This is a genomic window from Providencia sp. PROV261, assembly GCF_028477945.1.
Lineage (GTDB): Bacteria > Pseudomonadota > Gammaproteobacteria > Enterobacterales > Enterobacteriaceae > Providencia > Providencia stuartii.
The window spans coordinates 1-46,280 of record NZ_JAMPMC010000037.1 but is presented as its reverse complement, the minus strand read 5'-3'; the positions used below and the strand labels follow the sequence as shown (position 1 = coordinate 46,280).

Genomic DNA, 46,280 nt, shown 5'->3' with positions numbered 1-46,280 from the left:
AATAGGCATAGCTAATGGGCATGTTAACGACAATTCTAGGACAAATAATGTTTCATCAACTGCAAGTTCAGGGTTATCTCCCGAAGAAGTTGTTGTGAATTTTTATGAAGGCTATCTCAAAAATATAAATGAAGAAAGTCTAGTGGAGAACTATGTAACCCCTGAATTAGCATTAAAATTATACTATTCGTCAATATGTCACTATGATTCGGATGTAGATGAAAAAGAGTTGGAAAAAATTTGTAAAAAAGAACAAGAGTGCAGAAAAAATAGAGGGAATATTGTTTGTAACTGGGATGGAACTTGGATTGAGACAGATGTTAATTATTTTATAAAATCTCAGGATAATTATCCCTCTTGGGAAAAAAGTATAAAGATATTAAAAATTAAGCAAACTGATGCTTACTCAAAAATAAGTTTAATTTTAGGTGACGGCACTGAGCCAAAATTAAATTTACAGATTATCTTAGTTAAACAGGGAAATAACTGGAAAATAAATCGAGTTACGAAGGTTTAAAGAAAAGAAAGGGGAAGTTATACATGGAAAAACAAAAGCAATCTAGAAATAAAAATAAATAATGATATGGAAGAAATAATATATACATTAAAGCCAAATGAGGGTAGAATGGTACTCTCATCGGTATATGAGACGGGCTATTAATAAAATGAATTATAAATTGTCAATTTTATTTTTATTCAGCAGCATGACATTTGCAATGGATAACAATATCTTAAGTGCTGGCTTCTTATCCTATTTTCCTAATGAAATCATACTGTATTCAACTGAAAGTAATTTAAACAACAAAACGGTCACGGTTTGTATAAATAATGAACGCAATAATAAAGTCAAGTGTTACCATATGAATGGGCGTGACTTTCAAAAGACTGAAAAAGGTAATGATGGATATAACTCGATAAATAGCGATTTATTACTTAAATATAGTTACAAAAAAGAATTGCATGATAACAATAATGGTCTGTTTTTTGCTTTTATTTATGACGAAAACAATAAGATGAATATTCATTTTACAGCCCAAGATGCATCAAATTTCACTGTAAGTTACAGTCATCACACTTTAAATCTTGCGACTTGTTTAAGTACTGAAGGGCTTTATTTTTATGATAAAATAAACTTTAAAGCTCTTAAACTATATTACTCTCTCGGTTATGGCGTTGAAAGTAACTGTCCTGAATACTTATATTCAGAACAATAAAATAAGACGCTGAATATCCAAATTTTACTTCGTCCTAGTAAGGTATCTATACGAGCAAAAAGTAAAAGCAGCAAGCGATATCTCATTAGCGTTATAGATAAAATTAATTTATCTTCTTTTATGCTGCTTGATGTAGCTAAAATTATTTACAAGAGGAAATACAGATTAAAAGTCAATTTAACTCGTTATTTTAGGTGCATGAGATGGTGAGCCCTCTAATAACCTGTGATTCTATTTTTTAAGTACTATTCGATTGTTAATCATACAAAGTTTGTAGGGATAATATACTTTATTTAACGGATTATTAGATCAATTTAATAACTAAAAAGAACTTGAAATATAATAATATTATTGGATATGCATACAATTTATTTTGTGTGACTATATATTGAATGCTTAACTTAATTTCAAAATATGACATGTAAAAGATTGAGTTTAATATTATAGGTAAGCTCACCCATCTGATCTCATTCGTGCGAATGTAAGAATACATGAAATCAGGATCAGTATGATGCTTACACCATACTGATAAATCATGATTTGCAATCAAATGATGATTTTTTTCTTTATAAATCGTTAACCTCCGCTTGGCTCCTCGCCTTCAGTGTCTTGCCAATCTATTTGTTCTTTTTGCTGTATTGAAAGAGGAAGAGCTTCTCCAGCTGTTTTAGTCAGCTTTGCTCCTTGCATATTAGCTAAGGTAAATATGCAATTATTAAATTCAGCTAGCCTTAAGTCGGAACCGGATAAGTTACACTCTGTAAAATTTGTATTTTCATAAATAGACGCACGAAGATCCACACCTGCTAGATTAGCGCGTGTAAAATCGACGCTTATAAAATCATTCCAACACATATTTGACTCAGCTAAGTCAGTGTCTGTGAAGTCACAGCCGACTATTTCTGAACGAGAAAAAAATGTCCTTCTCATGTCTAAGGCGCTTAGGTCTAAGTCTTCTATGCCCATTCGAAAAATACTGAATCCACATGGATCAGGATCATCAAACTTGGGCATAGCCTCAGGAAGTCGTGGAGATTGATCATCATAAATTAAGCCTAATTCCCGCAAGGTATTTATAGTTTCATCGAATGTTTTCTTCATGTAATTTTTCCTTGAAAACAAAGTTAAACAAATAAGATTAGAAAGAGCGTAGTCTCAAGCACAATTCGTTCAACTAACATCACTAGAACTATTCAGCGAATTGAAAATAATAAAGTCCCAAATATAGAGACAATTAGTGCATTGTCTTCTGTTTTTAATGTCAGTGTATCTGAACTTGCTTCTATGTCGCTAGTAGAAAATATAGAGTTAGATAACCAAATAGCAGAAATTAGAAAACGGGTAAAGATGAAACTAAGTTACTAAAAAATATAATAGGCGCCGTCATAGTATACTCAACAATATATCATTGTAATTACCCTATTTAGGTTATTACTATCTAGGGAAGTCTTCTGCTCGTAAAATCATTCAAGCTATTCCTTTTAGATAAGTTTTTCTTTAAATCGCAAAAAATAGATTAATGCCTCTTGCCAGAAAGAATTAGCACTGAGTTATTGAAATCTTGCTCCTATTTACCAATATAGTTGATAACAGAAAAGCAGGGGATCCTATTTGTGTAAACAGGCTCTGAATTCCTCAGGATTGACCAGTACTAGATTGATGGCTTTCACACTTTATTAATAAAGAGAATTAATAGCCGGCTTGTTTTCGTTTAAAGGCGGCGAGCAAGGTTCGCTCTGATAAATCTAAATAACGGCTCAATGTATCAGCCGCTTCAAGGTTACGCCCGGCGTCTAATAGCTCTAATATCGACTGGTTTTTATCGATATAAGGGGCATATAGAATCTTAGGATCATTAAGATGACCAAAAGCTAGCCGTAGTTCAGCGGCGATATTACGGTAGAGCTTAATTAGTCTTTCGCTATCAGACAACTCAACAATGGCAGTGTGAAATTTCATATTGGCTGTTCCCACACCAATCCAATTTTCCATCTTTTCTTGTTCGCGAGCTTCGTTGACGGCTTGCTTCATTTTCTGTACGGCAGGATGCATGGCATAGGCTTGCTTCAATGCATCACATTCAATTAATCGGCGTACTTGGTAAATGTCGATGATAGCCGCCATATCGGGTACTGAAACAAATACGCCCTTATTTGGTGCATAAGTAAGTAACCCTTCTTGTGTCAAAACACGAAATACTTCGCGCAGAGTATTACGAGAAATATCTAACTCTTCACTAAGAGCGGCTTCCGACAAACGTTGGCCTGGCGTAAGTTCCCCAACCGTGATTTTGTAGCGGATCGTTTCGGCGATAGTAACAGCTAAGGTCTGAACAACAGGTTGTTTAGTCATATCAATAGGTTTAGGTATGAGCCAATGAGGAACAGTGTAAGAGTTTATCTTCACATATTCCCTAGTCGGCTTCAAGGCTCCTTTTGGTGCATGCTCAGCACAAATCCATCGTTTCTTGCACTCATATGGTGCATTTAGCCGTAATTAGCATTCAAAAAATGTTAATTATTTATGTGTTTTGTTAAAAAAGTGATCGGTCTTTGATTTTTAAATCGCAAACCACGATTTTGATTGCTTGTTAATTCGCCATTCACTATTAATTGTTCAACAATATATTAAAGATAGATTAACAATAATATGTATTGGTAGAACAATGGCATGATTATTGCCTTTATAACTAACACAACATCGATAACGACAAAAACAATCCGAAAGGAGTATGCACATGGCAGCTCAAGAAAGTACCAGCACAGCAGAGTTCATAAAAAATAGGCGTACCTCATTGATTGGGGCAATATTTTTAATGGCGACATCTGCAATAGGGCCAGGTTTTATTACTCAAACAGCAACCTTTACTGTTACCTTAGGAGCCGCGTTTGCTTTTGGGATCTTGGCATCCATTATTATTGACTTTGTGGTGCAGCAGAATATTTGGCGAGTGGTTACTCTAACCAAAATGCATTCATCGGATATCGCTAATGCCACCATCCCCGGAAGTGGCTATCTGCTTGCAGTATTGGTGATTTTTGGTGGTTTGATTTTTAATATCGGTAATATCGCAGGGGCTGGATTAGGGTTAAATGCCCTTGTCGGGTTAGATCCCAAATGGGGCGGGCTGCTCAGTGCCCTGTTAGCGATATATATCTTCTCTTCCCGTAAAGCGAGTACCTTCATTGACCGCGTGATCATTTTGTTAGGCCTAGTCATGATCGGTTTAACGCTGTTTGTGGCCTTTGCTTCCAATCCACCCGTTGGTGAAGCATTACGCCAAAGCGTGCTACCAGATACCGTTGATTTTGCGATGATTACTACCATTGTTGGCGGTACGGTAGGGGGCTATATCTGCTATGCCGGCGCCCATCGTTTACTAGATAAAGGGGCTGTTGGAGTTGAAAACATCCATGTTGTTTCAAGCGCTGCAACTAAAGGGATCTTAGTTGTCGGATTAATGCGCTATATTTTATTTCTTGCCATTCTTGGTGTGGTGGCAAGTGGCGTGACAATTGATATATCAGGCCAAGCTGCTAACCCTGCCTCTCAAGCTTTCCAAGCGGCAGCTGGGAATTTTGGCTTACGCATTTTCGGGTTGATTTTATGGGCGGCTGCATTAACGAGTGTTATCGGTGCTGCTTATACCTCCATGAGTTTCATTACCGCGTTTAAAAAATCCATCACAGAAAGGCAACGTAATATTGCCACCATCTTATTTATCGCAATATCGCTGGCGGTCTACTTAATGATGGGAACCGCACCTGCCGCATTATTAGTTTTTGCTGGTGGGTTTAATGGTCTGATCTTACCGATTGGTTTAACCATCTTTGTTTATATCGGGTGGAAACGTGCCGATTTGATGTCCGGCTATCACTATCCACGTTGGTTGTTATGGTCCGGTATCATTGTCTGTGCATTAACATGGTATATGGGGGCTATGTCGGTTGAAGCAATTTTTAACTACTTGAAATAGAGGTCAAATAGAACAATGAAAAAAATCATCGATTTAAACAGTGATCTCGGGGAAAGCTTTGGTCAATGGAAAATGGGCAATGATACAGCCATGCTGAAAATTGTCAGTAGTGCAAATATCGCCTGTGGTTTTCATGCAGGCTCGCCAGAAGGTATTTTGCGAACATTAAAAGCGGCGAAATTGAACCATGTTACGGTAGGGGCACATGTAGGCTATCCAGACTTAGTGGGCTTTGGGCGGCGCAATATGGATATCGCCTCGGATGAACTGAGCGCTGATGTTATTTATCAAATAGGTGCACTTAAAGGGCTTGCAACTGCGGTTGGTTGCCAAGTCAGCTATGTTAAGCCTCATGGGGCACTGTATAACACCATCGCCCATGATAAGCGTCAAGCAATGGCTGTTATTGATGCGATATGCGCTATCGATTCACAGTTAGTTTTGGTTGCACTTGCAGGCTCGCCACTGATTGGATGGGCCAAAGAGCGAGGGCTAACCGTTATTGCAGAAGCATTTGCGGATAGGGCTTATCACTCTAATGGTGCTTTGGTTTCCCGTCGGGAAGCCGGTTCGGTATTACATGATCCTGAGCAAGTTGCACAGCGCATGCTGCAATTAGTGAATGAAGGGGGAGTAATATCAATTGAAGGGGATTTTACGCCGATCGAAGCGGGCTCTATTTGTGTTCATGGTGATAGCCCTGGGGCATTAGCGATGGCGCAAAATGTGCGTGAGTTATTACAACAGCATGGTGTTGAAATCAGAGCTTTTTCGGGAGGGGCCCTATGACAAGTTTATTTAAGGCGTCAGAAAAAGCGATTATGGCAGCAAGAGCCGCAAGAGAAGCTATTCGACAAGGTTTTGATAAACCGACGGCGGGCTTGGCTGCTGGATTGACTCAAGCCAATATGATTGCGTTGCCTCGTGATTGGGCCTTTGATTTTTTATTGTATGCACAACGCAATCCGAAAAGCTGCCCTGTACTGGATGTATGCGAAGCGGGGAGTTGGCAAACCATTTTGGCTGAAGGGGCCGATTTGCGAACGGATATTCCTCGTTATCGCGTTTGGCAACAGGGGAAACTGGTGGATGAGATCACGGATGCCAGCAAGATTTATCATCAACACACTGACTTAGTGACTTTTTTAATCGGTTGCAGCTTTACTTTTGAAACATCATTGATAGAAGCGGGTATTGATGTACGGCATATCACGGATAAAACCAATGTGCCAATGTATAAAACCAATCGGTTATGCCGTCCAGCGGGGCGATTACATGGAGAGCTCGTGGTTTCAATGCGGCCTATCGCTGCGGATCGTGTAGCGGATGCGGTCAGTATTACAGGGCGTTTTCCATCGGTTCATGGAACCCCTGTTCATATTGGCGCCCCTGAACAATTAGGGATTGTCGATATTATGCAACCTGATTTTGGCGATCCAGTTCGCATTGAAGAGGGAGAAATACCTGTGTTTTGGGCTTGCGGTGTAACGCCACAAGCAGCCGTGATGAAATCAGGCGTCCCATTTGCCTTAAGCCATGCGCCGGGGCATATGTTTATAACGGATATTCCTGATGCAGCCTATCATGTATAAGGGGGTTTAATGCGATTTTTACCTGTCAATTTAAGCACTTTTATGATTGAGCTACAAAGTCTTGAAGAGACAATGGCTCTGACGGATGTGCTGCGTAACATGTCACGTCAGCTTGCGATTGAAGAAATTACACCAGCAGCAAGAACCGTTTTAGTTCGCTTTAATCCTGTTATTACGAATGCCAATATCATCATTGATGAAATTGAAAGGTTAGATATTTCGAAGGCGGATCTTAAATTAGGCCAGTTGGTGACTATCCCTGTTCACTATAACGGTGAAGATCTTGCTGATGTTGCTGAACACCTAGGGGTGTCAATTGATGAAGTAATAAGAAGACACACTAACAATGAATACCAAGTGGCTTTTTGTGGCTTTGCACCAGGGTTTGCTTATATGGTTGCAAAAAATGCCCAATTAAATGTACCACGTCGGCCATCACCACGGATCCGAATTCCGGCTGGCTCTGTTGCTTTAGCTGGCGAGTTCAGTAGCGTCTATCCTCAAGCAAGTCCAGGGGGATGGCAATTAATTGGCGTTACACCAACGGCTGTATGGGATTTACATCGCACAGAGCCTGCACTGTTAAAACCGGGGTATCGTGTCAATTTTGTTGATGCTGCGAAAACGGGGATCACCTATAGCCTACCTCAGCCAACAGTTGCGCATCATAAGGATAGCCAACGTAGTGATATCACTGTCCTTGCCACAGGATTACAAACGTTATTACAGGATATTGGGCGAATAGGGCAGGCTGCATTGGGAATTTCTGAATCCGGAGCTATGGATAAAGGCGCGCTACGAAGCGCAAATCGGTTGGTAGGAAATGCAATCCATGAAGCAGTGCTGGAAATTACCCAAGGGGGTTTTAAAGCACAGGCAAATAAACCGTTATTGGTAGCAGTCACAGGGGCATGTTGTGATATCGAAATTACGACAGCCGAAGGTGTTACCTATTGCGCACAGCAATATCAAGCGATTCATTTAGCCTCGGGGGATATTATTCGCTTAGGAACGGCAACAAAAGGCGTGCGTAGCTATTTTGCGATACGCGGTGGCATCCAAAGTACGCCTGTTCTTGGTAGCTGTTCTTTTGACACATTGGCACAGGTAGGGCCTGCACCATTAACGGTAGGGCAGACATTAGCGGTTAAATCACTTAAACAACCAACGGCTATTTCACTTGATGAACAACCTGCATTTAACTACCCAAGTACGAGTGATGTGGTGGTGCTAGATATCATTTTAGGGCCTCGAACTGATTGGTTTACTCCACAGGCGGTACAACGGTTAACGTCACAATTATGGCAGGTTACGGCAGCATCCAATCGTATCGGGTTACGCTTGGCGGGCGATGCGGCTATTGAGCGTGCAATACATCAAGAGTTACCCAGTGAGGGGACGTGTATTGGGGCAATTCAAATCCCTGCGAATGGACAACCGGTCTTATTTTTGAATGACCATCCGTTAACTGGAGGTTATCCGGTTATTGGTGCGGTATGTGAATATCACTTGGATTTAGCGGGGCAGCTACCCGTTAATGCCCAAATACAATTTAACCCAATCGGGGTATTTAAAGAATATGAAGGGAGTCGGGATACTTATGCCTACAATGAATAATCAAACTAAACATAAAGTATTGATCGCAAACCGTGGCGAAATAGCAGTTCGCATTATTCGTGCGTGTCGGGATATTGGCTTCGATTCAGTCGCGGTTTACGCGGATCCCGATATTAACGCATTGCATGTTCAGATGGCGGATGAAGCATATGGATTATCGGGAAGTACACCCGCCGAAAGCTATCTGGATATGGATAAATTACTTGAGGTAGCGAAAAAATCAGGGGCAACCATGGTTCACCCTGGTTATGGTTTTCTATCAGAACGTGCAGAGTTTGCTCGTGCGGTACAAGGGTTGGGCTTGATTTGGGTTGGCCCAGAACCTGAAACCATTGACATATTGGGTGATAAAGTCAAAGCTCGTCAAATTGCGATGCAGGTCGGCGCACCTTTAGTGGCAGGAACCAAAGAGCCTGTCAAAGAGGCCAAAGAAGTCGTTGAATTTGCCCATACCAATGGTTTGCCGATTGCGATTAAAGCGGCCTATGGCGGTGGCGGTCGAGGCTTAAAGGTAGCATGGCACATGGAAGAGGTAGAGGAGCTATATCACTCTGCAGTGCGAGAGGCGACAGCGGCTTTTGGGCGAGGCGAGTGTTTCCTAGAGCAGTTTTTACATAATCCTCGGCATATTGAAGCGCAAGTTATTGCGGATAAATTTGGCAACGTGGTTGTCGTGGGAACGCGTGATTGTTCTTTACAACGACGAAATCAAAAATTAGTGGAGGAGTCACCAGCGCCATTTTTATCAGAACAATTACAACAACAAGTGATTAAAGCGTCTGTCGATATTTGTAGTCACGCCAATTATGTGGGGGCGGGAACCGTCGAATTTTTGTTAAGCCAAGATGGCAAATTGTCATTTCTTGAGGTGAATACGCGTTTACAAGTTGAACACCCTATTACCGAAGAGACCGCAGGGATTGACTTAGTCATTGAGCAATTACAGATAGCACAAGGTTTACCATTAAGTATCCGCGAAACCCCTAAACCACGAGGGCATGCTTTTGAGTTTCGTATTAACGCAGAAGATGCAGGAAATGGTTTTTTACCCACACCGGGGGTTATCCTTAAATTTGATCCCCCATCCGGCCCGGGTATCCGTTTAGACAGTGGTGTTGTGGCAGAGGCGACTATCCCAAGTACGTTTGATTCTTTAATGGCAAAACTGATTGTCATTGGCAATACACGCGAACAAGCTATCCAGCGCGCTCGCCGTGCTTTAGGCGAATTTTCGATTGAAGGCGTGGCATCCGTACTGCCTTTCCATCGCGCGGTGATGGAGCATGCTGACTTTTGTGAAAGGTTTAATGTGCATACTCGCTGGATTGAAACTGAATTTTCTGTTGAGCTTGCACCAGCAAAACGGCAATTACCACAAAATAACCCACAAATAACGCGTACCTTTATTGAAATCGATGGGAAGCGCTGTGAGCTTGGTTTACCGACACAATGGTTAGCTGGGTTAGCGATGCCATCGACAGAGCAGGTTTCAATAACGAATCATCAAGCGGTCGCACAAGATCAGCAAGTGAATGCCCCTATTTCAGGCGTACTGTTTAGTTGGTTAGTTGAAGAAGGCGACACGGTTGCTCAAGGAGAGGTTATTGGTGTTATGGAAGCGATGAAAATGGAAGTACAGGTGATCGCTCACCGTGCCGGTACGCTGAAATATATTGTCAATAAGGGTGATTATATTGATGCAGATAGCGTAATTGCAGAAATAAATGACTAGTTCACTCTGGAGCAAGTGTTTACTTGCTCCCGTTTAAATAACCATTATCGCGAAATACGTTCAGGGAGTGCACGCAATGGTGGGTTAGGGGCGGGCACACTGTGCTTATCGTCTTTTTTGATTTCTTCGCTATCGCGATAGACTTCACCACACATAAAATAGAGGTTAGGGCGCTTTGATTCGAGATAAGATTTACGGGTGATACACTGATCTTGTGTAAAAATGGTCTCAGTCACAGGCAATGCATCACAGGCATCTGTGCCACAAGGACTTACCCATAATGCCCAGCCAATGAGTACCATATGTCCTGCCATTTCGAGCCGCTCCTCCAACGAGTATTGGGTTAATACCATGCCACAGTGTGGTGGCTGAATTGACTGTTGATGATCTAAATAATGCAATGACAATTGTTAACCCGATAAATGTTGATATAAACGAGCATTAATTGGGTTTACGCGGATCTTACCATTGCATTTATCAAATGTATGTAATTGCGTGAAAAATCATTTTAAATTGGCATTAAATAGCAAATCAATAAAATTATTGGAATGGCAACCGTAAAAAGGGGTAAATCGAACGTATTTTATTTTTAACAATTTGGTTCTACAGCGAATTAGCTAACGTGTATAGGTGTATCGGACGCGACAGCATAGTGAATAAAATGCTTGATCAAACTACCATAATACATATTGCTTCTATTATAGAACAGTGGTGTACATTGGACTAGACGTCAGCGAAGGGCGAATAGTGTAAAGGGCGGATTATTCCAAAATTACGCCATACAGTTGTATTTTTTTGTGGGTGAACTCAGCGAAAATAATAGGTTTAAGCCAAAATCCGGTTAAGCTAAATTTTAATGTCACTAGGTGGTAATATATCACTTATGCTATTCCCCCTGAAATATATAATAATGTTATTTCAAGGGGGTATCTTGTTTTGCTTACTGTGGTATTGCTATTTTAATCATCATAAAAAGATGGGTTAAGCACCCGATAAACCATTGCCAGTCATATCGATTGGATTCACATATTTATTAAAGTCTTCTTCACTTATTTTTCCTGAAGCGATAGCGGATTCTTTTAAAGTGATATTTTTGGCTATGGCATTTTCTGCAATATGCGCCGCATTTTGATAACCAATAATAGGTGACAAAGCGGTAACTAACATCACACTGTTATCGACATACTCAGTGATTTTAGTGGTATTTAATTGCGTACCTTCAACAGAAAACTCTCTAAATTTATGGCAACCATCAGCTAAAATACGAATTGAATGTAGCAAGTTATTGATAATAACAGGGCGCATCGCATTTAATTCAAAGTTACCTTGGCTGCCTGACATGGCGATTGCAGTATCATTGCCCATCACTTGAATACCTATCATCACAATTGCTTCGCATTGAGTTGGGTTAACCTTACCTGGCATGATTGAAGAGCCTGGTTCATTAGAAGGTAAAATTAACTCACTAAAGCCACAGCGAGGACCCGAAGCTAACCAGCGCATGTCGTTGGCGATCTTAATGAGTGCGACAGCTAATCCACGAATAGATGCGTGTGTGCGAACTAACGCATCCAGAGAGCCTTGCGCAGTAAATTTATTGGGTGCAGTAATAAAGGGTTTTTGAGTCAACTCAGCTATTTTATCGGCAACATCTTTTGAAAAACCGGCTGGTGCATTGAGACCTGTACCAACCGCGGTGCCACCAACCGCGAGCTTATAAAGATCTAATTTACTACGTTTAATATCTTCGAGAGCATCTCTGAGTTGACCTGCCCAACCATACCACTCTTGACCAACAGTTAAAGGCACGGCATCTTCCAGATGAGTACGGCCAATTTTCACTACATTCATCCAAGTGCTGGCTTTTTTCTCAATAACATCAATTAAACTTTCAATACTTGGGATTAATTGCTCATCAAGTGCAAAAATGGCAGCAATATGCATCGCGGTTGGGAAGGTATCATTAGATGACTGCCCCATATTGACATCATCATTTGGCCCTATGGGCGATTGACTTCCTAACGTTCCACCAAGCAATTGAATTGCACGATTGGAAATAACTTCATTCACATTCATATTCGATTGTGTGCCAGAGCCAGTCTGCCAAACATAAAGAGGATAATGCTCATCCAATTGACCATTAATAGTTTCATCCGCAGCGATAACAATCGCCTCTTTTTTCCACTCAGGAAGTCGGTTAGCAGCACAGTTAACTAACGCACAAGCTTTTTTGATATAACCATAAGCGTGATACACTTCTTTTGGCATTAAATCGTTGCCAATATTAAAATGCTGTAATGAACGCTGAGTTTGTGCTCCCCAATAACGGTCGGCAGGAACATTTATTTTCCCCATACTATCGAATTCTTCACGAAAACCTGTCTCATTAATACCGATTGGTAATGTCTTATTTAGACTGTATTTATTTTCCATTATAAATTCCTAAATGATGAGAGGATGTATATCTAGGGAATATTATTTAGGATATATATTTTTTGTTCAAATCATTTATAAAAAATAAATAAAAAATCAATTAATGATGATTTGATTTCGATTTCACTTGTAAATTAACAGAAATTAACTGTGAAAAAATTCTATGCAACAAAAATAAATATTAAAAAGAAAAATAAATAGAGGGAAAAGGAGAAATAAATTTATTTAATATTAAGTCAAATAGTTTAAATGGCAAAAGTAGACTTACTTATGTTCTCCTCAAAACATTGTCTAGATAACCCATATTGGTTGTATTAATAGTGAGAAGCGTATCAGTGAAGTAAAAATCATTGAGCGTGTAACAATGCCGCGATGAATACGTTATTCATAAGGGGGATAAACGGTGTCTAGTAACATTCCTTTAGTCTCAAGATTATTGGATTATTAATAATACCTATCAGAATAAGTTAACACATGGGATCTGATTATTTTTTATCAGATTTTTAATGGACTATCTATCCTTGATGATTAATTTATATGCACTATTACTCGCTGATTTTGGAAGCGCTTCGCAAAAATACAAAATATTTATCTGAAGATTGCAGTTTTAAGAAGTAGCTCATAACAATACTATAAGGTTTTATTTACGATAAAAAATAACTTATCACTAACAAATTTAGGCTTATAACGATTATGAATACCATGGAAAACGTTTTAACATTTTGGTTTGAGGAGTCAACCTCAAAACAGTGGTTTGAAAAAAATGAAAAGTTTGATGCTCTTATTATGCAGCGTTTCGGCGGAACACTAGAGCGTGCAGCAAAAGGAGAGTTAGCTTATTGGCGTATTTCTATTCGTGGGCGCTTAGCTGAGATTATCGTTTTAGATCAGTTCTCTCGCAATGTGTGGCGTGATACACCGAAAGCTTTTGCCCAAGACCAAATGGCACTGGTATTGGCTCAAGAAGCGATAAAACAAGCAGATTATAATTTGCTGCCACTATCTCAACGCAAATTTATTTTAATGCCGTTTATGCACTCTGAATCAAGCTTTATTCATCAGCAAGCGGTTGAGCTATTTCGTGGCTTAGGGGATGACAATACGCTAAATTATGAAATGCAACATAAGGCGATTATTGATCGTTTTGGTCGTTATCCACATCGAAACCAGATATTGGGGCGTCCTTCTACTAAAGAGGAAATTGCCTTTTTACAGCAACCAAATTCCGCTTTTTAGATAGTTTCTAAACGCTGGGGTAGCTAGGTTTGCCGTGAATGGAAACACTGCAAACCCCTGTTGACAAAATGAAGAAGATTTAGTGGTATCACTTATTGATTATTGTGAGAAAAAAGGCGAATGTATTGCTGCATTCTTTCGCTTTATTAAAAGATTTATTACTAAGGTTATTTTAAACAGGTGAAAAGGACCTCTCTAATGCCTTCTAATAACCATAATGCGTTGATATCATGTCTATCACTTTGTTTTGGTATAATTTGTTATTATCTTCAAGCTGTACAGCAGCTATTTTTTCCTTTTTATAGAGAAGGGGCAAATGCTTATCTGCTATTGCTAGCGTACTACAAATCAATGAGTTTATATTTACTCGGTTATTGGCTCTTTCTAATACCTGTATTTTACTTTTATCTCAAAAACAGTTTGAATCATTTTCACCGCTACTTATTGTACTTTTTGATCCCAGGCCTTTTTTCTATACTCCTTTGGTTCATAGAACTTCTACCACGCAGCCATCAAATAGAGGGTCTAATAATTGAAATTATAGTAGCGGATATCCTCTTCGCTTATATTATAGGGGGGACATTTATTATCGCGCTAGTTGCGGTAATGTGTGATTTTTTAATGCAGAAAATTGCCTTAAAATGGAATACTGTATTGAGAAGGTCGCAGTGATGCTGGTGGCTTTAATTATTACTTTTGTGTTTATACGCTAATTAAAAAAGAGCCTACATTCGCAGGCTCTTAACGTGATTATTAAATTGATACTCGTGGAACTACATGGTGATTTGCCATAAGTTATAAAAGGCAATACGTCCTGCAAGTTCAGCCAGTAAAACAGCACCCGCACATGTCGCTAATGTCGCTTTTGGTGCACGTTGTTTTAATGCCATACCGATAAATCCTGCCAAAGCAATAACTAAGACAACGACTTGGAAACCCCAGAAGCCAGTTTGCTCAGCGCTCAATGCTGGACCGGTTTCGGATAAGAACGCTTGATACCCCGCACGGCTAGCGAAAATAACCAACGCACCGATAAGGAAAGAGGCGATCCCTAATCCACGAGCGCCAATAGCTATTGCTAAAGCACCACCGCCAACTAACATGGTCATCCACATTTGCAGCGTAGTATAGCCCGTATTCCAGTTTGCGATTGAAGCAATGTTATAAACCTGTGGAATTGACCAAACAAACGCCACACCTGAAATAACCGCGGCAATATTCGCTAATTCACGTAGCAATGCTTGTTTATAAAAGAGTGTAAAAAACAAGGTTGCAGCGGCAAAAGTGACGAAGACACCACTTAAAAAGGCTTCGTTACTCATCGGTGAGCGACCAACACCTAGCAACATATTGAAAAAGCGCAGTGGTTGCCCCACATGTAGGCCACCAATACCTAACCCAATAATCATCACAACAAAGGCGAGGATATTGGCATTTTTCAGTTGCTTTTCATCAATTGAACCTATTTTTTTACTTAAATAAGCTAATAAAAATAGCCCAGCAGCAGACTGCCCCAACACGGTGAAAAAGACTAGTGGTAATTCATGCATTTTACACCTCCGCAGGGTTTTTTAGTTCACCACTTTTATCGCCAGAAGGTTTGGCATCTTTATGTGGTTTAATAACGATGTTTGGATTGGTAAGGCTAGGGTCTGGCATAGGCGCAATACCACACTCTGTACCGTGAAGCTCACGTAGGACATTGATATCATCAAAGTCCAATGCACGTTGTGGGCATGACTCAACGCAAACGGGTTTCATACCTTTAGCAACGCGCTCGTAGCAGCCATCACATTTGCTCATCAGTTTTTTCTTCTCGTCATATTGCGGCGCACCGTATGGGCAGCGTAATTCGCAGTAACGACAACCGACACAAACGGTTTGGTCAACAACGACAAGACCATCTTCGGCACGTTTGTGCATCGCCCCTGTTGGGCAACCTTCCACACAGGTTGGATTAGAGCAATGGTTACAAGAGATAGATAAATAGTAGCTATAGACATTTTGCTGCCAAATACCATCTTGTTTTTGCCAACTACCACCACCAAATTCGTATACACGGCGGAATTTAGGGCCTAAATCGAGATCTTTTTCGTCCTTACAACTGACTTGACACGTTTTACAGCCAGTACATTTTGTGGAGTCAAAATAAAAGCCATACTGTTTCATCAATTAACTCCTTAAGCGCGTTTCACTTCAACAAGATTAGTATGTTGTGGTGTTCCTTTCGCTAGTGGTGAAGGAACTTGTGAGGTGAGGGTATTGATACAGCCTCCTGTATCTAATCCTGCTTGATCCAAAGTGCGCCATGCGCCTTGTGGAACGGCAATAACCCCCGGTAATACGCGCTCAGTCACTTTAACTCTAATCTGAATGCGACCACGGTCGTTGAAAATTTCTGCAATATCACCATTGCTTAAACCACGCTCTTGCGCGTCGATTGGGTTAAGCCAGAATTGATGAGGGATCGCTTCACGTAACATTTCAACATTAAAATAGCTTGAATGGACGTGACCTTTGTCGTGGAAACCGGTCATTAACAGAGGGTAAGTCTGTTGATTACGTTGCTGCTCAACACCTTCTTTGTTTGCACAGTACTCAGGGATGGCAGGAATACGTTGGCCCTCAGGAAGCTCCCAGTTTTTAACGCGCTCTGCTAACTGCTCAGAATAGATTTCAATCTTACCTGATGGCGTTTTCAGTGGATTCGCAATCGGGTCATCACGGAAATCTTTTAGGGCAATGTGTTTTGACGTATCAGCAAATCGACGGTCAATAATGCCTGCACCATCTGTTTCACTAAATTCAGGTAGATGAGGCATAGTTTCACGGGTTTTATTGTAGCAATACTCAATCCACTCTTCATAAGTGCGACCTTCAGTAAACTGCTCTTTTACACCCATTTTTTCTGCAATTTCGGCCAATACATCATAGTTAGGGCGATTTTCCCACAATGGCTCGATAGCATTTTGTAAACGCACCAGATAATGATATGCGCCACTTGCGTAAGAGTTGTTGATCAGATCGTTGGTTTCAACAGGAGTAACATCTGGCAACAGTAAATCAGCGTATTTAGCCGATGGAGTATTATGATTATCCCAAACTAAGATAAATTCACATTTTGACTCGTCAGATAGAATTTCATGTGTTTTATTCAAGTCAGCGTGCTGGTTACCAATAACATTACTGGAGTAACACCACATGAACTTAATATCGTTGTTTAGCTTATCTGCACCTTTGATACCGCCATTTTCTGCGGTTAACTCTTTGCCGCGCACGATCGCTTCTGTCCACATAAAGGATGGCAGCGTTGCTTTGACAGGGTTTGGTAAACTAAATCCGGCAACAGGATAAGCAATGCTATTACCCCATAGGCCAGTGTTAGTACCTGGACGACCGATGTTGCCTGACATAATAGGCAGCATCATAATGGAACGGCAAGCTTGTTCGCCATTCTCAGTACGCTGTAGACCCCAACCTTGTGAAATCCAAGCATGATTTGCGTTACCAATTTCACGAGCCAGTTGAATGATCCGCGAAACAGAAATACCTGTTAGCTTACTTGCCCATTCAGGTGTTTTCGCAATGCCATCAGGGCCATTTCCTAAAATATAATCTTTGTAGGAGCCATTACGTGGCGCTGAAGCAGGGAGTGTGCTCTCATCCCAACCGACACAATAGTTTTTCAAAAACGCTTCATCAGTTAGGCCTTCTTGGATCATCACATAACCCAATGCAGCAACCAGCGCGGCATCCGTACCAGGATAGATTGGGATCCATTCTGCGCCTAGCGTCGTCACGCTGTCAGTGCGACGAGGGTCAATAATGATGACTTTAGCTTTACTTTTCTCAAGTGCGTTCAATGTTTCATAAAATTGACCGCCACCAGACATACGCGTTTCGGCAAGGTTATGACCAAACATCACGACTAAGTCAGAGTTTTGGATCTCAGATAGGAGCGATTCTTCAACGCTACCGTATACATACGGTGTGATTTCCATTAATTGAGCATAGGAATAGGTGCCGTAGTCACCGAGAAAACCACCGGTTAGGCTTAATAAACGTTTACAGGCCGCACGACCATGTAAATTCGCCCCTGTCGAACCCGTACCATACTGATAATAAATGGCATCACTACCATATTTATCAATAGTGTATTTTAGTTTTTCTGCAATGATAGTAGTCGCTTCATCCCAACTGATTTTCTTGAACTTACCTTCGCCACGTTTACCAACACGTACCATTGGGTATTTCAAACGATCTGGGTTATAGGTTTTCCAACGTACAGAGCGACCACGTAAACATGGACGAATTTGGTGTTCGCCCAAAGTTGAGTCGTCGTACATGGTTTCGTTAGAAATACGGCTGATAACACCATCTTTAACATGGACTTTGAGTGGACAACGGCTACCACAGTTAACTAAGCAAGCGCTGTAACTGATTTTCTCGTTGACTTCATCAGGCATGATCTCTGGTGTTTTTGCTTGAGCGGTAAAAGGAAGAGTGATTGAGCCTGCAACAGCAGCAGCGGTAGCAACCGTTGCAGAGGTTTGAATAAACTCCCTCCGACTCAGCTCTCCAAAATGAGTATTTTTATTTGTTTTATGCATTGACATTGCCTATATGTAAAGTTCGACATCACTTTCTTGTTTTATATGTTAAAAAAAGTCACTCATCAGCAACATGACCTACATCAACAATATCCCTGATAAATTAGAGGAAATTAATTATTATCACATTAATTTTTAAAGGATTTTTTCTATTATCTAGAGGGGATAGTCGCATTTAAATTATCTATCGTTATGTGACTACTTATATAGAGAGGTGAGAGAAATAGAGGAAAAGAGGGGTTTCCCCCTCTTAAAAACTACTACCTAAGTTGTAATACCATAAATTAACTTAATTAATCACTGTTGGGTATTAGATCCAGTAACTGTTTGACCGATAGCTCGCATATCTGTGCCTGTTGGTGACTGGTGAACGCGCAGTTCAAACTGTGGCAGAATGGAGAAAATATGGTCAAAGATATCAGATTGGATCCCTTCATACTCAACCCAAACAGTGGTATTGGTAAAGGCATAAATTTCAATAGGTAACCCATTTGAGTCAGATTCAAGCTGCCTTACCATAATTGTCATATTTTTATGGATTTTAGGATGTGCCTTCAAATAAGCTTCAACATAGGCACGGAAAGTACCAATATTGGTTAGCCTACGCTGGTTAAGTGGTGTCACTCTATCTTCGGGAATAGACGAGTTAAAGACTTTAATTTCAGAAATTTTATCACCAATGTAGGGCTCTAAAAGATTCGCCTTAACTAAAGAGTCAATCTGCTCTTGGTCAAGAAAATGGATACTCGTGGTATCTAGGCGAATACTACGTTTAATACGACGCCCCCCTGATTCAGTCATCCCTTTCCAGTTTTTGAATGAGTCTGAAATCAAGGCATAAGTTGGAATAGTTGTAACAGTGTTATCCCAGTTACGCACTTTAACGGTTGTTAAACCAATGTCGGTGACAGCACCATCGGCGCCATATTTAGGCATTTCAAGCCAATCGCCAATGTTAACCATATTGTTTGCAGAGAGTTGGATCCCTGCGACTAACCCCATGATTGGGTCTTTAAAGACCAACATCATGACCGCCGTCATTGCACCTAATCCACTGAGTAGGATCAGAGGGGATTTTCCGATTAGCAGTGCAATGATCATAATTGCAATGAGTACGGATGCGATAAGTTTTACGCTTTGGAAGATCCCACGTAACGGCAGGTGAGCTGTTTTTGCGGCGCGCTGTAATACGCTAAGCAAAATATCGAGAATAGAGAAAAACGTAAGTAACCCAAACAGTAAGCACCAAGCCTGTGAAGCAACACTTAATATCTGTTGTGCGGTAGAGCCTGAATGAAGCCATAGAACGGCTTGGATGTTGACGACAACACCTTGGATAACAAACGCAATGCGATTAAATAGATTAAACTGGGTTAATTGACGTTGCCAGCCACTGCCTTTTTTCTGACCACTTTTCTCTATCCGAGGAAGGATAATTTTGTGCAGAATAAAATGCAAAATTAAGGCGACAACAAGAATTAAGCCTAATACGATTAACAGTGAAGCAATTTCGGCATAATCTTGGTTGAACTGGCGTACCCAGTCTAGCAGTTGCTGCTGCATGTGTTCTCCTTCTTTATTGGCATCCATTGTGCTGAAAGATGCTTTAGTTCAATTTTCCACTTTATAGACAACTTATAGATAGTAACATAAATTTAACCAAAACTCACCCATAATAGCGAAACAATCTAAGATAGCCAAAAATATAAGCCGAAAATATGCGTTTAAAGCGAAATGTGAGCCTTAAATAAACCTATAGAGGCTTAATTAGCAGGTAATAAAAACGGCTGACTGTATTGACAAGATATGGCTCGTCAATAGGGGGCATATCTCATTTAGTTATTTATGATGATTAAGTAGAGGGAGAGGAATCGGTGAGATGGGGGCAACTGTGATTAACGCTATAGTTGGATAAAAAAACAGCCTTAATGAGTTAAGGCTGTATTGCAAAAAAATATGCACAGAACGCTAAAGATGAGGTAATAAAATATGCGCTGTCTTACATAAAACGTTTAGCAAGTAATTCAATAACTTCTTGAACATCACTAATAAATTCTTTAAGGGTATGCATGGGAACTCCAAATGTTAAAGTGTGATCTAGATCACTTGATGGCATTTTAACTATTGGAAAAGGAAAGTCAAGCTTGGATTAAATATTATTTTAATTTTTAAAAAATATTTGATAGCGAGTTTGTTAGGTAGGTAACAGGGGGGAACTCGCCATCAATCATGGGCTATTTATTGGTGCTTTTTAAGGCCCCAGCCAGTAGGAACAGGGTGAAAGAGCTAAAGAGCAATTCAATACCAATAAACAGGGTTAATAGGGTGATGGAAGTTTGAGCATTTCCGCTTAGTAGCATATAGGCGATGATAAAATCTAAAATACCAATCAAAATATTCATCATTCCGGCTGCTGAACTAAACAACTTAGTACCTGCGTAGATCCGAATGACCCCGCCGAAAATAAATAAAATAGCGACAAAAATGGCGAGAAATAACAAGCTTTGTAGTGGGTCTGAGAGGAACGCATAACCTAAAATAAGGTAGGCGATACCGACGATTAAACTGAATAAAATAGACATATTTGCGTAGAGTCGGTTGAAGAAAATATTCAAAATAACGGCTACGCCACTGACTAATAACACCACGCCAATGAAAGAACTGAATACGATCCCAGATACAAGCGGATTAGTAATACAGACAATCCCCCCAATGAGCAATAATAAGGCAACGAGATAAATAATCGTTCTATGACCTTTTAATTGTGACTCTGCAAGGTTTTTAAGTTGATCTGGATTGATATTAAGCATGATAAGGCTCTCCCTTATGTCAAATAAAGAGTAGTTGACGGGGTTGATTTGTATTAATTTTAAAAATATAGGGCATTAGCATTTAGTTCAATAGCTATTTCACAAAAATAACAACAATGACTATTGTTAATACTAGAGAATCAATCTAAAAGTGATGAATTTTGATCTCACATTAATATTCATCAATAAAAAACACTCAATTAATGAGTGTCTAAAATAGATTTTATTGCAACAATGACGTTTTTATTGTGTGGCATGGCTGTCGATCTCTATTTCATCACATAACTTGGTGTGTGCAATTTGAAAAGGAAAAGTAACGCTATGATGACTTATATCAATGGGCGGTTTATCCCAGAGGAGCAGGCCTCGATATCAATTTTTGACCGTGGGTTTTTATTTGCCGATGCTGTATATGAGGTAACAGCTGTCATTAACGGGAAGTTAATTGATTTTAAAAACCATATAGCAAGGTTAAAACGGTCATGTCATGAATTGGAATTAGCACTACCTTATACAGAGGATGTATTATTTGATATTCATCGGCAACTTATTGAAAAAAATAACCTCACTGAAGGCCTCATCTATTTACAATTAACACGTGGAAATGCGGGGCAACGTAATTTCTTATTTCCTGATAAAACGATCCCCCCAACATTGGTTCTTTTTGCTCAGCAGGCATCTATTATTGAGAACCCTCGTGTAAAAACAGGGATTAGAGTTGTGACATTTGAGGATATTCGTTGGCAGCGTTGTGATATTAAAACAGTTGCATTACTTGCAGCATGTTTAGCAAAAGAATATGCCCGCTCTCAGGGAGTTGAAGATGCCCTTTTTGTCAAAGATGGTTTTATAACAGAGGGCAGTTCCAGCAATTTTTTTATTATCACCGCTGAAAATAAAATTAAAACACGTAGCTTAAGCCATGAAATATTGCCCGGCATTACAAGGCAAGCCATTTTAACCCTTGCGCAAGAACAAAACTTAGCGGTTGAAGAAAGTGCATTTACCATTGAAGAGGCAATAACTGCTAAGGAAGCGTTTATTACTTCATCAACAACGCTTGTTTGGCCGGTGATTGAAATTGATGGGCAGAAAATTGCTGGGGGCAAGCCAGGGCAGTTAGCACTCCGGCTTCGCGATATTTATATCCAGAAAATGTTAGCACTATAAAAACAATAATCAGTAGGATGGTTTGACGTTTCCTTGCAAAAATTCGGAGAGTGAAGAAACGGTGGCCATTCCTTGTAATGCTTGCATACTTTGTTGATGCAACTCTAAGCTTGCTGCTGCACAAAGTTCATCAATGACGGTAACTTGATAACCAAGATCATGGGCTTGGCGAGCACTACTTTGAATTGCGAGTAGTGAACTCACTCCGCCAAAAATAACCTGTTTAATATGATTTTCTTGTAACCAATGTGCAAGTTGATTTCCAGTAAATGCACTAACGCCTTTTTTAATCATAATGAGGTCTCGGAGCTGTACATCAAGATCTTTAACCCAATGACAACCAGAACTACTTAATTTTAATGCGTTAAGCTGTTTTGCACGGTGAAACATCGGAGAGCCTGCTGGGATATCTTGATAATCATCAGCAAACCCAACCTTGACCCAAATAACAGGGATGTTGTGGCTACGTGCAAAAGCAGCCGCTTGATTAGCGTTCTCAACAACATGACGTTCTTGCGCTTGTAGGTAACTGGTATTTGATAATCCATTCTTACCTATAATATCTTCAATGAGATCGATAATAATTAATGCTTGAGACATGAGCCTTCCCTTTAACAAAATAAGTAAAAAGACTTATAGAATTAAATTATAGCCCAAAAAACGGTCTAAGCTCTATGATCTTAATGGCAAAATTATCATTAAGGTAAATCAATAATAAATCCAACACCTTTCTTATCTAACCCATCTGTCACTCGGATAGTCGCATCAATTTTTGTCGCAAGATTATGGACAATGGAAAGCCCAAGGCCACTTCCTGTTTCCATTGTTCCGGGTACACGATAAAAACGTGAAAAGATAAGTTGGCGACTTTCTTCAGGGATCCCTCGACCATTATCTTGCACGGTTATAGTGGCACCGAACGGACTTAAATCTCTAATGGTGATCTTAATTTTGCCTTTTTTGTCACTATATTTAATCGCGTTTTCCAGCAAGTTGGTAAAAATAGTGGTCAATGCAAGTTTATCGGTGGTAATAAAAACATTATCAGGACTTTGTAATTCAATATCGATATCTTGGCTGATCGCATGGGGAACATGTGATGAAGTGATATGGGAAATTAAAGTAGGTATATTAATTTGCTCTTTATTGACAGAAAAGTCTTCAGCTTCTAAGCGTGCTAAATCAATAAGTTGGTGAGACAATGAAGCTGCCCGATTTAAAGCGGCTTGCATATCTTTGACAATCTCCTCCCTCTCTTTGACATTGTCTATTTGCATCAATAAATGCAATTGTGCAATCACAGCAGCGATAGGGGTTCGGAGTTCATGGGCGGCATCTGCCATAAAACGTTTTTCGCGCTGGTTGGCGGCATCGACCCGCAACATGAGATTATTGATAGCAGTAATAATAGGGCGGATTTCTTTATATTGCTCTTTGACTTCAATTGGCGTCAAATTCCCCGGCTTACGGCTGGAGATTATAGTTGCAGCTTGTCTGAGTGGTCGCAAACTGAAATAAGCGGTGACAATAATAGCGATTAGCATGATACCTAATATAAATAATAAAGGTATTGCGGTGCCTTCTGCGGGGCTGCCAATTATTGATTTACGGTCAAAATAGGATTCACCAAGGATCACCTCAATGGTGTGCGCGTCATTCCATGACACAGTAAAGTGCCAATTTGGTTGCTGTGCTTGTAATTCATTGAACGTAATATTGTCAGTTATATTAATTTTATCGCTATTACGGTATAGCACTTCACCATGTTGATTACGGATCACAACAAAAGGCTTATAGGAGACTTCCAAGCCATTTTCCATCGCATCGGTATACATTTTTTGTAATGAGGTGGCGATACGATCAAAATATTCAGGATTATTGGTAACGGCGCCTAAAGTATCAGCAAAGCCTTTGGTAACAATTTGTTGTTGCCGGTTAAAATCATCATCAATGCTAGGTAAATAAAAAAATTGTAGCCAGCCAACGAGCAGCCCCCACAGTAAAACCACTGAGCTTATCTGTAAGAAAAAGGTGTAAATAAAAAAGGATTTAACTTTCACTTGGCTGAGCTTCTTTTTTAAGTAAATAACCAATGCCGCGGATAGTGATAATGCGATCTTTACCTATCTTGCGTCGTAAGTTGTGAATATGTACCTCAAGCGAATTACTTTCTATTTTATCATCGAAACCAAATAGGCGCTGTTCAAGATCGGCCTTGCGAACTACATTATCGGCATTTTTCACTAATTCATATAAAAGTTGATACTCTTTGCCTGATAGTAGCAAAAGCTGATCATTTAAGAGCACTTGGTGATTGATTGGATTTAATTGCAGATTATCCAATTGCCAAATTTCCGATGAAAAACCTGCCATACGGCGGCTGACCGCTTTTACACGAGAAATTAACTCTGGCATGGCAAATGGCTTGGTTAAAAAGTCATCGGCACCAGAATCTAGACTGGTTACTAAATTATCCATCTGATTACGTGCGGTCAAAATAATAATCGGTATTGATTGGCCTGAGCGGCGCCATGCGATTAATTCCTCATTACCATCACCATCAGGCAATCCTAAGTCTAGGAGCATGAGATCAAAATTACGGGAATTGAGTTGTTGTTTAGCATCCGAAAGTAACCGTACCCAAAGTGGATTAAAACCTGCAAGTTCTAAGCCACGGCAGAGTGCTTTGCCTAATTGGAGATCATCTTCGACTAATAGAATATTCATTTTATCACCTCTCTGGCGAGCAGTATAAGCAGGCAACATTTTTCCGACAATATAATCAAGGTCAATTCAACGTGAGATTTAATAAAGCCTTAAGGTTTGTTTAACCCATTTTTAAGGTATGAATGAGCAATAAGATTATTATTTTAACGTCTTTGCAGTTATAGGAATAACTAAAATGAAATTACAACTTATTGAGAGCACAGCTTTCGTTACGGTTATTTTTATCTCAATGATTTTAATAGGGAAAAATTTTAATTTGCCGAAGGAAAGGTTATTTCCAGCGGTTTCAATAAACGAAATTCATGCTTGTACAAAAATAAAAAGTTGCATTGCAAATGAGAAAATCACTAAAGAAGTAAAGAATGGTACTAATCCGATGAAGGAAATCAAAACGTTTATTAGGCAGAAAATTTATTAATAAATAAGATAGGAAACTTCTAATGAAACAATTGTGTTCAGCGGTAACCTTGGTTGCGGCATTATTACCCTATAGTGCTGTCATGGCAGGGGAAACTATGCTGATATTAGGAGCTGGTGGCTCAGTAATGCCCGCTTATGAGGGATCCAATAAATACCTATTTTCACCGACAGTTGATATTAACTATGGCTATATATCCGATGATTATGGTGTATTTAGTATTGGATTAGAAGGGGCGGAATGGGCAATTGGTTTAACAGATAACTTCACGTTTTCTAGCCGAATTGGCTATGATGCCGGACGAGATGAAAAAATAGGGATTTTGGGCAATAAAAATGAAGATCTCAAAGGGATGGGCGATTTAGATGGTTCAATGACCGTAGGAGCCACAGTCAACTACTCAATCAATAACTACCAGCTTTATGTTTCAGCAGACATGGCAACCAAAGATCGCCACTATGGGGGGCGAAATATTGGTAGAACAGTGAACGTTGAAATCGGTGGTATTGGTAATTACCAAATAAATAGCAAGTGGGATATTGAATATACGTTAGCGACGGTCTGGGGAAATAAAGCTTATAATCAAGCTTATTTTGGCGTATCAAAACAGCAGGCAAGTCGCTCACGCTTTAATGAATATGACGCGGGAAGTGGCTTTAAAGATATTCACGGTGGTGCCATATTAAATTATAACCTAAATGAAGACACCGCGCTTTATACTGGCGTTGGTGCTTATTACCTAGTTGGAGATGCTGCGAAAAGCACGCTTACTGAGCAGCGTTTAGGATGGGTTGGTTTAGCTGGAATAAAATACACTTTTTAAAACGTATTATTTTAGATAGTGGCAAAGGAATGCTGAGCTAATTTAGCCAGACATTCCTTTAATTGACCACATGCCTAATCCATTGAATTTTGTTCAGGGATCCAGCCATCGTCCAGCCAAATTTCCTCTAATATCTCTTCAATACGAGCCTTATCTTGCGCAAGTTTGGTGCCTGAAATATTAATTCGCTGGCTAGAGCTAAAAGAAACCCGCGTTATCATGTCTGGATATTGTGGGCTAAGTTTACGAGTAATTTCAGTTTCAAGTGCTTGCAAGATAATATCACTAGGTTTTTGTGGTGCATTTTTATCAAATAAAATCTCAATGCGTAACATAATCGCCTCTACCTAACACTGTATTCATATACAGTATTTTTAGATTGAGAGAGGGATAAAGTCAATATCAGAATGATAATATTTTTTAAAAGACCAAAGGATTGTTATCCTGAAGAGGTAATTATCTATTTTTATCTATGAAAAACAAATGATTATATTAGCTTCTTACCCCAAGAGAAAGTGAAAATCAGTTGCCGAGTAATAGATAATAGGTATGCTAACAGGGTTTGTTTGTAAAATAATGGATTTTAGTTTAATGCTGACCGTCACGAGATTAACAGAGAAAGATTCGATAGAAATAGAAAAGGTCAATGGCCTCTACGATTTGTCATTCCCAGCTTATGAAAAAAGAAGTTATCAAGGACGACAAAGTATACTTAAACATAAAGATTATTATTTGTACTCTTTTTCTGATGAAGGTGTTTTTATTGGTTTTGTAGGAAGTTGGAAAATTGGTGATTATTTTTATATTGAACACCTTGCTATATCGCCTAATTTACGGGGAAAGGGATACGGTCAAAAAGTGCTAAGCAGCTTCTGTGAACAAGTGAGTCGGGTTATTCTGGAAATCGACCCTGTTATCGATGAAATTAGTGAGAAAAGGCTGCGTTTTTACCACCATTGCGGCTTTAAGCAAAATGAATATCAACATGCCCATCCAAGCTATCATCCTGAATATGCACCACATCAATTGGAAATTTTAAGTTATCCAACGAAGATAAATCCGCAAACCTATCAGCAATTTAATGAAAAATTGACAAATGTAGTGATGCACGCTTCTTTGTTATAAGGTTTTAAATTAAACATTATGTTTGCTCAGTGGTAGAAGGTGTTCATCGGCAAAAATAGATCAATTCAGGATCGCCTTCGTCAAGGTTCTCTATTATTCCACTCGGAATAAACTGAGCATTCGCGAGTAATCTTTGCATGGAAACATTTGATTGATTGGTTGAGGTGAATAGCTTTGGAGTCACACAAGTTAATTTAAGCTGTTCTATTAACTGTGAGCCTATGCCTTGTCGCCGAAATTCGCTATCAACCATCAACATTTCAATAAATCCACATCCAAAAAAGCGGTAATGTAAAACGCCATAGGCAATAATTTGGCTCTGGCGTTCGATGAGATAGCAATTCTTCTCATTAATCCATTGCTGAATATTTTGGGCTCGTTCAGCGGTCGCTACGCTATCAATGTGTTTCAGTGCTTCGATATCTTGTGGTGTGGCGAGTCGAAAATAATCCAATCATTGTTCCTTTTTAATAATTATCATGCCGCTGTCTTTGTGCTATTAGCGTGTAACTGATTCAGACGGCGTGAAAATAAGCCTCATTAACGTTAGAAAAAACTTGCCGAGATATTGATACATAACCCTAAGATTGCCATGTTAAAAATAAAAGAAATAACGGACTGTAGCAATACCGCACGACGCATAGGAGTTGAGGCAACTTCAACATCCGCTGTTTGTGACGCGACGGCAATAGTAAAAGAGAAATACATAAAATCGGAATAACTCGGCTCAAGCAATTTATCAGGAAACCGCAACCATGGCTGTTGTTTATCTGAATTACTGTAATACAAATGTGCATAGTGCATGGTAAAGCCGGTAGGAAGCAGTAACCACGAAGAAATCAGTGTTGAAGCCGTTAGTGCATAAGAAACAAATTTATCATCTTGCGAAAAATCGCCATGGCCCCCTAACGCAAAAAATAACACCAATAAACTGACACAACAGCCCGCGACGAGAAAAAATATAACCATACGCGCACTTTCATCCTCAACTCTGGTTATTTTGCGTATATCTTTGACTTTATGATTAATAATTCGAGCAAAGAGAAAAAGTAAATAGATCCAAGCAAAGGCGTTCCAACTTAGGATCAAACACATCATAGTGCCTTGATATGGCAACAGAGCGAAAAAGGTAGTCAATGCAACAAGCAAAGAGATAATAAAGCGAGGCCGTGAACGAAATGCATGACGGAGAATATGTGTAATATGAGCAGGGTAACGTAACATCGACTAAACCTTCAACAGAATAGAAAAATAATATTCACTATATCAAATAGTTGTATATTTGTTCTAAGTAAATTTCACTATGATGGAAACCTTTGCACGATAGGTGCGTTGTCGCGGCGCAGTTTTTGCGATATTTCGTTATTAAGTGAGGTATGATTAAGATACTATCGAACATAATAAATCAGTGTAATTACTATACCTGAGGCTCTAATTTTGCTATTTTTTGCCAGCGAAAAGGGGATTTGTTCTTTTTTTATTGAGAAACACCAGAGATAACTTTTACTGAGCCTGAGATAATATATGAAAACATCTCTGTTATCACAGAAAATGCCATTCGTTGCCATAATAGGCTGGCTGTTGCTTTATTATGTGACAGGTGAGATTTCAGAAATTCTCACGCCACCTAACGCTGAAATTTCCGTTGTCTGGTTTCCTGCCGGAGTAGCAACGACGGCATTTCTATGTATGCATAAACGCCAATGGCCAATATTGTTATTTGGCTTCATTGTGTTAAATCTTTTTTTAGATGGCTTTGATAGTGAAGCTATTCTAATTTCAGTTCTTTACTCTATTTTAGGGGTACTTTCCTGCATTGTTATTGCTTGGATTGTACGCAAATATGCCCATCAAGATGATGATTTGCATATTATCTTACTATGGCTATTTACCATCATCATTGTCAGTTTGTTAGATGCGGTATTGTTTTCGGTCAGCATGTATTGGTTGGATCATACTTCGATTAAAAATATCTTTTGGGATGGATTTATTGCTGATATTACAGGGAATATATTTGCTACAACAGTGATTATGGGGTTAATAAATACCCGATTTAAAACGATAACTAATTTGCGGATGCATTTAATTTGGGGCGTCGTCGTTCTTGGCTTACTGATTATGAGTACTATCTTGATATTTAATGATAGTGCAATACAACTGTATAACGCCTATTTCCACCATCAACGTAATCTTATTCGGCTATCTTTGCTGTGTATTCCTGTTTTATTTGCCGTTATTTTATCCTTGCTCTGGGGGAACCGTGGGGGGTCATTAGCATTATTAGTACTTGCCACTATCACTATCTATTATACCAGTAATCGACAAGGGCCTTTTTATCTTCACGGCTTGTTTCGTCATGAGTCTCTTTGGCTTATTCAAGGTTATTTGACAGTAATATCGCTATTAATGGTATTTTTGCGCGTTGTGACGCGTAGCACTCAACGGATCGATGAAAATCAAGGCATCTATACTCGACAGCATCTTGTTTATCAATTGAATTTAAGCGATGGAACGATTGAATGGGGAAACTCAAATAACGGTATTCCTGATACAGATATTACTGCATGTTCCAATATTAAGCAGCTTATCGAGGCCATTCATCCTGAGGATCAGGAAAAACTTAATCAGCATTGGTATTCACAGCAGCATCATGCTGTTCTTCCCACAATACTATTTCGTTTCGCGGATAGCGATGGCCACTGGTGGACGATAGAAGATCGTGGCAGTGTATTTTTTGGTAGCAGCGATCCCATGATGGTTGTTGGTAATTGGTTTATTTCAAGTGAAGTTTCTTGAAATTGAGGTCATAACAAGGGATAGGTGATGCTACAAATTGCATTATTACTCTTTGGTGCGGAGTTCATCAGAGGAAAAGCTCATTACCTTTGGGGTATAGGGAGCCTTTGGTGTTTGATGGGTATTTTTATTTTTATTGATGGCCTTGATGGGAATGCTTTCTTCCCGATACATCTCTTTGGTTTGTTATTATTACTAGAAAGTTTGGTGACATTAAGTGTCGCTTCGAGTGGGGTTGGTACCCAAAAAGCAATACTCTTTTTTAAAGGTTGTCTATTTCTGTTTTGCGCACTGGTTATATTAATCAATCAAAAATTTAGTAATGTACTGCTATCAGCAATGTTTGGCTTTGCTTACTTTTTTACTGGTTTATTTGTGGTCGTGTCTGCATGGGTTGTTCGTTTCCCCGGATGGCAATTGGTCATGATATGGGGAGGAATTGAAATATTTTTTGCATTCTTTCTGTTTACGCATCATCAAGCCACTATCTCCTTTTTTCTCGGATTTTTAATGATAGGAAGTGGTTTAGGTTGTTTGCGAATTGCATTGCGCGCACGTTATATTCGGCGGGGAACAGCAATATTTGAGCTTATGCGTCCGAGGCCTATGTCATTTAAAAAGACAGGCGCTACCGCAACGAATACGACGGCTTCAACGGCAGATACTTTGAAGCAAAAAATAGATCCTAACTCAGTTTTAACGGTCCATATATGGACACCGGAAGGCTCTGCTAATCAGCGTCCTGTGCCACGCCCAATTATTAATCGCTATATTGCCGCAGTTGATGCCGATGGCGTTATTTCAACAGGGCATGCCGCATTAGAACTTTATCCCTATATCTATATTAGTTTATATCCAGCGGAAGATATTGACCGTTCTCCTTCAGAGTTTTTTAGAATATTGAAGGCAACGGCTGCTAATAATGTGCCGGGGCGTTTTTTACCTGATTATCAAACAGAAGCTTCAGAATGGTGTGATTCAGATAGGAGGATCACTTTCGAGGTTTATAACCCAGCATCATTGATAACTTTTTGGGAAAAATATCGGCAGCACCCAGTTTATAATCTGACATATCAAAATTGCTCTAGCAGCGTTGCGTATGCGTTAGAGGCTGCATTGGATGGGGTTTTATCTATCCAGAAAAGAAGCAGTTTTTTGGGAGTATTAAGTGTACTTTGTATGCCTGAATTATGGATAGCCGCTCAGATACGGCGTCGCGCACGGATGATGGCCTGGACTCCAGGATTGATGATGGATTATGCACGAGCATTACGCGCTATCGTCCATCCAGCGCCTATACCGTGGTACAAGCGCATACCATGGCGGCGCACGTCATAGCATTATGATGAATCAATAATCTATTTTGTTTAACAAGGGAGCGATGAGCTTCCAAAATGAGTCAAAGAGGTCTTTATGCTGAAAGTATACGCAATCTTAATGGTGTCTATATTAGCTGAAACAGCAGCGACAACCATGATGAAAGCGTCTGATGGATTTACCCGCTTGGTGCCGAGTATTATTGTTATCGTAGGTTATGCCGTCTCTTTTTATGGCTTATCGCAGGTCGTAAAAAGTATGAATATTGGCATCGCATATGCGATATGGGCAGGAGTTGGGATATTCCTTGTTTCGGTATTATCGTTCTTTGTTTACAAACAGAAACTCGATCTTCCAGCATTAATTGGACTAGGGTTCATTGCATTGGGCATTATTATTATCCAACTGTTTTCAAAATCGGTTATTCATTAAGCCAGTCTGGTCAAGAGCAGTATGCGGAGGTACTGTATCTTCACGTTAAGAGACTACGATTAAACGACTGATAATAATAACAAATAAATTTTTCTATAAAATTTGAGCTGGCAGGGTTGAAAAGTGATGAGTCGTCCCTATGTATATTTATGGGTGATAGGTACATCCACTTAATCTCATTAATACTGAAGGAGGAATTATGGCTAACATTAAACCTTTTTCATTATTTCCAACAATTTCTGATAGCTTACTATCTAATCGGTTTGATCAGATAGACCGTTTATTCAGCCAACTCACCGGAAGCAGGCCTATTGCATCACCGGTTCAGACCTATGATCTGAAACAGATTGATGATAGCCATTATGAGCTTACGGTTAGTGTTCCTGGATACCAAGAAAGCGATTTAACTGTTTCATTAAAAGGTGGTCGATTATTGGTAGAAGGGAAACGAGAAGAAAAATCTCAGGAAGATAACGAAAAGTGGCTTCACCGTGGAATATCCTACGGTCAGTTTACGTTGCAGTTTGACCTAGGTAAAAATGTAAGGATAGAAAAAGCGGATCTATCAAGAGGGCTTTTAACGGTGGCCATTGAGTATGAATTGCCGGAAGAAGAGAAACCGCAACTGATAGCAATAGAAAATAAAGATAAAAATTAAGTAATTGATATAGAGTTAGGTTATTAGGCTACACATAAGGTGTAGCCTCAATTTGCAACCCTACCAGCTGGTAGGGTTTTTTGCATTTTATTGTTGCAACTATTTACTCATATTCACTCATTGATAATTAAAAAGTATTGATGATGAAAAGAATATTTTTAGTTGCGTCTCTATTTCTATTGGCGGGAAAAGATACAGCCAGACTTTGAAGACTTTAAAAGCAAACTTTTACCCCGCTTAAATTTTAGATACAAAAAAACCAACCATAACAGGTTGGTTTTCTTAGGGAATTCTGGTCGGCATGAGAGGATTTGAACCTCCGACCCCCGACACCCCATGACACCGATTGTAATATGTTGATGTTTTTGATTTAAAAGGAAAATAATTAATTATACTGGTTATGCAAACAGTGCATAATATGCAAAAACCACACTATACGAATCAATGAGTTAAGTTGACTTTTACCGCCCATTTTTAAGCTATTTCAAAGTGCGGAACTTGTACCCATTCAACGTGATTTTCAGTATAAATTTTTGTTGATTCAGCATCACTATGAGCCATCCTTGCTTGCGGATCGTAACCTTGCTCTTTAAACATGAATGCTGCCAGCGCTCGTATTTCATGAAACGTTGGTCGCTCGTCTAATGGTAAATTAGCAGCAACACCAACACGATCTCTAAGCGCCGAAAAAGCACGACTGAGATAATCAGGGGCCACCTGGGTAGGGTGGTTAACTTCTTTGCTAATTTTGTTCGGTAATCTAATTGGCAGCCTATGCACTATGTAAGGGCTAGCCACATTGTCACGACTATTATCAATTATTTCTTTTAATTTTTTCCCAATCGGTATCGCGACATGAGAGGCCTCTTTGTGCTGTACTTTTTGTCTATGAATATAGATCATGCCGTAAATGCCGTCTTTTTCTTCATCAAACCAAACGCAACCGCAGGTGTTGTTTTTGGGGGTTTTGATGTTGTATTTGATACGAGAAACCTCAAGTCGTGCTTGTGTTGTTTGTAGCGCTAGATCCATAGCTGTTCGCAACCAGGGCTCCGCTGATGCGCGGATCTTAATAAAATCACTGTAAGATAAACGACGTCGCTTTTTGCCGTCAACGCGCTTCATTTTTTTACGCTCTGCTGGATTGTCTAGCATAAGTGACTCATCCATCGCATAACTGAATATTTTCTTTAGAAAGCCAACTTTTCTATTTTGCACATTAGCTGAAGCTTCGGCGTGAAATTCGTTTATAAATCCGTTTACGTGCTCAAGCGTAACCTCGATAGGTGAGATATCATTGAAATAAGTCTTAACCCTTTCCAGATCGTTATTCCAATCGCTAAGAGTGCTTTCCGCCGGCTGTTCATCATTAACCATCCTGCCAAATAATTTATCTAGATGCTCAGAAAACGGAAGAGACTCGCCATTTTTACCGCCGGAATCTACAATTAAAGCATTAACAGAAACCGTCTTTTCCGGTCTCATGATGTTGTTATATTCTTTTGCAATCGCGATCGCTTTTGCTTTATCTGCGCCAATGCTTTTGCGAACGCCATTTACCAGCGTAAAGCGATACTGCTTTTCCGCTTTGTCATAGTAGAGAAAGTCAGGCAAATGCCTGAACTCTCTTTTTCGTGGTCGACCTGCCATCAAGAAGCCCTTATTAAATCACTCACACATGATGAAATATCAGACTCAACTCCCCAGCGCTCGGAAGCATAAACCCATACAGAGCAATCAACGATCCTGCCTCTAACTTCGCCAATTTCCACCCAGCGCTTTATGGTTCTATTATCTGGTATTGAGCCTTTTTCAAACTCTCTTTTAGCCCATGCGCTAGCTTTCATAAGTTTTCCACTAGACATAATTATCTCCACACCTGCCGCATACAGATTTAAATATCGTTGTTAACTGGTTTAATTAAATGCTGGTGGATAATAGACACATACTTAGCTTGATGGATTGCATCAGCTAAAGCATTATGTTGTTCACCTTCAAATTCGAGTGTTCGCTTAGGGTCAATGCCAGCACTACGACCAAGCTCTACAATCGTGCGAACATCTCGATTATTCCAGAATTTCCAGAACGGATTAAAATCACATGCAGCATAAGCACTAGCTAGGACAGCATTGTCAAAATCACTACCATTTCCCCATACACATACATTGTCAGATAAATGTTCTTCAGCGAAAGCGGATAGGGCGAGTAGTGCAGATTGAATAGTTCTAGAATCTTCATCAACGATAGCCGCTCTTGCTTCACTGCTTTGTTTCATCCACCACAGCACTGTATCAGCATCAATATGTAGGCCGAGCTTTTCGCAACTAACCAGATCAACAGTCAAATAGAATTCGGGACCTAATTCACCCGTCGAGGGCTCAAAAGCTACTGCACCAATAGAAACAATAGCGGCATTGCCTTTATTGCTCATAGTTTCTAAATCTACCATTAAGTGTTTATATTTCATTAAATTTCACCTTAAAAGTTTAGCCACAGGCATTCGGTACGCTTTACTGATCCAGCATGGCCGTTTGCTGCTGTCGTCTTGATTTCTTTTCGCCAGCTCGAGAGTTGGCTGTTATATAGATCGTTGTCATAACCGCAAATAATAACTTTTCCTGAAAGCTGGCCAGTGACAGTGATTAATTGCTGGTGGCCCCATTCATCCATTTCGTGCCGGTATGTTTCGCTTCTCATACTCCTTGTTTCATGTAGATAAGGTGGATCGATAAAATGCAATGTGCTGGTGGTATCATGGTCTTTCATGCACTGAACAGCGTCACGGTTTTCAATTAATACGCCTTGTAATCTATCCACTACAGCGAGTAGGTTTTCTGGTGCCCGTGTCCATATTTTTTGTGCTGTCGCTGAATTACGTTTAGTGTCTAATCTAAAACCTGTTTTGCCTTTTGTTGCACCGGCACTACCAAAACCCATAGTGGCACGCACAATTGTTTTTCGTGCTCGTTCAATAGGGCAATCTGAAACATCATAAGCACAATTAAACTCAGTGCGTGAATAGGGCGTTAATAAGCAAGCATCGATAAGTTTCTCTGCCTGGTCTTTATCACGTAGAACGCGAAACAAATTTACTATTTCATCATCTAAATCGTTATAAACTTCAGCTTCCGAGCGAGGTTTGCGCAAAAGAACCGATGCAGCACCGCCGAACGGCTCAACATAACAACGATGATCTGGAAAGTGACTAATCACCCAAGGAGCAAGTCGAAACTTGCCACCATGGTAGCGAATAACCGGGTGTTTGATATTATTCATAATCACACTCGCTTAAATTCAATAACCCACACCCAAGGATTGCTTTCAAAATTACAGTCAAGTTTACTAACTGAAATTTCTGAGTTAAAAATAATTCCGCGCTCTTTCATATCAGCCGCCTATGCGTGTAGCAGTTCTAATGCGTTCATAAACCTCACTAGCTTGAATACGTTCATCACCAACATCACAGGCGCAGAAATATTCAAATGCAGATTTTTCAGCTTCTTTATGTGCTCTGAGGAATTTTGCCTTTAGTTTTGCCACATCAGGTCTTAGCCATGAACAAACAGGACCATCTTCTGATTCATAAATACCACCGATAAACCAACCATCACCGTGAGGTTTGCTAGGCACCCATCCTGAAATATCACACTGGCCATCTTCAAAATAGAGTTTGAAGGTTGGGTGGTTTTCATCAATATCACCATCCATATAGACATTACAGATTTTAAGGCAATTGTTATCAAACCATTGTTTTAAATATTCACCGTCTTCACTTACAGGAATTTGAGAGTGAGCCCAGTAGCCAAGTTCATCGCGTTCTACTAATTCAGGTTTAATAGACATAATTAATACTCCACACAAAATTTAGATAATAATATTCCGTCTCTTAATAAAGAAAATTAAATTCCTTGGTGTTGGCTAAATAGTTATTCTGTTTTTTCTTTGTATTTTAATAATTCAATTAACATCTCAATGGTATTAACCATATGAAACATAAATACAGCATTAGTGTGTCTATAGCGAAAAACTCTATCCCCATCACAGTCGATTTCAATTAGAGGCTTGATATTTTTAAAGTCAAAATCATCCGTAAGCTTAAAGCTTATATCAAAGGTACTCAATTCAATTAAGCAAACTGTAAAATGATTATCAATAGAGTCTTTAACTTGCTCACGGATTAAATTAAGTTCCGCATCATACTTTAGAGTTTCTAGCTTCTTATCAAGCTTACGTTGTAGCAAAAGGAAATTGCCGGGATAAAGATCATGACCAAAGCACTCTGCTGGTGGTTGATTATCAATGTGGTTAGATAACCGTGTTGTAATCCCATTCTTTGCATCATCAATGTGAAAAGTTTCAGTTTTTACAGTACCGCAAGCTTTCACTAAACTACCTAATAGTGCTTGGTGGTCTGGCTTTCGCGTTGTGGACACAAACAGGAAACCCTTTTTAACATGGTACAGAGCAGTGATGATTTTTGTTTTAGTTAAAGCAACCTTTAGCATTTCTTCTATTGCAACATGCTTTAGCTCCGCTTCAAGAAAGTCATCGATACCTTGTTCTTTCAATTTTTCAATGCGTCTATTAACCTCAAAGGCGATAGCCGCTTTAGGAAGTATCTTTTCATCAATACGAAAAGTAATAATATAACCACCTTCAATTGGGGTAACTAATTCACCAGTAATTTTATTTGGAATAAAACCATAGCTTGTAGAGTGAGATTCTAAAATATCAACAAAAGGCAATTCTTTTAAATGATTTTCTAAAACTTCGGCGCTAGGTAATTCCGCTTTGAAAATAACACAGTTAGTAATAGGGAATCGTTTCATTCATTGTTCCTCAACATAATTAACTCCACACAATATATAAGACCACTGACAATAATTAATTAACTTACCTAGTGTGAACTGACTATACGCCAGTGGCCTTATGTATTGAGTAAAAAAGTGGCGGCCTGTCACCGCCAAAGCGAGCAATGGCAATTAGTTAGTAATTTCGTTCTTTTTCTCTGCTTGTATTCTTAAATAAATTTCTTCTCGATGAACTTCAACTTCTTTTGGAGCATTGATCCCCATACGCACCTGATTACCTTTAACACCTAAAACAGTAACGGTAATATCATCACCAATATTAAGAACCTCACTGACCCTTCGAGTTAAAATAAGCATTTCATCCCTCTCTATTACTCCACACAGTTAAAAGGTTGCCTGATTATTTAGCCACATCAGGCGGCTGTGGTATTCTTGGAAGCCCTACACAACCAAGAGAATTTAAAATGTCAAAATTTGATAGAGATTTACAATTAGAACTACTTCTTCTTGCTGCCAATGATTACCCAAGAGAAATTGATGAAAATAACATTCCTCAGCATCTACGTGATATGGATGAAGACAAACTTTGCGCCAATATTGCCTACCTAGAAGAGGAAGGTCTAATCGTAGGTGGCGTCGAATTTGTTGGCAGTGGTCCATATCCAGCAATTGAGTTAATCCGCATTACCAATGAAGGCATTAACTTAATTACAGAAGAAGGTAGTATTTCAGCCTCTCTAAAAGTTGTTACTATAAAATTACACAATGACACTCTATCAACCCTACGTGATTTCATTAATCAGAATGTTTCTGACCCAGAAGAAAGGAAAGGGTATTTGCAGCGCTTAAAAGAGCTTCCCGCTGACGCCACAAAACACCTCGTGCTTGAACTACTGGGCAAGGGGTTGAATCAGATGCCGAACGCAATTCACTGGCTACAAACAGCGCTCCATTCTTAGTAAATTCACTATCGTTACGCAATTTATTAAATTTAACCCAACCGACCATCGGGTGAAGCTCAAGCCAGAAATCATCATGATCGTCGGTTGATAGCGTAAATGCATTCTTATGGAAAACAATTGCGTAGATCCTGATTGTTCTCGGCTCGCTAGTTACTCCACACATACTTAATACCCCACACATTATTCAGTTAAGCACTAACAGTAACCGCACACATATCCATGCACTCTGCAATTTCTTCGTCGAGCTTTTCGAGTTTAGATTGCAGGTTGTCACGTTCTTCGCGCAGTTTTTGCAGGTTGTTAATCTGCTTGGCTTTTTCTAGTATCCACTCGCGCACATCATCCTGCGACATTGGCACACTAAAAGTAACGATTGGTTCATTTGAATTGGTTTGCATGAGTCTCTCCTATTTCTTGCGTGAAATAAGAATGCAACTAAAAGTAGATAATGTCAACAACTAAAAGTAGAAAAAATTAGCGAAAAAAAACTGGCTATTGCCAGTTCTTAGTTTTAAGCGAAAACTTTCAAGCTCATAGGGAGGCTTCTTAATAATTTACCATGAAAATACACTTCATACATTTCATGTTCTTCAAGATAGAATGGGGGATAAAAATCATTATCAGAGATAACTGCTAGTTTTCTTCCTTTAACTCTTTGTAAACGCTTAATAAATGTTGAATCTTCAAAGTTGAAAACGTATATACCATCCCCAGTAAAGTGACTTACATTTGTGTCAACGAATAGAAGATCTTTGGGGTTTAAGGTGGGGATCATACTGTCCCCATCAACATTTATAATCACCACTCCATCTAGAGTGGTTCGTCCAAATAGTTCGTATATTTTATCAGTGGGAATTTCAATTGACCGTATTACCTCGGGAAATGGGTTGTTGATATAACCATGCCCAGCAGAGGCAAAAACTTCAACTTGCCTAACTGTAACGGTATCTGATGTCTTATCTTCCGCTCTTGGTAAGCTGCCAGTTATATCAACACCATAATCCAAATAAACAGCGGTTGAGTTTACTGCCCGAGCCAATAATTCCATTTTATCATCTCTAGGTTTAGCAGAACCAAGGGTATATCTGCGCGCCATTTCATATGACACGCCCAATTGTTCTGATAATTGCTTAACATCGACATTAGCGTCAGACATTCGCTCAGTAAGCCTTTCGGCAAATTTATAGTACTTCGCTTTTTCTACCATAAGTAGAAGTTTATCGCCCAATCTAGTTACTGTCATTTCTATTTTAAGTTGTTTTTGTTCTCTACTTTAAGTAGTATTGTTTTACTACTTATCGGAGAAAGAAGCTATGCATCAAGAAAATATTACTGAAAAAGCTATTCGGGCTGTTGGTGCGCCTTCAGTTGTTTCCAGAATGTTTGGGTTCGGCTCCCCACAGTCAGTATTTAACTGGATAAAGAAAAACAAGGTTCCGGCAGAGCGAGTTATTCAGCTTTGCAGGTTAGCTAATTGGGAGGTGTCTCCTCATGAGCTAAGGCCTGACCTATATCCAAATAAATCAGATGGGTTACCGAACGATACCAAAACCAACTAACCGAGTTAACTACAAACAAAACAACGGAATTGTAGATATGTGCAAACAAACACTAAAAGAAGTTGTGAAAGAGATGTGCAGAGCATACCCCGGTGGGCGTTCCGCAATGTCGGGCGCATTGGGTATTTCTGAAACAACTTTCAACAATAAGTTGTACGAGAAAAACGGCTGTCGTTTTTTTGAAAATGATGAACTTGAAGTGATTGAAGAATTATCAGGCACTAAGCTGCTGGTGGAGTATCACATGGATCGTCATGGAATTACACCAGCGGTAAAAATTGAAGCTGAGAGTTTAGATACGGTTGAATTGTTTGATATTCAAATGCGTTTGGGTGCAATGCAAGGGGCGTTAAGCGTCTTAATCAAAGACAGTATTGCTGATGGCGTTCTAACACCGGATGAAACTAAGGCTATCTATCGAAAAATGGAAAAAGTCTTTGCTTATGCGCTTGGTTTTGTTGGTTCTTTAGAAAGTGTTTATGGGATTAAACAATGATGAGCATAGCTAGAAAGGGTGACGCTCAGGATATGCGGTCCCGAGCGTCGAGTGCTAACAACTTTTTGTGTGGAGTAATTAGCATGAGTAGTTTAGCGCACTTAAGCCACAAAAAGCAATTTCGTTGTTTACCAACCGGTAAGCATGGTGCGTTTCAATATGTAGAGATCATAACTTCAGTTGATTTATTTGGAAACTACCAAATAAAGCAGCAGTTGGTAGATAGCAAAGCATTAAGGGATAGCTGGGCTGATTTCTACTATCAAAGCGGGAGCGAGGTCAATGAGCAATGAAGATGCAAATAATCTCAATCGCATTTATCTGGATAAGCGCGGTGTTCGTGTTCGTGTCATACGTTATGACCGAGTCAAACAGTGGGTCATATTCTTGCGTGACGATTACGAACATGAGTGCTTCGCCCCTTTGTACAAATTTAAACTTGAATATACAAGAGTCGAGTAGGTAGCGCATGAGTGTAAAACTATCAAGTTATGTGTGGGATGGCTGTGCTCACGCAGGTTTAAAAATAACCTCTGTTGCTATCATGGCTCGTCTTGCCGACTTTTCAAATGATGAGGGTGTTTGTTGGCCTTCAGTGCCAACAATTGCGCGTCAAATTGGCGCTGGCGAAAGCACAGTAAGAACGGCAATTAAAGAGCTTGAAAAGAATGGCTGGTTATCAAGAGAAAAGCGGCGCAAGGGAAATCGTAATGCTAGCAACATCTATCAACTGAATGTTGAAAAATTATTCTTAGCTGCAAGGGCTGCATTTCCTCAGCCAGCAGATTCTGACGCCTCAAAACCTGACACGTCAAATCCTGTTGCGTCAAATTCTGCCCCGTCAGAATCAATCAAAAATAACCGTTTTGACCCGCCAGAATCTGGGGGCGATCCGTCAGTAACTTCAAAACAAGATCCATCAGTAACTAACTCTTCGTCGCAGAATTCTGGCGAATTAAGCGACAAGTCTAAAAGTGATTTTTTAAAACGTTGTCCAGAGGCGGTGATTTACAGCTCAAATCTTCAAAAATGGGGCACTGCTGATGATCTCAAATGCGCAGAGTGGCTATTCAACCGCAAGCGTGAAGTATTTCAAGAGCTTGGCTTGAAGGCTCCGAAGGCACCAAATTTTACAGACTGGGCTAACGATGTTCGCTTGATGCGTGAAATCGACGGTCATTCACACAAAGAAATCTGTCAATTCTACAAGCGTGTAACTCTCGATGACTTTTGGAAAAAGAATGTTCAATGCCCAAGAACACTGCGCAGCCAATGGGATGATCTAACCCTACGCTTGGCAGGTGAGCAAAAAGTCAGCATCGATACAGTCGCACGTGACGAAGCATTTACACGGATCATTGGCTCGCGTTCAAAACCGCAGGGTCGCATCGAGGAAATAGCCGCAGCACTGGCTGGAAAAACAGGTATTCGTACGATGAAAGAATTCCAAGGCCGTCAAACGTGGATCAGTATCTGGAAGCAAGCAACAGAACAAGCAGCACAGGAGGCAACAGCATGATGCACAGTGAATCTAAAGAAATTTACGGTGCTAACGTATTCGGTCTAGTAGCTATGTTGCACCAATTGCGCCGATGGTGGATCTTGCGCGAATTAAGATTGAACTGGGTCGAAAATTACAAATATTTAGTCATGTGCCGCAAGCATCCCCACTTAAACAAATATATTGAATATTTCAGCATTCAACAACGTTATGAGCGCATTAAGTTGTTTGCTATGCCCCACCAGCAGCGGGGTGCTATCTGATGAGCGAATACGTTGCAAAACTTAATGAACTCAAAGCAAAATCAGCTCATGAGCTGAAAGAAATTGGGGACCAGTGGAAAACGCCAGAAGATATCTATTGGGGTATTAATTCTTTATATGGCCCATTTAATTTAGATCTATTCACCGATGGGGAAAACAGCAAATGTCCTCATTTCTACACTGCAGAAGATAATGCGTTGACTCAAGACTGGTCGGAAAAGCTAAAAGAAATTGGCGGGGTTGCTTTTGGTAATCCTCCGTACTCCCGTAGCTCATATCACGAAAAACAGGCAATCACAGGTGTTCGTCACATTATGTCTCATGCTTCAGCAATGCGAGATCTGGGTGGTCGCTATGTATTTTTATTGAAAGCGGCAACAAGTGAGGTGTGGTGGCCAGAAAATGCAGACCACATTTGTTTTATCCGTGGGCGTATCGGTTTTGACGTTCCGAAGTGGTTTATCCCTGCAGATGAAAAACAAAAACCAACTGGTGCGTTTTTTGCTGGGGCAATTGTTGTTTTCGATAAAACATGGAATGGAAAAGCATTTGATTATATCAGTAGAGAAGAACTAGAACAGCGCGGCAAGGCATTTATAGAACAGGCACAGTGGTTAGCTAAAAGATGGGGGCAGTAGCGTGAGAAAAATGCATGCAGCAATTTATTTACGTAGTGTGCAAGTCATTACATCTGTACGTGACAGAGACACTTTTACTGTTAGCCATGTCCATAAGCTAACTACTTTAACAAAAAGGGAAGCACATACAGCAATAGACAGACTACTGGAAGCTAAAGCAATAAAGCTCGTTGGAAAGTACAAAATACAAGGAAAAGGCAACTTAGTTAGTCATTACACGGTATGCGATAACGCTATTTCACAACTTAGAAAGGTTAGGGGGTTTGTTGTGGAGCCGGTTGTTAATTTAGGACAAATAAAAGAAACAGTGCAATTGTTGCCGGATGTGGAAATCCAAGAAATAAACACCATCAATGAGCAGCAGGAGCCAATCGCACCACTTGATGATCATAAGAAAGATAGGGAAGACTTTGCGTGTGAGCTAAAAGTAGTCAAAAAAGCCAATGTCGCTGGCATGGGATGCATGCATTTAAAACACTTAGATCAACTACTAGCAGGGGTGAGGGTATGAGTAAAAAATGCATGTTCTGCGGTGGTGAAGCTGATCTACTATGCGATAGTGTTCTTTGCTACATCGGTGAAAAGAATGATAGCGGGGCATTACTCCGCTTTACATCTGCCTATACTTGTGACGCTCCTATGTGCGCTGCTTGCTCAACATTCCACGGAAATTTTCATTGGAAAAAAAGTAATTCTGGCGGCTCTTCATCTATTGATTACTGTCCCATTTGTGAGAGCCAAGAGTTTGGATTTGGGCGTAGATATGTTTTCTCTGAAATTGAGCAAGTGAAAGTGCATCGTCAGGCGCATTATTTAAAATTCAAGTCATCGAAAGGGCTTCATTTGGAAGCTGTTATGGGAGGTGGGCAAATATGTCTGGATCTTTAAGTTTCATATTACCTTTCCCTCCTAGCGTGAATGCCTGTTGGCGAACTGTTCGCGGCACTATGATCATTAGTGAAAAGGGGCGCAGATTTCGCGCCAATGCAATAGCAGCCGTATATGAGCAGCTAAGAAAGAAGCCAACTGCTATTGTGGGCGATGTTTCAGTTATTGTGAAAATGTACCCGCCCACACGACATAGAAGAGACATTGATAACTACCTGAAAGCCCCATTCGATGCTTTAACACATGCAAACGTATGGAAAGATGATGATCAGGTCAAACATGTTGATATGAGATGGTGCGAAGTCGTAAAGGGTGGACGCTTTGAAATCACAATAAATCACTACAACGGGGAGGTTGCATGACAAACGGCTGGATCCTCCCTGCTACTATTGTGCCTGATATGGGAATTGTGATGTTTAAGCCTGGTGTAAATCAATTAGCTGACTTCAAAGGCTTAATGCAGATAACGCCCGCTCCGAGTGAATCGAACAAATCAGGCAAGGTCACACACAGACAAGCTTTACTTGATGATAAGCGATTACTCCCATTTTTTAGAAATAGAGATGTATTTGCTAAAGCTGGTGGAATTGAGGCATTAAAAGGCCGTCTTAAACAGAACGTTAATTACTGCCAAATTCATGACGATAATGATGACTATCATCATCATGAGCTAACAATAACGAAGATCGGTAATCATTATATTCGTACATGTTGGTCACATGACAATCAATTACGTGAAAATCCCACGCTTTATAATACGGCATCAATAGCGAAGGATAATTACTATCAAAACATGTTGTGGGCAGTCAATGAGGGTCTGTGTTATTCGAAAGATACCCAGTTATCACTTGGTGACCTGTTCACATGGACTGTTCAGCATCAAATTTCGCATTTATTACCTGATGAAATATTAAAGCGACTTTTAGGTATTGGCATTACTCCGTCACATGATGGTCCTATCTATACGCCGAGTGAAATAGCTATAGAGAAAACTAAGGCGTTATTACCGCTGCAGGTAGATGCGGATCCACCAGCGCTGTATTTAAAAAATCCTAAGCGGTATCGATGGGAAAATAAAAACCTGCTTCAAATTATTAAAAAGCTGCCTTGCTGTGCGTGTGGCAACCCTGCTGATGATGCACATCACATCGTCGGGTATGGATTGAGCGGAATGGGTACAAAAGCCCATGATTTTTATGTCATCCCTTTATGCCGTGGTCACCATGATGAATTGCACAGGGATCCGCATAAGTGGGAACAAAAATACGGTTATCAATTAGATTTTCATCGTCAGTGCTTTGACCGCCTTTTCGGTCTTGGCGTATTTGGTTAGTGCGTTGTGCGGAACGCAGGAGATTTTTTGCATGAGAGATATTCAGTTGGTTTTACAAAAATGGGCAGGGTGGACGAGCGATGATCCGAGTATCGATTATTCCCATATTGCTGCAGGCTTTAAAGGCTTAATTGCAAACAAAGAACCATCAAAAGAGTCATGCAGTGATGATGACGGGATAATTATTGATAGCGTTATTGCGAAGCTACGGCAGGTTAGAAAAGAGGAAGAGCTAGAATTAATTGTTTTGCATTACCTTTATGGGGTGTCAAAACGCAATATTGCCAAGAAATGGAAAATGAGCGAGGGGCGAATTCGGCAAATGATGCAAGTTGCTGAAGGCTTTGTTGACGGTTGCTTGGCTATGCTGGGTGTAACTCTGGAAATGGACCCTGAGGTTATTAACAAAGCAAAAGTGATAGATGGTAAAAAGTATTAGTGCGCTACGCAAGTTCAATGTTATTGTGATAAGAGTGAATACGTTGTCACCTAACTTATAGAATGAAACCTCGCCATTTGTGCGGGGTTTTTTGCTTTATAAGCAAATAGAACTTGCTGTTACGTTTGGTCAGAGTTACATGTGTAGTTATGCACAATAACTGAACAAGCAGAGACTTGAAAAAGCAAGTACCATCCCTATATAGGAGATACACCGTATTTCACTCAATTGTGGCGTCCCATACTAGGTAAACTTGGATTGCGGTGTAGACCCGTCAGCAATGGCGGGTTTTTTGTTAAAAAAAGCCACCAACTTTTTAGGATGGTGGCGAATGAGTGTTGCGTATATCGCAAGATGAGTGGTACTACAAAATATAAGAGGTTTCTATTATAACCATCTAATTTAAAAAAAGAAACAGGCTTTATCTGATGTTCTATTTATAACTTGTTGATATTGTTCCGTTATGGGAATTCCCATATCGCTATTTCACATGTTCGGTTATTCCGAACAGCTCATTTTGAAGATCGCTTAGGCGGTCTTTTTTCGTATATGCATCAGTAGCTCAACGGTAGAGCAGGCAACTCATAATTGCTCGGTTATGGGTTCGAATCCCGTCTAGGTGCACCAAACATGCCGACCACAGAACAATTACCCTCGTTATCACGTTCACACAAGAGCTGTGAGTCGGCGCTCTATTAACTAAA

General features: G+C 39.9%; 54 protein-coding genes and 1 tRNA gene. 31 read left to right on the top strand and 24 right to left on the bottom strand.

Annotation, left to right across the window (positions count from 1 at the left end; translation table 11 throughout):
- Position 1 precedes the first annotated feature (1 nt).
- Both PR675_RS17710 and PR675_RS17705 read left to right on the top strand, forming a co-directional pair.
- Positions 2-517: a DUF3828 domain-containing protein gene (locus tag PR675_RS17710; RefSeq protein ID WP_272582846.1), complete on the top strand. Its 516-nt coding sequence runs from the start codon at positions 2-4 to the stop codon at positions 515-517.
- A 148-nt stretch (positions 518-665) separates the two neighbouring features.
- A complete protein-coding gene (locus PR675_RS17705) occupies positions 666-1,214 on the top strand; it encodes a hypothetical protein (RefSeq protein WP_014656218.1) in 549 nt (182 codons plus the stop codon).
- Positions 1,215-1,790: 576 nt separating this feature from the next.
- On the opposite strand, the gene PR675_RS17700 is transcribed toward PR675_RS17705, so the two are convergent.
- Entirely contained in the window at positions 1,791-2,315 is a 525-nt protein-coding gene (locus tag PR675_RS17700) for a pentapeptide repeat-containing protein (protein WP_060561102.1), read from the bottom strand.
- Between the two features lie 36 nt (positions 2,316-2,351).
- Between PR675_RS17700 and PR675_RS21045 the strand changes: the two genes are divergently transcribed.
- A complete protein-coding gene (locus PR675_RS21045; protein ID WP_081045576.1) occupies positions 2,352-2,579 on the top strand; it encodes a helix-turn-helix domain-containing protein in 228 nt (75 codons plus the stop codon).
- Positions 2,580-2,903: 324 nt separating this feature from the next.
- Here the strand turns inward: PR675_RS21045 and PR675_RS17695 are convergent, their stop codons facing one another.
- Positions 2,904-3,566, bottom strand: coding sequence for a GntR family transcriptional regulator (locus PR675_RS17695; RefSeq protein WP_004920968.1), 663 nt, complete (start codon positions 3,564-3,566; stop codon positions 2,904-2,906).
- Between the two features lie 385 nt (positions 3,567-3,951).
- Here PR675_RS17695 and PR675_RS17690 point away from each other — a divergent pair, with 385 nt between their 5' ends.
- The 5 genes from PR675_RS17690 to PR675_RS17670 are packed head-to-tail and all read left to right on the top strand — an operon-like array spanning position 3,952 to position 10,131.
- Positions 3,952-5,190, top strand: coding sequence for an NRAMP family divalent metal transporter (locus tag PR675_RS17690; protein ID WP_014656216.1), 1,239 nt, complete (start codon positions 3,952-3,954; stop codon positions 5,188-5,190).
- A gap of 15 nt (positions 5,191-5,205) precedes the next feature.
- Complete coding sequence (locus PR675_RS17685) at positions 5,206-5,979, top strand: LamB/YcsF family protein (RefSeq protein ID WP_060561101.1); 774 nt, start codon at positions 5,206-5,208, stop codon at positions 5,977-5,979.
- The gene (locus PR675_RS17680) at positions 5,976-6,782 is read left to right on the top strand and encodes a putative hydro-lyase (protein ID WP_004920961.1); all 807 of its coding nucleotides are present in this window, start codon (positions 5,976-5,978) and stop codon (positions 6,780-6,782) included. The genes PR675_RS17685 and PR675_RS17680 overlap by 4 nt, the downstream gene beginning before the upstream one ends.
- 9 nt (positions 6,783-6,791) lie before the next feature.
- A complete protein-coding gene (locus PR675_RS17675) occupies positions 6,792-8,399 on the top strand; it encodes a 5-oxoprolinase/urea amidolyase family protein (RefSeq protein WP_060561100.1) in 1,608 nt (535 codons plus the stop codon).
- Complete coding sequence (locus PR675_RS17670; protein ID WP_060561181.1) at positions 8,392-10,131, top strand: acetyl/propionyl/methylcrotonyl-CoA carboxylase subunit alpha; 1,740 nt, start codon at positions 8,392-8,394, stop codon at positions 10,129-10,131. The genes PR675_RS17675 and PR675_RS17670 overlap by 8 nt, the downstream gene beginning before the upstream one ends.
- Positions 10,132-10,175: 44 nt before the next feature.
- Here PR675_RS17670 and PR675_RS17665 read toward each other — a convergent pair whose 3' ends face one another.
- Both PR675_RS17665 and fumC read right to left on the bottom strand, forming a co-directional pair.
- On the bottom strand, positions 10,176-10,445 hold the full coding sequence (locus PR675_RS17665; protein WP_014656212.1) for a hypothetical protein: 270 nt from the start codon (positions 10,443-10,445) through the stop codon (positions 10,176-10,178).
- Positions 10,446-11,112: 667 nt separating this feature from the next.
- Complete coding sequence (gene fumC, locus PR675_RS17660) at positions 11,113-12,564, bottom strand: class II fumarate hydratase (protein WP_053110985.1); 1,452 nt, start codon at positions 12,562-12,564, stop codon at positions 11,113-11,115.
- Positions 12,565-13,257: 693 nt separating this feature from the next.
- Here fumC and PR675_RS17655 point away from each other — a divergent pair.
- Entirely contained in the window at positions 13,258-13,800 is a 543-nt protein-coding gene (locus PR675_RS17655) for a DUF924 family protein (RefSeq protein WP_004920950.1), read from the top strand.
- A 773-nt stretch (positions 13,801-14,573) separates the two neighbouring features.
- Here PR675_RS17655 and PR675_RS17650 read toward each other — a convergent pair.
- The 5 genes from PR675_RS17650 to PR675_RS17630 all read right to left on the bottom strand — a co-directional run bounded on the left by PR675_RS17650 (position 14,574) and on the right by PR675_RS17630 (position 21,220).
- Entirely contained in the window at positions 14,574-15,350 is a 777-nt protein-coding gene (locus PR675_RS17650; RefSeq protein WP_004920946.1) for a dimethyl sulfoxide reductase anchor subunit family protein, read from the bottom strand.
- A gap of 1 nt (position 15,351) precedes the next feature.
- The gene (locus tag PR675_RS17645; RefSeq protein ID WP_014656207.1) at positions 15,352-15,969 is read right to left on the bottom strand and encodes a DMSO/selenate family reductase complex B subunit; all 618 of its coding nucleotides are present in this window, start codon (positions 15,967-15,969) and stop codon (positions 15,352-15,354) included.
- A gap of 11 nt (positions 15,970-15,980) precedes the next feature.
- Positions 15,981-18,410, bottom strand: coding sequence for a DMSO/selenate family reductase complex A subunit (locus PR675_RS17640; RefSeq protein ID WP_004920940.1), 2,430 nt, complete (start codon positions 18,408-18,410; stop codon positions 15,981-15,983).
- Between the two features lie 297 nt (positions 18,411-18,707).
- A complete protein-coding gene (locus PR675_RS17635) occupies positions 18,708-19,973 on the bottom strand; it encodes a mechanosensitive ion channel family protein (protein WP_014656205.1) in 1,266 nt (421 codons plus the stop codon).
- Between the two features lie 671 nt (positions 19,974-20,644).
- Positions 20,645-21,220, bottom strand: coding sequence for a DUF308 domain-containing protein (locus PR675_RS17630; protein ID WP_004920937.1), 576 nt, complete (start codon positions 21,218-21,220; stop codon positions 20,645-20,647).
- Between the two features lie 321 nt (positions 21,221-21,541).
- Between PR675_RS17630 and PR675_RS17625 the strand changes: the two genes are divergently transcribed.
- Positions 21,542-22,390 (top strand): D-amino-acid transaminase, encoded by an 849-nt coding sequence (locus PR675_RS17625; RefSeq protein WP_040133260.1) that lies wholly within the window; start codon positions 21,542-21,544, stop codon positions 22,388-22,390.
- 9 nt (positions 22,391-22,399) lie between these two features.
- Here the strand turns inward: PR675_RS17625 and PR675_RS17620 are convergent, their stop codons facing one another.
- The 3 genes from PR675_RS17620 to PR675_RS17610 form a co-directional block, all read right to left on the bottom strand.
- Positions 22,400-22,990, bottom strand: coding sequence for a cysteine hydrolase family protein (locus tag PR675_RS17620; RefSeq protein WP_004920932.1), 591 nt, complete (start codon positions 22,988-22,990; stop codon positions 22,400-22,402).
- 98 nt (positions 22,991-23,088) lie between these two features.
- Positions 23,089-24,450, bottom strand: a complete 1,362-nt coding sequence (locus PR675_RS17615; RefSeq protein ID WP_004920930.1) for a sensor histidine kinase — start codon at positions 24,448-24,450, stop codon at positions 23,089-23,091.
- On the bottom strand, positions 24,440-25,117 hold the full coding sequence (locus PR675_RS17610) for a response regulator (protein WP_014656200.1): 678 nt from the start codon (positions 25,115-25,117) through the stop codon (positions 24,440-24,442). Before PR675_RS17610 ends, PR675_RS17615 begins: the two co-directional genes overlap by 11 nt.
- A gap of 175 nt (positions 25,118-25,292) precedes the next feature.
- Here PR675_RS17610 and PR675_RS17605 point away from each other — a divergent pair, with 175 nt between their 5' ends.
- Both PR675_RS17605 and PR675_RS17600 read left to right on the top strand, forming a co-directional pair.
- On the top strand, positions 25,293-25,535 hold the full coding sequence (locus tag PR675_RS17605; protein ID WP_004920926.1) for a hypothetical protein: 243 nt from the start codon (positions 25,293-25,295) through the stop codon (positions 25,533-25,535).
- Positions 25,536-25,557: 22 nt separating this feature from the next.
- A complete protein-coding gene (locus PR675_RS17600; RefSeq protein WP_004920924.1) occupies positions 25,558-26,358 on the top strand; it encodes a MipA/OmpV family protein in 801 nt (266 codons plus the stop codon).
- A 74-nt stretch (positions 26,359-26,432) separates the two neighbouring features.
- Here the strand turns inward: PR675_RS17600 and PR675_RS17595 are convergent, their stop codons facing one another.
- Complete coding sequence (locus PR675_RS17595; RefSeq protein ID WP_272582845.1) at positions 26,433-26,693, bottom strand: DinI-like family protein; 261 nt, start codon at positions 26,691-26,693, stop codon at positions 26,433-26,435.
- A gap of 214 nt (positions 26,694-26,907) precedes the next feature.
- On the opposite strand from PR675_RS17595, the gene PR675_RS17590 reads away from it, so the two are divergent.
- The gene (locus PR675_RS17590; protein WP_004920920.1) at positions 26,908-27,483 is read left to right on the top strand and encodes a GNAT family N-acetyltransferase; all 576 of its coding nucleotides are present in this window, start codon (positions 26,908-26,910) and stop codon (positions 27,481-27,483) included.
- 43 nt (positions 27,484-27,526) lie between these two features.
- Here PR675_RS17590 and PR675_RS17585 read toward each other — a convergent pair whose 3' ends face one another.
- Entirely contained in the window at positions 27,527-27,937 is a 411-nt protein-coding gene (locus tag PR675_RS17585) for a GNAT family N-acetyltransferase (RefSeq protein ID WP_060561098.1), read from the bottom strand.
- 92 nt (positions 27,938-28,029) lie between these two features.
- Entirely contained in the window at positions 28,030-28,707 is a 678-nt protein-coding gene (locus PR675_RS17580) for a DUF1345 domain-containing protein (protein ID WP_014656196.1), read from the bottom strand.
- Positions 28,708-29,007: 300 nt separating this feature from the next.
- On the opposite strand from PR675_RS17580, the gene PR675_RS17575 reads away from it, so the two are divergent.
- The 4 genes from PR675_RS17575 (at position 29,008) to PR675_RS17560 (ending at position 32,686) form a co-directional block, all read left to right on the top strand.
- On the top strand, positions 29,008-30,279 hold the full coding sequence (locus tag PR675_RS17575) for an MASE1 domain-containing protein (RefSeq protein ID WP_060561097.1): 1,272 nt from the start codon (positions 29,008-29,010) through the stop codon (positions 30,277-30,279).
- A gap of 27 nt (positions 30,280-30,306) precedes the next feature.
- A complete protein-coding gene (locus PR675_RS17570; protein WP_060561096.1) occupies positions 30,307-31,617 on the top strand; it encodes an HdeD family acid-resistance protein in 1,311 nt (436 codons plus the stop codon).
- A 78-nt stretch (positions 31,618-31,695) separates the two neighbouring features.
- Complete coding sequence (locus PR675_RS17565; RefSeq protein WP_376738364.1) at positions 31,696-32,028, top strand: DMT family transporter; 333 nt, start codon at positions 31,696-31,698, stop codon at positions 32,026-32,028.
- A 199-nt stretch (positions 32,029-32,227) separates the two neighbouring features.
- The gene (locus PR675_RS17560) at positions 32,228-32,686 is read left to right on the top strand and encodes an Hsp20 family protein (protein WP_004920908.1); all 459 of its coding nucleotides are present in this window, start codon (positions 32,228-32,230) and stop codon (positions 32,684-32,686) included.
- Positions 32,687-33,160: 474 nt separating this feature from the next.
- Here the strand turns inward: PR675_RS17560 and PR675_RS17555 are convergent, their stop codons facing one another.
- The 7 genes from PR675_RS17555 to csrA all read right to left on the bottom strand — a co-directional run bounded on the left by PR675_RS17555 (position 33,161) and on the right by csrA (position 37,854).
- Positions 33,161-34,336: a tyrosine-type recombinase/integrase gene (locus PR675_RS17555; RefSeq protein ID WP_272582844.1), complete on the bottom strand. Its 1,176-nt coding sequence runs from the start codon at positions 34,334-34,336 to the stop codon at positions 33,161-33,163.
- Positions 34,336-34,551 (bottom strand): hypothetical protein, encoded by a 216-nt coding sequence (locus PR675_RS17550; RefSeq protein WP_163861181.1) that lies wholly within the window; start codon positions 34,549-34,551, stop codon positions 34,336-34,338. The genes PR675_RS17555 and PR675_RS17550 overlap by 1 nt, the downstream gene beginning before the upstream one ends.
- Positions 34,552-34,580: 29 nt before the next feature.
- Positions 34,581-35,153, bottom strand: coding sequence for a 3'-5' exonuclease (locus tag PR675_RS17545; protein WP_272582843.1), 573 nt, complete (start codon positions 35,151-35,153; stop codon positions 34,581-34,583).
- Between the two features lie 11 nt (positions 35,154-35,164).
- Positions 35,165-35,962, bottom strand: coding sequence for a DNA adenine methylase (locus PR675_RS17540; protein WP_272582842.1), 798 nt, complete (start codon positions 35,960-35,962; stop codon positions 35,165-35,167).
- A gap of 111 nt (positions 35,963-36,073) precedes the next feature.
- Positions 36,074-36,529, bottom strand: a complete 456-nt coding sequence (locus PR675_RS17535) for a hypothetical protein (protein ID WP_272582841.1) — start codon at positions 36,527-36,529, stop codon at positions 36,074-36,076.
- 83 nt (positions 36,530-36,612) lie between these two features.
- Positions 36,613-37,515: a recombination-associated protein RdgC gene (gene rdgC, locus PR675_RS17530; RefSeq protein ID WP_272582840.1), complete on the bottom strand. Its 903-nt coding sequence runs from the start codon at positions 37,513-37,515 to the stop codon at positions 36,613-36,615.
- A 153-nt stretch (positions 37,516-37,668) separates the two neighbouring features.
- The gene (gene csrA / locus PR675_RS17525; protein WP_196993185.1) at positions 37,669-37,854 is read right to left on the bottom strand and encodes a carbon storage regulator CsrA; all 186 of its coding nucleotides are present in this window, start codon (positions 37,852-37,854) and stop codon (positions 37,669-37,671) included.
- Between the two features lie 107 nt (positions 37,855-37,961).
- On the opposite strand from csrA, the gene PR675_RS17520 reads away from it, so the two are divergent.
- Positions 37,962-38,456: a hypothetical protein gene (locus PR675_RS17520; RefSeq protein ID WP_036940700.1), complete on the top strand. Its 495-nt coding sequence runs from the start codon at positions 37,962-37,964 to the stop codon at positions 38,454-38,456.
- A gap of 191 nt (positions 38,457-38,647) precedes the next feature.
- Here PR675_RS17520 and PR675_RS17515 read toward each other — a convergent pair whose 3' ends face one another.
- Positions 38,648-38,857, bottom strand: a complete 210-nt coding sequence (locus PR675_RS17515; protein ID WP_272582839.1) for a hypothetical protein — start codon at positions 38,855-38,857, stop codon at positions 38,648-38,650.
- Between the two features lie 113 nt (positions 38,858-38,970).
- Positions 38,971-39,666, bottom strand: a complete 696-nt coding sequence (locus PR675_RS17510; protein WP_272582838.1) for a LexA family transcriptional regulator — start codon at positions 39,664-39,666, stop codon at positions 38,971-38,973.
- Positions 39,667-39,772: 106 nt separating this feature from the next.
- Here PR675_RS17510 and PR675_RS17505 point away from each other — a divergent pair, with 106 nt between their 5' ends.
- From PR675_RS17505 to PR675_RS17445, 13 genes are all read left to right on the top strand, one after another.
- Complete coding sequence (locus PR675_RS17505) at positions 39,773-40,018, top strand: transcriptional regulator (RefSeq protein WP_272582837.1); 246 nt, start codon at positions 39,773-39,775, stop codon at positions 40,016-40,018.
- A gap of 37 nt (positions 40,019-40,055) precedes the next feature.
- On the top strand, positions 40,056-40,514 hold the full coding sequence (locus PR675_RS17500) for a YmfL family putative regulatory protein (RefSeq protein ID WP_272582836.1): 459 nt from the start codon (positions 40,056-40,058) through the stop codon (positions 40,512-40,514).
- A gap of 83 nt (positions 40,515-40,597) precedes the next feature.
- Positions 40,598-40,807, top strand: coding sequence for a hypothetical protein (locus PR675_RS17495; RefSeq protein WP_272582835.1), 210 nt, complete (start codon positions 40,598-40,600; stop codon positions 40,805-40,807).
- Positions 40,797-40,976, top strand: a complete 180-nt coding sequence (locus PR675_RS17490; protein ID WP_272582834.1) for a DUF4222 domain-containing protein — start codon at positions 40,797-40,799, stop codon at positions 40,974-40,976. Before PR675_RS17495 ends, PR675_RS17490 begins: the two co-directional genes overlap by 11 nt.
- Before the next feature lie 7 nt (positions 40,977-40,983).
- Positions 40,984-42,033: a helix-turn-helix domain-containing protein gene (locus tag PR675_RS17485; RefSeq protein ID WP_272582833.1), complete on the top strand. Its 1,050-nt coding sequence runs from the start codon at positions 40,984-40,986 to the stop codon at positions 42,031-42,033.
- Complete coding sequence (locus PR675_RS17480; RefSeq protein WP_080739799.1) at positions 42,030-42,278, top strand: hypothetical protein; 249 nt, start codon at positions 42,030-42,032, stop codon at positions 42,276-42,278. Before PR675_RS17485 ends, PR675_RS17480 begins: the two co-directional genes overlap by 4 nt.
- On the top strand, positions 42,278-42,916 hold the full coding sequence (locus PR675_RS17475; protein WP_272577681.1) for a phage N-6-adenine-methyltransferase: 639 nt from the start codon (positions 42,278-42,280) through the stop codon (positions 42,914-42,916). Before PR675_RS17480 ends, PR675_RS17475 begins: the two co-directional genes overlap by 1 nt.
- 1 nt (position 42,917) lies before the next feature.
- Positions 42,918-43,427 (top strand): hypothetical protein, encoded by a 510-nt coding sequence (locus tag PR675_RS17470; RefSeq protein WP_272582832.1) that lies wholly within the window; start codon positions 42,918-42,920, stop codon positions 43,425-43,427.
- Positions 43,424-43,804, top strand: a complete 381-nt coding sequence (locus tag PR675_RS17465; protein ID WP_272582831.1) for a hypothetical protein — start codon at positions 43,424-43,426, stop codon at positions 43,802-43,804. Before PR675_RS17470 ends, PR675_RS17465 begins: the two co-directional genes overlap by 4 nt.
- On the top strand, positions 43,789-44,166 hold the full coding sequence (locus PR675_RS17460; protein ID WP_272582830.1) for a RusA family crossover junction endodeoxyribonuclease: 378 nt from the start codon (positions 43,789-43,791) through the stop codon (positions 44,164-44,166). Before PR675_RS17465 ends, PR675_RS17460 begins: the two co-directional genes overlap by 16 nt.
- Complete coding sequence (locus tag PR675_RS17455; RefSeq protein WP_036940665.1) at positions 44,163-45,137, top strand: DUF968 domain-containing protein; 975 nt, start codon at positions 44,163-44,165, stop codon at positions 45,135-45,137. The genes PR675_RS17460 and PR675_RS17455 overlap by 4 nt, the downstream gene beginning before the upstream one ends.
- 31 nt (positions 45,138-45,168) lie before the next feature.
- The gene (locus tag PR675_RS17450; RefSeq protein WP_272582829.1) at positions 45,169-45,576 is read left to right on the top strand and encodes an antiterminator Q family protein; all 408 of its coding nucleotides are present in this window, start codon (positions 45,169-45,171) and stop codon (positions 45,574-45,576) included.
- Between the two features lie 551 nt (positions 45,577-46,127).
- Positions 46,128-46,203 (top strand) — tRNA-Ile (locus tag PR675_RS17445).
- The last annotated feature ends 77 nt before the right edge of the window (positions 46,204-46,280 follow it).

Excerpts from the sequence above, each read along its gene's own strand:
- PR675_RS17705 (WP_014656218.1), top strand. The coding sequence starts at position 666 with ATGAATTATAAATTGTCAATTTTATTTTTATTCAGCAGCATGACATTT.
- PR675_RS17700 (WP_060561102.1), bottom strand. The coding sequence starts at position 2,315 with ATGAAGAAAACATTCGATGAAACTATAAATACCTTGCGGGAATTAGGC.
- PR675_RS17695 (WP_004920968.1), bottom strand. The coding sequence starts at position 3,566 with ATGACTAAACAACCTGTTGTTCAGACCTTAGCTGTTACTATCGCCGAA.
- PR675_RS17690 (WP_014656216.1), top strand. The coding sequence starts at position 3,952 with ATGGCAGCTCAAGAAAGTACCAGCACAGCAGAGTTCATAAAAAATAGG.
- PR675_RS17685 (WP_060561101.1), top strand. The coding sequence starts at position 5,206 with ATGAAAAAAATCATCGATTTAAACAGTGATCTCGGGGAAAGCTTTGGT.
- PR675_RS17680 (WP_004920961.1), top strand. The coding sequence starts at position 5,976 with ATGACAAGTTTATTTAAGGCGTCAGAAAAAGCGATTATGGCAGCAAGA.
- PR675_RS17675 (WP_060561100.1), top strand. The coding sequence starts at position 6,792 with ATGCGATTTTTACCTGTCAATTTAAGCACTTTTATGATTGAGCTACAA.
- PR675_RS17670 (WP_060561181.1), top strand. The coding sequence starts at position 8,392 with ATGAATAATCAAACTAAACATAAAGTATTGATCGCAAACCGTGGCGAA.
- PR675_RS17665 (WP_014656212.1), bottom strand. The coding sequence starts at position 10,445 with ATGGCAGGACATATGGTACTCATTGGCTGGGCATTATGGGTAAGTCCT.
- fumC (WP_053110985.1), bottom strand. The coding sequence starts at position 12,564 with ATGGAAAATAAATACAGTCTAAATAAGACATTACCAATCGGTATTAAT.
- PR675_RS17655 (WP_004920950.1), top strand. The coding sequence starts at position 13,258 with ATGAATACCATGGAAAACGTTTTAACATTTTGGTTTGAGGAGTCAACC.
- PR675_RS17650 (WP_004920946.1), bottom strand. The coding sequence starts at position 15,350 with ATGCATGAATTACCACTAGTCTTTTTCACCGTGTTGGGGCAGTCTGCT.
- PR675_RS17645 (WP_014656207.1), bottom strand. The coding sequence starts at position 15,969 with ATGAAACAGTATGGCTTTTATTTTGACTCCACAAAATGTACTGGCTGT.
- PR675_RS17640 (WP_004920940.1), bottom strand. The coding sequence starts at position 18,410 with ATGCATAAAACAAATAAAAATACTCATTTTGGAGAGCTGAGTCGGAGG.
- PR675_RS17635 (WP_014656205.1), bottom strand. The coding sequence starts at position 19,973 with ATGCAGCAGCAACTGCTAGACTGGGTACGCCAGTTCAACCAAGATTAT.
- PR675_RS17630 (WP_004920937.1), bottom strand. The coding sequence starts at position 21,220 with ATGCTTAATATCAATCCAGATCAACTTAAAAACCTTGCAGAGTCACAA.
- PR675_RS17625 (WP_040133260.1), top strand. The coding sequence starts at position 21,542 with ATGATGACTTATATCAATGGGCGGTTTATCCCAGAGGAGCAGGCCTCG.
- PR675_RS17620 (WP_004920932.1), bottom strand. The coding sequence starts at position 22,990 with ATGTCTCAAGCATTAATTATTATCGATCTCATTGAAGATATTATAGGT.
- PR675_RS17610 (WP_014656200.1), bottom strand. The coding sequence starts at position 25,117 with ATGAATATTCTATTAGTCGAAGATGATCTCCAATTAGGCAAAGCACTC.
- PR675_RS17605 (WP_004920926.1), top strand. The coding sequence starts at position 25,293 with ATGAAATTACAACTTATTGAGAGCACAGCTTTCGTTACGGTTATTTTT.
- PR675_RS17600 (WP_004920924.1), top strand. The coding sequence starts at position 25,558 with ATGAAACAATTGTGTTCAGCGGTAACCTTGGTTGCGGCATTATTACCC.
- PR675_RS17595 (WP_272582845.1), bottom strand. The coding sequence starts at position 26,693 with ATGTTACGCATTGAGATTTTATTTGATAAAAATGCACCACAAAAACCT.
- PR675_RS17590 (WP_004920920.1), top strand. The coding sequence starts at position 26,908 with ATGCTAACAGGGTTTGTTTGTAAAATAATGGATTTTAGTTTAATGCTG.
- PR675_RS17580 (WP_014656196.1), bottom strand. The coding sequence starts at position 28,707 with ATGTTACGTTACCCTGCTCATATTACACATATTCTCCGTCATGCATTT.
- PR675_RS17575 (WP_060561097.1), top strand. The coding sequence starts at position 29,008 with ATGAAAACATCTCTGTTATCACAGAAAATGCCATTCGTTGCCATAATA.
- PR675_RS17570 (WP_060561096.1), top strand. The coding sequence starts at position 30,307 with ATGCTACAAATTGCATTATTACTCTTTGGTGCGGAGTTCATCAGAGGA.
- PR675_RS17560 (WP_004920908.1), top strand. The coding sequence starts at position 32,228 with ATGGCTAACATTAAACCTTTTTCATTATTTCCAACAATTTCTGATAGC.
- PR675_RS17555 (WP_272582844.1), bottom strand. The coding sequence starts at position 34,336 with ATGGCAGGTCGACCACGAAAAAGAGAGTTCAGGCATTTGCCTGACTTT.
- PR675_RS17550 (WP_163861181.1), bottom strand. The coding sequence starts at position 34,551 with ATGTCTAGTGGAAAACTTATGAAAGCTAGCGCATGGGCTAAAAGAGAG.
- PR675_RS17545 (WP_272582843.1), bottom strand. The coding sequence starts at position 35,153 with ATGAAATATAAACACTTAATGGTAGATTTAGAAACTATGAGCAATAAA.
- PR675_RS17540 (WP_272582842.1), bottom strand. The coding sequence starts at position 35,962 with ATGAATAATATCAAACACCCGGTTATTCGCTACCATGGTGGCAAGTTT.
- PR675_RS17535 (WP_272582841.1), bottom strand. The coding sequence starts at position 36,529 with ATGTCTATTAAACCTGAATTAGTAGAACGCGATGAACTTGGCTACTGG.
- rdgC (WP_272582840.1), bottom strand. The coding sequence starts at position 37,515 with ATGAAACGATTCCCTATTACTAACTGTGTTATTTTCAAAGCGGAATTA.
- csrA (WP_196993185.1), bottom strand. The coding sequence starts at position 37,854 with ATGCTTATTTTAACTCGAAGGGTCAGTGAGGTTCTTAATATTGGTGAT.
- PR675_RS17520 (WP_036940700.1), top strand. The coding sequence starts at position 37,962 with ATGTCAAAATTTGATAGAGATTTACAATTAGAACTACTTCTTCTTGCT.
- PR675_RS17515 (WP_272582839.1), bottom strand. The coding sequence starts at position 38,857 with ATGCAAACCAATTCAAATGAACCAATCGTTACTTTTAGTGTGCCAATG.
- PR675_RS17510 (WP_272582838.1), bottom strand. The coding sequence starts at position 39,666 with ATGGTAGAAAAAGCGAAGTACTATAAATTTGCCGAAAGGCTTACTGAG.
- PR675_RS17505 (WP_272582837.1), top strand. The coding sequence starts at position 39,773 with ATGCATCAAGAAAATATTACTGAAAAAGCTATTCGGGCTGTTGGTGCG.
- PR675_RS17500 (WP_272582836.1), top strand. The coding sequence starts at position 40,056 with ATGTGCAAACAAACACTAAAAGAAGTTGTGAAAGAGATGTGCAGAGCA.
- PR675_RS17495 (WP_272582835.1), top strand. The coding sequence starts at position 40,598 with ATGAGTAGTTTAGCGCACTTAAGCCACAAAAAGCAATTTCGTTGTTTA.
- PR675_RS17490 (WP_272582834.1), top strand. The coding sequence starts at position 40,797 with ATGAGCAATGAAGATGCAAATAATCTCAATCGCATTTATCTGGATAAG.
- PR675_RS17485 (WP_272582833.1), top strand. The coding sequence starts at position 40,984 with ATGAGTGTAAAACTATCAAGTTATGTGTGGGATGGCTGTGCTCACGCA.
- PR675_RS17480 (WP_080739799.1), top strand. The coding sequence starts at position 42,030 with ATGATGCACAGTGAATCTAAAGAAATTTACGGTGCTAACGTATTCGGT.
- PR675_RS17475 (WP_272577681.1), top strand. The coding sequence starts at position 42,278 with ATGAGCGAATACGTTGCAAAACTTAATGAACTCAAAGCAAAATCAGCT.
- PR675_RS17465 (WP_272582831.1), top strand. The coding sequence starts at position 43,424 with ATGAGTAAAAAATGCATGTTCTGCGGTGGTGAAGCTGATCTACTATGC.
- PR675_RS17460 (WP_272582830.1), top strand. The coding sequence starts at position 43,789 with ATGTCTGGATCTTTAAGTTTCATATTACCTTTCCCTCCTAGCGTGAAT.
- PR675_RS17455 (WP_036940665.1), top strand. The coding sequence starts at position 44,163 with ATGACAAACGGCTGGATCCTCCCTGCTACTATTGTGCCTGATATGGGA.
- PR675_RS17450 (WP_272582829.1), top strand. The coding sequence starts at position 45,169 with ATGAGAGATATTCAGTTGGTTTTACAAAAATGGGCAGGGTGGACGAGC.